Raw genomic sequence first — 57,265 nt, forward strand, 5'->3', positions numbered from 1 at the left:
TTAGCCCTTAACTAAGAATCACAGTCCGTCTGGCAACCTGCGGACTCTAAAGGCTTTGGTAATTAGCACGTAAGACCTGCTTGCAGGCGATGGCTGTATCTAAGCAAATTGTGGTCGTGTCGCCGTTAGGCGATGCTCTCACAAGCCTTTGACTTTAGTCACGGGTGGTTGACTTGCGATCCCTTCAATTTTGACTTAGCCTTTATTGTCGCTTTTTTTGACTGATTTTTCAAGTCTTGACAACGTGATCCGTCCTGATTTCCTTCCTAAATCATCGTGAGTGCCAGCCATTCTGGAGGAATCGTCAGACAATCGGTTAGCGCAAGCACCGCGATTTGGTACCGATTTCCCCACCAGGCTGGCTAACCAACACTGATGAACAACCCCAAGTCTACAATTCCATCAAGTTGTCCGCCATCACTTTCTCGCTAATTTTTGGTAAAAAACACTTTTTCTTGCCCGTCATTCCGCTAAATCAGTTATAATTGAACTAACTTGGAGGTTGAAACGTAATGAACTGGCAATCGATTCAAGAGCTACTAAAGCAACGACCTGAAGATTTTCAGGGATATTTAGATCGTGATATTTTGTTGCCCTTATTGTTAGGGGAAGATACGGCGGATCTGTCTTATTGGTTGGGCAAAGCGTTAGCACGGCGCCTGCCTTTAGCCGAATGGGACGATTTGGTCAGCTTCTTCGCGCTGGCGCATTGGGGTGAACTGAGCCTGATCAGTCAGAAGAAGAGCGTGACCGAATTACGCCTGCAAGGTCCAGCCGTCGCTAACCGCTTGGCCTTCCCGGCAGCGGCTAGTTTCAGTTTGGAAACTGGTTTTGTGGCGCAGACCCGTGAACAGCAGCTGGGCTTGCTGACGGAAGCGAGTTTCACCGTAGACGCGCGGCATCAGCGCGTCAGCCTGCGGATCCAAACGGACTTAAAGGATCCCGTGACGCAACCACGTCCCGAATTCATCCAATTGACCACACCGGCAGCGGACAGCGCCGCGCCAACTGAGTAGCCAGTGCCCCTCAAAAAAAAGACATTCAACGCCTGAAAGTTGCGGCGTTGAATGTCTTTTTGACTGCTTGAATTAGTGGAGCTGAGATTTATTGCGCGGTATATTTCGCTAAGGTTGCTTCAAGCTGTTCCTTGCTGTGGTAGCCGACAACTTTCTCCACAACTTCGCCATCTTTTTTGATGATCAAGGTTGGGATGGCCATAATGCCAAATTGTTGTGGTGTATTTGGGTTCTCATCCACATCCATTTTGGTGAATTTGACCTGCTTGTTCTCTTCTTCCAGCTTCTCGATAACCGGTGACTGCATCCGACAAGGACCGCACCAAGTTGCCCAGAAATCGGTTAAAACAACGCCGTGTTCAGTTTCCGCGGTGAAAGTTTTGTCTGTGATCGCTTTTACCATTCTGCTTACCTCCAATAAAGATATTATTATCTTAACTGTCCCCAACACTTTTTTCAAATTTTTTGCTTACAAAAAATAACCAAGCTGACTACTTGAAGAAAACCAGGGTCGCGCCATTACCACCAGCCGACGCCGGCGCGTATTCATAACGTTTGACGCGACGATTCTGCTTGAGATAATCCTGCACGCCTTGCCGGATCGCGCCGGTGCCTTTGCCGTGAACGATCGTCACAGACTCATAACCGGCTAATAGCGCGGCGTCAATGTAACGATCGAGATTGGCCAGCGCTTCATCATAACGTTGACCGCGCAGATCCAACTGCGTGGAAACGTGATGGTCACTACCACCGCGAACGGTGACGATCTGCCGTTGTGCCGCTGGTTGCGGCGCTTTGATCTTTTCCAATTCGCGTTCGGCGATTTTCATTTTGATGATGCCCATTTGAACTTCGTATTGATGGGCGCTTAATTTCTGAGTGACCACACCAACCTGCCCATAAGAAAGCACGCGGACATCATCGCCCACCTTGATCTCCTGCTGGCGTTTGGCGCGCTGTAAGACCTTATTTTGCTTCAGGCTGCGTTCCTGGTGCAATTGGTTCAATTGTCCCTTGGCCGCGATCAGTTGATCCTCCTTGACGCTCTGAGCGCCATTTAAGCGCATCTGCCGCAATTCGTCAATAATTTGGTCGGCCTCGGTTTGGGCTTGGTCAACCAACTGATTGGCTTTTTCCTGAGCCGTCGCTTGTAGCTGTTCTTTCTGCTTTTGAAAATCGGTCCAAGCCGACTTCAACTCATCATGCAGCGCCGTCGCTTCCTGCAATTGCTGCGCCAATTCTTCGCCCCGGGTCTCGGTTTGCTTACGCTGCGCTTCCAGGTCGCTGATCATATCATTCAAATCTTGGCTGGCGCCGTTCATCAATTCCTTGGCCGCCGCCACGATCGCTTCCGGCATACCGAGACGCCGTGAAATATCGAAAGCGTTGGAACGACCAGGCATACCGATCAACAGCCGGTAAGTCGGCTTCAGGGTCTTGACATCAAATTCCATGCTGGCATTGATTGTTTCCGGCCGTTCATAGCCATAGACCTTCAACTCGGGATAATGGGTCGAGGCCACGACTTCAGCCCCAGTGCCCCCGAGATAATCCAGAATCGCGATGGCCAAACTCGCGCCTTCCTGGGGATCGGTCCCAGCGCCCAGCTCATCCAAGAGAACCAAGTCCCGGTCGTCAACTGGATCTAGGAAGTTAATAATATTATCCATATGGCTGGAGAAAGTACTCAAGTTCTGCTCGATCGACTGTTCGTCACCAATGTCCGCGTAAATTTCGTGGAAGATTCCCACTTGACTTTCTTCTCGCGTGGGAATGAACAACCCTGATTGGGCCATCAATTGAATCAAACCCAGTGTTTTCAAGGTGATCGTTTTCCCACCGGTGTTGGGACCAGTCACCACGATCGTCTTATACGTGTCCCCAATCAAAATATCATTACTAACAACTTGGCGTGGATCCAACAAGGGATGACGCGCTTGACGCAATTTAACAATATTATCGGTGGAAACCAGGGGTTCCGTCCCACGAATTTGGGCGGCGTACTTGGCCTTGCCATTAATGAAGTCAAACTGTCCCAACAGGTATTCGTTGCTCCGCAATTCATTGGTATAAGGCGCCAAGGCCGCGGATAATTCAGCGAGGATCCGCTCGATTTCCTGTTTTTCCGCCAATTGGACCTGACGCAATTTGTTATTCATTTCCAAAATACTTTGTGGTTCCACATAGACAGTTTGCCCACTGGCGCTTTGGTCGTGAATGATGCCGCCGAATTGGTGACGGTATTCCGCCCGCACCGGAATGACATAGCGATCATTCCGAATCGTCACGATCGGTTCGCTCAGATATTTAGCCTGACTACCGCGCGTGTAGCCGTCCATCCGACTGCGGATCTCGGTTTCCTGACTGTGAATCGTTTTCCGTAAACTTTGTAGCTGACTCGAAGCCGTATCCAAAACCGTGCCGTCACTTTCGATGGAGCGGCGTAACAACTGACTCTGTTCCGGCAAATTAACCAAATTGGCCGCCAACTCAGGTAGCGCCCGTAACTCGATCGTATCATCCAAATCGCGGAAGAAATTCGTGATCTGACTGACTACCCGCAAGCTCCGGCCGATTGCCGCTAGTTCGGGACCATTCAAATTAGCACCGATTTCTAATCGGTGCAATGGCGCGTCCATGCCGACTAACTGGGCCAAAGGCAGCCCACCTTTGAGACGCAATAAGTCCGCGCCATCTTTAGTCTGATCCAACCACAACTGCACCGTATCCGCGTCCGCGCTAGGCATCAACTCGGCCAAGGTCGAGCGTCCCATTTCCGTCGCCAAATAGGGCTGGATCTGTTGTTTGATTTTATTAAATTCTAGTAATCTTAAAACTCTTGAATTCATTTGATAGTCACCACTTTACTTCAAAATACTCCGACAAAAAATGAGACCGAGCACCCTGCTCGCTCTCATTTGGCAATTGTTCATGCAACCCATAATGCGGTGATCCATTTGGTCAGGATCGGGGTGTAACGAACGATCAACGTTGCTAACCAGGATTTCTGTAACGCGTCTTGGATCCCTGGGATCGGAATGACCGCCACTAAGTAAAAACAACAAAATACGCCAAAATAGCAGACAATAAAAGCGAGGAAGAGGCTCCCGACTAAATTAGCGGTGTGGTCCACCTGAGGTAATTTCAAATAAGCCAAATCACTGAAGAACATGACCACAAGATGAGTCAGCACCCACCCGATCAATAAAATCAGTAAAAAAGCGCAACCGCGATAAAACGCCTGATCCAGATTCAACCCAACATCATTGGAGAAAAAAACGAAATGGCTGTCCAACGTTGCTGACGGGTAAGGAATCAGCAGATCAAGTTTCGTACTGAGACCTACGTAAAAAAGCCGAGCAAACAACAAACTGATCAAATAACCCAGCGTGTATGCACTCTGCAAATAAAGTCCCCGTCGAGCACCCATATAGAGATTGTAGGCAAAGATAAGAATAATCACAAAACTAAGCATAAGTTCCTCAACAATCTAACCACTTATTTTTTCCGACGTTTGGCCTGCAAATTCTCGTGGGCCAGTTGTTGTGCGACCAAATTAAACGCCAGCAAAACCGCCGCATCCTCAGAGCTCAAGAGAGGATCTCGGCGTTTCAATGCTTGCAGTTGCTCATTGACTCGCTGAGTGATCTGCGCCATCTGTTCCGGTGTCCGCGGACCAATGATCTGATATTCCCGATGATTGATCACCGCTTTGTAAGGTTGATTTTGTTTCGCCATACCTGAAAATATTCACCACGCTCATAAAACTAATTAATAGTTTATCACTAAATGCCGTTCTGAGCTAGCCTAGCCGCCAAAGAAAAAAAGGGCTCGGCGTTGCCGAACCCTTTTCACAAAACACTCAATCGTTGGATTGACCATTCAAATTCTCATCTTGCAAAAAGACGTCGAGAACGCCTTGAACCATTTCCCATTCGTCTTCATCTTCGATCGGGATCAAATCACCGGAAGTCGCATCACCATTCTCGTCTGGTGTGTAAGCGAAAGGATAGATGTCAACTGCCTCGTCCTCAGCTGAGTTGGCTGGGACCAACAGCACATAAGAACGATCATAATCTTCGGAATCGAAGGTAAATAATACTTCATAAAGCTCCTCGTTGCCATTCTCATCAACAAGGGTGATTTGGCGGTCGTCAGCATTCATATCGCTGAAATCGTCGATTTTCTTATCTGTCATAGTTCCTCCTATTGCTGGGTCAATTGCCCATGGGCGTCAAGATAATTCTGTAAGATCACCACACTAGCTAATTTGTCGATGACTTCCTTACGCTTCTTGCGTGAAACATTGCCTTCTTCGATCAGCATTCGTTCCGCTTGGACCGTTGACAAACGTTCATCCTGATAATCCACGGGTAGGCCAAATTTATGAAGCAAACGATCACCATAAGCCTTGGTCTTCGCGACCCGCGGCCCACTAGTATTGTTCATATTCTTGGGCAGACCTAAAACGAAGCCGGTGACTTGATAATCCGCCACCAACTTCTTTAACCGCTTCATGCCAAAATTCTCATTTGCTTCATCGATCTGAATGATCTCGACCCCCTGAGCGGTCCAACCCAGTTCATCGCTAATGGCAACGCCAACGGTTCGCGAGCCAACATCTAATCCCATCAAACGCATCGATCAACGATCCTTATTCAAGTATTTACGAACCAATTCTTCAATGATCTCGTCACGCTGATGCTTCAGAATCAAATTACGGGCATCATTATGCCGGGGAATATAAGCAGGGTCGCCGGAAAGCAGGTAACCAACGATTTGGTTGATCGGATTATAACCCTTCTCCTCCAAAGATTGATACACACTTTCCAAAGTATCCTTGACGTTCCTCGATTCATTTTCATTAAAAGAAAAGGACATTGTCTTATCCAATTCACTCATGACAGTCACCTCACTCTACCTGAATCATACAGGAATCATGACCAAAAAACAATGATTGTTATCATTACTTAATCTAGTTTTTAGAATCAGCGCCTTGTTGGCTAACGAAGGCCTGCGCCGCTTCTAGCGCTGCTGGTAACCCTGCTGGTTTCTTGCCACCTGCTTGGGCCAAATCAGGGCGACCGCCGCCACCGCCGTTGATTGCGGGCGCGCTGGCCTTGATGATCGCGCCGGCCTTCAGCCCTTGCGCCACCGCCGCCTCAGTCACGGCCACCAACAGGTTGGCTTTCTCTCCTTGCGCCGTCCCTAAAACTAAAACATCACTGGTAGGCTTATCCCGCCAGTTATCGGCTAACTGCCGCAATTCGTTGATCGTCACATTCGGGATCACCGCGCTGGCCAGTTTGAAAGTGCCGGCCGTGACAACTCGAACTTGATCCTGAGCCGTCGATTGCGCCAGTTTCGCTTTCAAGTTTTGTAGATCGCGTTGGCTGTCCTTCAGCTCCTGTTGCAAACTTTCGACCTTATGGGGTAATTCTTTCAACTGGTTGACTTTCAAGGTACTCGCGACTTGGTGTAACATCTGCGCTTGATCTTCCAAATATTGGAAAGCTTCGGTGGCCGTCACTGCCTCGATCCGCCGCACGCCCGCACCGATCGCTGATTCTGAGGTGATTTTGAACAGTCCGATCTCCGCGGTGTTGCTCACGTGGGTCCCACCGCACAATTCCATGGAATAATCGCCGGCCTTGACCACCCGGACCCGCTCGCCATACTTCTCACTGAATAAGGCGATCGCTCCTAATTTCTTCGCCGATTCCAGGTCTGTTTCAACCGTCTCCACCGGTAATTCCGCCCAGATCTTCTCGTTGACGATTTGTTCAACTTGCGCCAGTTGCGCTGAGGTGACCTGACCCAGATTCGTGAAATCGAAACGTAAATAGGTCGGCTCAACCAACGAACCCGCCTGATGAGTATGCTCACCTAAGACATCGCGTAACGCTTGATCCAGCAAATGAGTCGCGGTATGGTTACGGCGCACCTTCATCCGCCAAAGCTGATCCACAGCCAATGTGTACTCCTGGCCAACGATCATTGGGGTCAACACCTTGACCGTATGCAGATTTTGCCCATTTGGCGCATGCTGCACATCAACCACCTGCGCCACAACCTGACCAGCCGCATCCTGAACCACACCATGATCAGCCACCTGACCGCCCATTTCCGCGTAAAACGGCGTCCGGTCGAAAATCAATTGTGCTTGACCGCCAGCCACAGAGGCCACTTCTTGATCTGCTTGCAAGGCCACCACTAATTTAGCGCCATTCAGCGTCAAGTGTTGGTAGCCATCAAAAACACTAGCGGCCTTGATGGCCATCAGGGTCTCGTTTTGCGAGCCCATTGATTGGAGATCGCCGCGCGCCGCCCGCGCTCGCGCCTTTTGCTCCTTCATGGCTTCGTCAAATTCGGCTTCGTTGACGGTCATCCCTTCATCAGCGGCGTATTCCACCGTCAATTCGATAGGGAAGCCAAAGGTGTCAAACAATTTAAAAGCGGCGCGGCCATCAATCACCGTGCTACCAGCCAGCTTTTGCTGGGCAATCAGATCGTTGAGTAAGGCCAGCCCATCCGTCAACGTTTCGCTGAAACGATCTTCTTCGGACTTGATCACTTTAGCGATAAAGTCCTTTTGCGCGGAGACCTCTGGGTAATAGCTGGCCATGATTTCACCAACCACCGGCACTAATTGATACAAGAACGGCTTGCTGATCTGTAAACGGCGGCCGTTTAAGACGGCGCGGCGGATCAAACGGCGCAACACATAACCGCGACCTTCATTTGATGGCAAAGCGCCGTCACCAATGGCAAAACTAACCGTCCGCGCGTGATCGGCGATAATTTTAAAGGCCACATCCTGTTTGGGATCCGTGCCATATTTCACCTGACCGCTGATTTCTTCAGTCTTGTGGATCAACGGCAAGAATAAATCGGTCTCGAAATTCGTTGGCGCGTCCTGAAGCACGGAAACGACCCGCTCCAGACCCATCCCCGTATCAATATTTTTATGGGGTTGTTCCACGAAGCGGCCATCAGGTAAATGGTTGAATTCAGAGAAAACGATGTTCCATAATTCCAAATAGCGTTCATTTTCGCCGCCGGGGTAATTCTCCGGATCATCTTCGGCCACATTATTGAATTGTTGGCCACGATCGTAGAAAATCTCGGAATCAGGACCACTAGGACCCTCGCCAATATCCCAGAAATTATCTTCCACCTTGATCAGGTGATCTGTGGGTAGGCCAACAACTTCATGCCAAATGCGATAAGCTTCGGTGTCTTTCGGATAAACTGTGACGTATAAGCGCGCCGGATCCATCGCCAACCATTCTGGTGAGGTCAGAAACTCCCAGGCCCACGGAATCGCGTCCGCTTTAAAATAATCACCCACAGAGAAATTACCTAACATCTCGAAAAATGTATGGTGCCGCGCCGTTTTCCCGACGTTTTCAATATCATTGGTCCGAATACTCTTTTGCGCGTTAGTGATCCGGGGGTTTTTTGGAATAACCGTGCCGTCGAAATATTTCTTCAACGTGGCTACCCCGGAATTGATCCACAACAGGGTGGGATCATCATGGGGGATCAGTGAGGCGCTGGGTTCAACATCATGCCCCTTTGATTTGAAAAAGTCGAGAAACATTTGTCGAAACTCACTACTTGATAGTTTTTTCATGCTAACACCTTTCCTAACGACTAAACAAATAAAAACACCGTTGCTGACAAGGACGCTCATGCGCGGTACCACCTTGTTTGCAACGATGTTTGATCGTTAACCTCTTAATTGAACTACTATTCGATTGCCACTTAAGGAGCATCGATCACGCTTACGTGAAGGCTTCACACCAACAGCCTCTCTCTGAACACGGCCCGCGTCAACATATCTTAAGTCAAAAACATTATAATTAAAAAGCTGTTTCTTGTCAATCAATGACAACAAATTTTAGTTGTCCGCTAATCTAGTTGAACATTGAAGACAGAGCGGTAAACGGCGAAATGCGATAAAGGCCCATGACTGAAATCCGTTTCAGTCACATCACCAATCAAATCCAACAAGTCATTTTCCGATTTAACTTGGGTGTCAGTGCCGCCGAAAAGCCCACTATCGGAGCCAAATGGGTTCTCTTTGGCCACAGCCGGATCGTCCAGCATCTCCAGCGTTGGGAGCGGGTCAAACAACATTCCTAAGCCTAATTGGTGCTGACTCTGGCTGTCATCAATCGCCGCAAAACTACCGGCCCAATTCGCCAAAGCCGCATATTCCCACTGATTCCTTGTAGGTAGATTAGCGCCATCCCGTCGCAACTCGCGCCGTAAACCAGCAAATTCTAAGTTCTGCTGGACAAAAATATGCATGATGCCATTATTGGCCGGAATAAAGACCAAGTCATGATTACCAAAGAGGTCATTATCACTCGCAAACGGATTCAAGCTATCCGAACTACGCTCCAAATACGCCGTTATCTCACGATCATGCTTTTTCAAAAGCTTTTGATTGCCATGACGTTCACCGTTCACTAGGTTCAATTGACCAATCAATTTCAAGCTTGATGGCAATGCTTGAACGCTCATCAGAAATGGGGCCACTTCATCAAGCTCAGCGACGACGGTACCGGCTTCTTGTCCCGGCATGAAGAAATAGGTCTGTCCGTTAAGGTTGACCTCGAAAGTCCGCAAAGGACCAGCTTGGCTTGGCGTTTCTAGAGACTTGATATTTTCAACACTCCAAAGCGGATTCACAAAGTAGCGTAGGATTTGTTCAAAAACCCGCTGTTGTTCCTCCACTGTCAATTGATGCCAAGAATTCCAGTACAGCATTTTCTCTGTAATCATCGTTGCGCCTTCCTCTTCTGCTTTTGTTGTAAATGTTCCGCTCGTTGTTCAATTTTACGCTTGCGTCGGCGATCATCGCTGATGGCTTGTTTGATTTTCTTACGATAGCCCGGTTTACCTTTGCCCCGCGCCTTTTTGACGTAGCCAATCAAAGTTGGATCAAGTTTCTGTTGGGTCGCGCGGCGTTGCGTCCGGCGTTGGCGGTCGTAAGTCGTCACGATCTGACCCTTCTCCAAAGTCTTGGGCACAAACTTAACGCCGATATGTTCCAGTTGGGCAACAAGATTCTCCTCCGCTGGGCGGTACAGGGTGATGGCAGTGCCTTCAAGCCCATTGCGTCCGGTTCGGCCAACCCGATGGACGAAGAACTCCAGATCCTTCGGCAATTCATAATTGATGACCAAGGAAACTCCCGGAATATCAATGCCCCGGGCCGCCAAATCAGTAGCCACCACATACTGGTACTCCAAGTTCTCAACTTGCTTCATCACCCGCTTGCGTTCTCGCGGTTGTAAGCCCCCGTGGATTTTGGCCACGCGCAGACCTTTTTGTTTGAGATAGTCGGTTAAATCATCAACGGTCTGTTTCGTGTTGGCGAAAACCAGCGCCAAATAGGGTTGGCCGATCGTTAGTAATTGCGCGACTAACTCAGCCTTGTTCTTGCCCCCCGTCGCGAAAAGCCAGTTCTCAACTTGTGGATTGATTACAGACTTCGGCGCAAGCTTGATCTGTTCCGGCGTGTGCAGATACTTCCGCAAGAACGGTTGCAACTTATCCGGAATCGTGGCGGAAAAGACCGCTGTTTGCAACGCGGCTGGCATTTTGCTGGCAATCGCGTCAACTTGATTCAAGAAGCCCATGTCTAGGGTCATATCGGCTTCATCGATCACTAAAAAGCGAACTTGGTCAACCCGCAACGCTGCGCTGGAAACCAAATCAAGAATCCGACCAGGCGTTCCGATTACGATATCTGGTTGTTGCCGTTGCAATTTCTCGATTTGGCGCTCCTTATCACTGCCCCCCACATACAAATGGGTGGACCAATGCTCATTGCTTGCCGTCAATAGTGCCTTGGTCATTTCATAGGTTTGCGTCGCTAACTCGCGGCTAGGTGCCGTGATCACTAATTGCGCCAAATCTTCATGCTTCTCTAAGCGGCTTAGTAATGGCAACAAAAAGGCGTGGGTCTTACCACTCCCGGTTTGCGACTCGACCACCGCATCTTTGCCAGCCAGTAACACCGGAATCACCGCGTTTTGAACTGGGGTGGGTTGCCGGAAGCCAATTGCGGTCAAACCGGCCAATAAACTGTCCTTTAAGCCAAAATTTGTAAAATCATTAGGCATTGCATTTCTCCTTATTCATGACCCATCAGCTGGATCAGATTGCTGAACGACCAGCCACGTCGGCTGCCAGTTTCAGCCTCACTCAATCGAGACTGACAGCAGCGTCCTGTGCTGAAAGCTTGTTTTAGTTTACTGTGGGTTGTGTTTGATAAGCCGACCCCGCGGCGACCATTTCGGCAATGATCGTTTGCACCTCGGCTTGATCCTGGGCGTTGGCGCCACTGGCCAGCGGATGCCCACCACCATCATGCTCTTGAGCGATGGCATTGATGATTGGCCCTTTGGAACGGAAATGAACCCGATATGTGCCGTCAGGCTTTTCAACGTAGATCGACCAAAGCAGCACACCCTTCAAACGACCAGGAGTGGACACGATCGAATTCACCTGATCATCACGTAATCCTAGCTTCGCGATCAATTCGCGACTGATCATCACATGAGCGGCACCATGGCCATCAAAACTGATTTGATCGAAGACGATCGACTGCAACCGCGCCTGTGCTAACGTCATTTCATAAAGGTTCTCACTGACAACTGAATGATTGAAACCAGTGCCGACCAGTTGGGCAGCCACGTTGAAAGTATGGGTGGTGGTGGAATTATACATAAAGCGACCGGTATCTCCGACGATCCCCGCGTACAACACCCGCGCCGCTTCTTGGGTCAGCATCAAAGCGCCCTCACTGTCATTGATCAAATCAACGACCAATTCGGAGCTGCTGGATGCCTCAGTCACAACATGATAATAGTCGCCATAAGCGTCACGATTAGGATGATGATCGATTTTGATCAGGAAGTCCCCTTGGTCAAACCGGGGATCACTGATACGCGGCGTATTCGCCGTATCTACCACAATAACCAAGGCCCCTTGATAAAAGTCATCGGCAACCTCTTCGGGCTGGGCCAACCAATCTAAATCGCCGACTGAGCTCCCAACGATCTTAACTTGTTTGTCAGGATAGCCTGCTTTGATTGCTGTCGCTAGGCCAGCCTGGGACCCAACCGCATCCGGATCCGGATTTTGATGGCGGTGGATCACGATTTTATCGTAGGCTTTGATTTTTTCTAGAATCTGTGCAAAATTTGCTTCCATCGTTTATATCTCCTCAATAACTTGGCAAGTGACCATCGCTTTGGCCACGACTAGATGATCCGATAAAATATCAATATCGAAATAGGTACGCCGCCGACTGGCATTAACGACCCGTAATTTGATGGTCAATTCATGATCGATCTGGACCAAGCGTAAATAATATAGATTCAGTTGATCAACCATGCTGACCTTTTGTTGGTAAAGGCGTAATGAGCGCGTTGCGGCCAAAGTCAGCAGTTCGGTTAAGACCCCAATGGCCAAAGTCCCATCATCATTGGCCATTTGCGGTGTGACCACGGCCCGCCAAGCTGGAAAATCGTCGCCAGTGACCACTGGCGTCTCCTCAACAGACAGCGCCTCGCCGATTTGCGCCTCCAACGTCCAGGTCCCCATCTTCGAAAGCGGCCGTTCATGCGCTTGGACATCGTTGCGATTGACCAAACCGACTAAATTGAACCCAGTATCGACGACTGGCAGTAAATCAATCGAATTGGACATCAGTAGATGCGTCGCGTTAGCCAACGAGGTGTGTAAAGTCACCGTAATCGGATTCTTGACCATCACCTTATCAAGCCCAGTTCCCGCGCTGAAACCCTGAATATCGTGATAAGTGATCACGCCGACCAAGCGTCCTTTTTCGGTGACCACCGCAAACCGCGATTTATTGGTGCTATTACGCAAAGCCAGATAATCACTGACCTTTTGCGATTGCAGCAATACCTGGATCTGGTCACGAGGCTCATAAACGTCGTTGACCGTCAAAATGTCTTGCTTGATATTCTTGTTGGAAATCTCCCGGTTGATCAGGCTTGCCACGGTATAAGTGTCATAACTGGTACTGATCAAAGGCAACTCTTCATCATCAGCCAGGCGAATATTCTCGCTTGACGCCTCAAAGCCACCGGTGATCAACACCGCGGCACCGTGTTCCAGAGCGATTTGCTGAGCGCCCGTTCGATTCCCAACGATCACCAGCGACATTGGCGTGATATAGGGAATCATCGCCTCTTCCGTCATCGCGCCAATCACAAATTTATTTAAAGTTTTCGCTAGTCCGGCCGCGCCGCCAAGTAAGCGCCCATTGATCAACTCAAGAATGTCTGAGAAAGACAGTTCCTCGATCTGTTTCGGTCGCTCCTTCTCTATTCGGACCGTACCGACCCGCTCAATCGTCGCCACTAACCCATTGGTTTCTGCCGATTTGATGGCCCGATATGCCGTGCCTTCGCTGACCTGAAGCTCATGCGCGATCGAGCGCACCGAAACCTTCTGGCCGATCGGCAAAGTTTCTAAATAACGAATGATCTCTTCGTGTTTTGTTGCCAAGAACTCACCCACTTTATCTGACAGTCTACTGTATCAGTATATCTGTTTCTAAAGCTAAACACAAAACTAATCTGACGAAAATGTAACCGCAAAATCAACAAGTTATACCGCGCCCCCAATCGCACCCACACCAACGCCAAACCGATCATTAAACGGTGGCGCCAAGTCCAGTAGTAGGATGACGCTGCAAAAATGAGCATAGAAAAAGAGGCGATCCGTGGGGATCGACCTCTTTTGGTAACCATTTTTGGTAGAACAGCTTACATCATGCCGCCCATGCCAGCACCAGGGCCAGCAGGAGCATCAGACTTCTCAGGTTCTGGCTTATCAGCCACAACAGCTTCTGTCGTTAACATCAAAGCAGCAACACTGGCTGCATTTTGTAACGCCGAACGAGTGACCTTAGTTGGATCCAAGATTCCGGCCTCGATCATATTCTCCCACTTATCAGTGGCAGCGTTATAACCAACCTCGTTTGCTTGGCCCTTCATGTGTTCCACAATGACGGAACCTTCCATCCCCGCATTTTCAGCGATTTGACGAACTGGTTCTTCCAAGGCCCGAACCACGATGTTGATCCCAGTTTGAACATCGCCAGTTTCTTGCAAGGCTTTAACAGCAGAGATGACGTTGACAAAAGCAGTCCCACCACCAGCGACATAGCCTTCTTCAACTGCGGCCCGTGTTGCGTTCAGCGCGTCTTCGATGCGATATTTGCGTTCTTTCAATTCAGTTTCAGTTGCAGCCCCGACGTTGATCACCGCAACACCGCCAGCTAATTTAGCCAAACGTTCTTGCAATTTTTCCCGATCGAAATCAGAAGTTGTGTCGGCGATTTGACCCTTGATCAAGTCCACCCGTTCCTGGATCGCGTCTTTGGCACCAGCGCCTTCAACGATCGTGGTGTTGTCCTTAGTGACGGTCACTTTACCAGCTTGACCCAATTGTTCCAACTTGGTATCCTTCAATTCCAAGCCAAGGTCACTAGTAATGACAGTCCCACCGGTCAAAACAGCGATATCTTCCAATTGCGCCTTACGACGATCGCCAAAGCCAGGCGCCTTGACGGCAACAACATTAAAGGTCCCGCGGATCTTGTTCAGAACTAAGGTTGGCAATGCTTCGCCTTCCACATCGTCCGCAATGATCAAGAGCGCCTTACCTTGTTGCACGATTTCTTGCAACATTGGCAGGATTTCTTGAATGTTGCTGATCTTCTTGTCGGTGATCAAAATGTAAGGATTGTCTAAGTCAGCTTCCATCTTGTCGTTATCTGTCACCATATATTGGGACAAGTAGCCGCGATCGAATTGCATTCCTTCAACCACACTGAGATCTGTTTCAATCCCTTTGGATTCTTCGATCGTGATCACACCATCATGACCAACTTTTTCCATGGCGTCAGCAATCAATTTACCGACTTCTTCGCTGGAAGAAGAAACTGAAGCGACTTGCGCGATTTGACTCTTGTTTTCAACTTTATGCGCGATCTTGTGTAACTCGGCTACCGCAGTGGTGGTCGCTAATTCGATCCCGCGGCGGATACCAACTGGGTTGGCGCCAGCAGTGACGTTCTTCATCCCTTCGCGAATGATCGCTTGGGCCAAAACTGTGGCGGTTGTGGTCCCATCACCAGCGATATCGTTGGTCTTCGAGGCAACTTCGGAAACCAGTTTCGCGCCCATGTTCTCGAAATGATCTTCTAATTCAATGTCTTTGGCAATGGTGACCCCATCATTGGTGATTTCAGGTGAGCCATATGATTTCTCCAAAACAACATTGCGGCCTTTTGGTCCTAAAGTTGTTTTAACGGTATTTGCTAATTGATCAACGCCGCGAAGCATTGCCGCGCGCGCATCTTCAGAAAATTTGATTTCTTTCGTCATTAAAAATTACCACCTTATCAAAAAAATTTTATTTATAACGTCTGTCGTCAACGCTGAACTAGTCGACGATCGCCATGATGTCTTTCTCGTGAAGGACCAAATATGACGTGCCTTCGTATTTAACTTCAGAGCCAGCATACTTGTCGAATAACACCGTTTGGCCTGCTTTAACAGTCAAAGGTACTTGCTGACCATCATCAGTAAAGCGACCTGCGCTGATTGCCACGATCTTGCCAGTTTGTGGTTTCTCTTTAGCGTTACTTGCTAAAACAATCCCGCCAACCGTTTGTTCCTCTGGTTCTTCAACAGTTACGATCACACGATCTCCTAAAGGTTTTAACACAGAAAATCCCTCCGTTAACATTTATTCTTTTTTAGCACTCAGTTGCATCAAGTGCTAACCACAAGATTTATAATAGCATTTTTCAGGTTGATTGCAAGTTATTTCAACTCACTTCCTGATTTTTTGTGTTTAATCTTCAAATAAAGTCGTCAAAGCGGCCATATTTTACTGAAAGGTAGCGCTTGTTTTCGGGAAGCTGGTTGAGCCCAACAAAAGTTAACCTTTTTTTGCGCGACAAATATTGTTATCATGGAACTAGTTTGTTCAACTTTATCAGGTCGTGTTGCGACCATCTCTAGCGCGTAAATCAGCGCGGCGCGGCACAATCGTCGGACTGCACCAACGAAGTCCGGCTTAAGAAGAAAGGATATTGCTATGACTAATCAAGAAATCGAGCCCCGAAAAATTTGGTCTAAAATTGTTTGGATCGTGGTGAGCTATTTGGGGATTCTTCTCGTTCCCGGCTTGATTTTATCAGCGGTGGGCTTGAAAGGCGTCAGCGGCGTGAATTGGCAAATGGGGCTCAGCATTGTGCTGACCGGTGTTTTCGTTTGGTTTGACCAACGTTCAGACCGTCAGATCGGCATCCAACCTGAGGCTAAAATCGCAGTAGCCGATGTGTTATTATATGGTTTTTTGGGACTCTTGCTGTTCTATGGCGTCAACCTCATGGGCACGGTGCTGATCACCCTCTTCTCAGGCGCGCCGCAAACCTCGCAAAACACGCAAGAAATTCTGCAAGTGGTTCGCAAAGCACCACTCTATGCCGTTTATGCGGCCCTGATCGCCCCAATTTTGGAGGAGTTGGTTTTTCGCAAAACGCTTTACGGTTTAGGCAGTCGGCTGATGAACCCCACCGGCGCGGCCTTGATCTCCAGCCTACTCTTCGGCTTGGCTCATAATGACAATCGCTTCTTGATCGTCTACGCGGGCATTGGCGTCGTGCAGTGCTGGCTTTATCACAAGACCAAGTCGATCAAGGTCACCATCACCGCCCACATCATTTACAACAGCATCTCGTTGTTGATCTCTATCTTCTTGCTGAAGTAACCAATCGGCCTTCCGCGCAGGCAGCTGCCTCACCTGAACCACATTTCATTAACTTCCAGACATCAAAAAACCACCTAATCAAATTAGGTGGCTGCGCGAATAATGCTTCAAAAAAATCTAGTTGAACAAGGGATCATGGGCCAATGGGTTGATCAACGTGCCGTCTTCATTGAAGTTGTCCAAGAAGTAGATCAACGTTTGTAATTCGTTGGCCAGGTCCACATTGTGAACCCGAACATCATCGGGCACATTGACCCGCAAAGGTGTGAAGTTTAAAATACCCTTGATGCCAACTTTGACCAATTCATCGGTGATTTCCTGCGCTTGTTCGATTGGCACCGTCAAAATCACGATATCGATCTGTTGCGCGCGCAACTGTTCCTTCAACTGGGCCATCGGATAAATCGGCACGCCACTTTGAATCGTGCCTGTCAAGTCAGGATCCACATCAAAAGCAGCACTGATCCGAATATTATTCGTTTGCCGGAAATTATAGTTCAATAACGCGTGGCCCAAATTGCCCACACCAACCAAAGCCACATTCGTCAAATGGTCTTGGTTCAGCAAACGCTTGAAGAATGTCAACAAAGAGTCAACATCATAACCATAGCCACGTTTGCCTAAAGCGCCAAAGTAAGAAAAGTCACGGCGGATCGTCGCGCTGTCCACTTTAACAGCTTCAGAGAGTTCCGCGGAGGAAACCTTCTTTTTCTCGCCATCGTGGAGAAATTGTAAATAACGGTAATATAAAGGTAAACGGCGTGCCGTTGCCTTTGGAATTTTTATTTCAGCCATTGCTGAAACACCTCAGTCTTTCAATCGTTTTTTTGTAAAGCTTGTCAATTATCCAAAATGATTATTCCACAAATTGAGTAAATAAACAACTTGTTTTCTAAGTTGCATAATAACCGTTTCGTGAAAAAGATGCAATAAAAATGCTTGAACCCTTTATTCTATAGCTTTCCACATTATAATGTTCTCACATCAAAAGAATTTAAACTTTTATTAATTTTCATTTGTTACGGAGGAAACTCACAATGATTATACTGCAAGCGCAACAAGTCGCTCGTTTTTTCGGCGCCGAAACGCTGTTCTCAGGTGTCAATTTAGAGGTCCAAGATCAAGGCCGCGTCGGGCTCGTGGGCGTTAATGGCTCGGGAAAATCAACATTACTAAAGATCATCGCCGGCATCGATTCCCCCGATGAGGGTCAAGTCGTCAAGAATAAAGGCCTGACCATTGGCTATTTGGCTCAAAATAGTGGCCTGGATTCCCACAACACGATCATTGCGGAAATGACGGCGGTCTTCGCCGCTGTTCAAGCGATGGAACGCCAATTGCGCCAGTTGGAACTTGACTTGGCCCAACACCCGACCGATCAGGAACTATTGAATCAATATGACCAACTACAGAATCGCTTTAAGTTGGCGAACGGCTACGGCTACGAGGCGGAAATCAAGACCGTCCTCCAAGGCTTTCAATTCCCAGCTGAAACTTATCAGAAACCAATCAGCTCATTATCCGGTGGTGAACGTTCACGACTAGCGCTGGCGAAAATTCTGTTGCAACGTCCGGATCTGCTGATTTTAGACGAGCCGACCAACCACTTGGATATCGAGACCCTGAACTGGTTAGAAAACTATTTACAAAGCTATCGCGGCGCTCTGCTGATTGTTTCTCATGACCAATACTTCCTGGATCATGTTACCAAGGAAATCTTCGCGCTTGAGCACCACAGTTTGACCCATTATCACGGCAATTACAGCGCCTATTTGCAACAACGGGCTCAGAACTTCCAGACGGCAACCAAGGCTTACGAGCAGCAACAAGCGGAGATCAAAAAACTGGAAACCTTCGTGGAAAAGAACATCACCCGAGCTTCCACCACCAAACGAGCACAAGCGCGCCGGAAACAGTTGGAGAAAATGGTTCGTCTGGACAAACCAGTCGACAGTAATCAAAGTCTCCACTTTCACTTTGACTTAACCAAAGAAACTGGTAAGGAAGTTCTCTTCGTCCGCGACTTAGCGATCGGTTATGAAGACCGAGTCATGTCCAGCCCCATCAATTTCGCCGTGATCAAGCACCAGCGCGTGGCGATCATCGGCCCCAACGGTGTGGGTAAGTCCACCTTAGTCAAGACCCTCTTGCAACAGATTCCCGCGCTAGCCGGTAGTTTCAAGTTTGGCGCCAACGTCCAGATTGGTTACTATGATCAGGATCAACGCCAACTGGACCCACAATTGACCGTGTTGGAAACGATCTGGCAAGAACATCCCTTACTCCCGGAGCAAGAGATTCGTACTGTTTTAGGCAGTTTCCTGTTCAGCGGTGATGATGTTCAAAAAGTGGTCCATCAGCTTTCTGGTGGTGAAAAAGCGCGTCTGCTTTTAACCAAGTTGGCCATGGAGAAACGCAATGTCTTGCTGATGGACGAACCAACGAACCACTTGGATATCCAGTCCAAAGAAGTCCTGGAACAGGCCCTGGCTAACTTTGCCGGAACGCTGATTTTCGTCTCCCACGACCGTTACTTGATCAATAGCTTAGCCGATCGGATCGTGGACTTAACGCCAACTGGCAGTCAGGTTTACGAAGGTAATTACGACTTTTATCTGGAGAAGCGCCAACCGGAAATCGCGGCGGTCACCACAACCACTGAAATTTCTGATAATCAAGCGCAGTTCATCGCCGACAAGGCCCAACAACGGGAATTGCGGAAACTGGAGCGGGCGGTCAGTCACGCCGAAACGCAGATGAACGAGCGTCACCAACAAGCAGAGGCCTTGCAGCAACAAATGGCCCAACCAGCGATCCAGGCCGACTTTGTCAAGCTAGGTGATCTGCAAAAGGAACTGGACCAGGTTCAAGCGGCCGAAACCGCCGCGGAGAATGAGTGGCTGCTGGCAACCGAGGCTTTGGAACAAGGGCCAACGACAAATTAAGCTGGCTGTTCGCGGTTGACCTCAAGCAAACCCACCGCGCTACAATTTTAATTCAGTCAATTTCAATTTCAATGCCGCCAATTTCAAGGTCAGTCGCAAGTAAGAAATCAGGAAAAATGAGTATAACAAAAGCGCCTATTCCGACGAATATGGCGCTTTTTGCTATGTTAACTTATTTGGAACAATCGATCAATTTGAACTATTCGCCCATCAATTTCTCAGCTTGTGCCAAAACAGCGTCGCCATCCATCATGCCATATGAACGCATGTCGATCACTTCAACTGGAATGTTCTTGCCTGATACTTTATCTTGGAATTGCTTCAACATATAACGAACTTGTGGTCCTAAGAGGAGAACATTAACGTCATTAGATGCCAAGGCGTTATCAGCGTCACCAGCAGCGGTTGCGAAGATGTTTGCTTCGATTCCCTTTGCTGCTGCAGCCTTTTGCATTTTTGAAACTAATAAACTGGTAGACATACCAGCACTACATACTAACATGATTGTTTTCTCGGCCATGATAAAAACGCTCCTTACAAAATGTTAATGAAAACGGTTAAACCGTTTTCAATACAATATCGATGATAGTCTAAAAAAGCTGATGTGTCAATGATTAATATCTAACGAGATCCAAGCTGGGATCCGCGTTCAAGGTCAGATCAGCTACCGGCGCGCCGGTGTCCAAGTAAACTTGCGCCGCGGCACCAATCATGGCAGCGTTATCACCACAAAGCCGCAATGGCGGCACGATCAATTCGATCTCGGGAAAATTCGTGGTCAAATTGGCGCTCATCATTTCCCGCAAGCCCTGATTAGCAGCCACGCCACCGGCAATCACCAATTGTTCAACCGGATATTGCGCCAGCGCATGCATGGTTTTGGTCACCAGTACCTCACCGACGCTGGCTTGAAAGCTAGCCGCGAGATCTTCCCGCGCTAAAGTCTCGCCGATTTGACTGGCATGATGGACCCGATTGATGAAGGCACTTTTTAACCCGCTGAAACTGAAGTCAAAATTGTCTTCGTCAATCATCGCCCGAGGAAACTTGAAGGTGTCCCGCCCCAGATGCGCCAACCGATCAACTTCTTTGCCCGCGGGGTAATTGATGCCTAACACGCGCCCGATCTTATCATAGGCCTCGCCAGCGGCATCATCCCGGGTCTCGCCGAGCAACTCGAATTGATTCGGCGCTGAAACCAGAACCAGCTCTGTGTGCCCGCCAGAGACCACCAAGGCCATAAATGGGTACACCAAAGGCTTGACCAGCTGCGCCGCATAAATGTGACCCGCCAAATGATTGATCGGCAATAACGGCAAATGATGCGCGTAGGCCAAGGCCTTAGCCGCGCTGATCCCAATCAAAAGTGACCCCACCAATCCCGGGCCATAAGTGACCGCGACCGCTGACAAATCTTCGTAACTCACGTGGGCCTCAGTTAGCGCTAACTCAGTACAGTGAAGGATCTGTTCCACATGATGACGGCTGGCCACTTCAGGTACGACCCCACCAAAACGTTGGTGACTCTTGATTTGAGTGGCAATAATGTTGCTCAAGATCTGGCGTCCAGATTCGATCACGGCCACACTGGTTTCATCACAACTGGTTTCAAACGCTAAAATCAATTCTCTCCGATTATTCTTCAAAACGTTCATCGCTCATTTCATTTTTTTGGCTGCTGGGACGGATCTAATGCTAATAGCATTGAGACCGCGTCCGCGTGTTCCTGTTCATAATAGTTACGCCGGATCCGTACGGGTTTGAACCCCAGTTGGCGATACAAGCCCAGCGCCGGTTCATTATCGACCCGAGCCTCAAGGGTGACGCGCTGGCAGTCCTGCGCTTGCGCAACCTCAATCAAGAAGGCCATCATCCGTCGGCCCAATCCCTGGCGTTGCCACGTGCTCAGGAGGGCGATATTGGTGATATGAACCTCTTCTGACGAAAACCAAGCGCCAATAAAGCCAACTAATTGGGTCTCGTTGGCACAAAGCCCCAAATAAAGGCGGTCGCCTTGGCGCGTCATTTCATTCATAAACGTTAGCCGATCCCAGGGCATCTTCCCTTGATAGACATCGCGCTCAATGGCCAACGCCTGGTTCAAGTCAGCCACGACCAACCGCCGCAGCGTCATCGTGGTCGCTCCCTGTTGCCATTGAAGCGGTAATTTCGCTGTTGGTGGCTGAGGCGCAATGGGCACCGGCGGCCAGAAAAACTGTTTAAACTTCCTCAACAAAGTTTTCATGTGCCTCACCTGGATGATTCTTTAGCCACGTCGCTTCCGCCTCGGTTGGTCGTAGGTAATTAGGCGCAAACCCATTCAGATCCTGAACCAGTTGCGCTGGTGTCGCCAATAAATCAAAATCTGCTGCGTTAGGCATTGACACACTTCCTGTGGCGACAGTAACGGTTGCGTCAGGCCAAGCTTGGCGCCACCAAGCTTGTTGCTGTTCGGTCAGCTGGCCCGTGACCACGATCGGTCCCGTTGGCGCCAACACCTGCGCTTGCGCAACGATTTGGGCCGCCGCTAAATACTGATCAGGCTGAAGACTCTGGACAGTAGCAGGTTCTGTCGCCGACCAACGGTAAAACCCAGCAAAATAGCAGTCACGCCGAGCATCGATCAGCGGCACGATCAGTGGGCTTGTGTGTTGCCAACGCCAAGCTGTCGTCAAAGCCGCCAAACTGGAAACACCGTATAAAGGAATCTTCAAAGTCCAGGCTAACATCTTGGCAGTGGTGATGGCAATTCGGACCCCGGTATAAGATCCTGGGCCCATGGCAACCACGATTCTAGTGACCGCCGCCAATTCCACGCCAGCATAACTCAAGGCCTGATCGATTGCCGGCATTAACGTCGCGCTATGATTCTTGGCCTTGGCGGTTTGGATCGTGGCCAAGGGCTGCCCATCCGCGATGACAGCCACGCTTAAAGGTAGATTTGATGTATCTAATGCTAGAGTCAGCACAAAAAAACGCCTCTGCTTTCTGAAAATATCTAGCTTAAGTTTAACACATCCCTTTTGGATCGGGGAAAATTGTTTTTCACGGCGCTCGCATCACATGACTGCCGTGATTTTGATCAGACAACCTAGGCGATGACGATCGCGCCTCGTTGCCTTTGGTTGCGGCAATTGCCCGCAGCCACTGGCTCAAGTCGAAATCGTGATCGCAAAAAAAGTGACCGCGCTAAATTGTCGAGACGGGGATTCGGGGACCTGATCCGCTAAGAACAAATCCCTTACCCTAAAGGCAATAGGCGATCACTTCAAGTTCATAATAAACCAAATATTAATATTTGTCCAATTAGTTAGATCGGGTATTTCCACCTAAGAGATGTGATTAGGACATCCTTCCCGACACTAACTGGTCGATGACGATTTCAAAATGACCACCGCGACTGGCGCGGCTGATGGCATCTGCGCAACTGAAGCACGCCCAGCGGCTGACAAGCCTCGTCTGGTCGCGATGATTCCTACCTAGGTAGTTCTTTGCCTGTGTCCTTAGTTGAAGTCCGATAAAGGCCGTTCAGTCCAACCGCTGGGTCAACTTCAGGCGCGTGACCGCCTTGAGCATCACATAAATACCCACGAAATAGATGGGGATCATCAATAATTCCTTCGGTAAACGTAGCCAAAATAATGGCCAAAAGGAAACGTGATACATGAGTTGCAAGACGGCCGTGTTGATCACCAAATTGCTGCCCAAATTAATGATCACCGCCACCAACAATACACGCCACCAGCTGACCGTTGACATTTTGCGCTGATCCAACAACCAGCCATAAATGACGCCGCTGAAAATGGCCACCAACGTAAACGCCGGATTGAACGCCCCCTGCGGAAACAGCGAGGCCCCGATCAAATCACTCACACCCCCGGCGATACCCGCGTAAAACGGACCATACCAATAGCCAATCAAGGCTGACACAATGAAAGTGGCCGACACTTTCAAGAAATTCGTGCCAAAAGAAAAACGACCTAAAATCAGCTGAATCGCGATTAGGGCCGCTAAGAAGACAAGCCTTTGCATGGACAGACCATGCCTATTTGTTTTTTCCATTCTGAACACTCCCTCGTTGGAGCGCCACCAAAAGCGGCGAATGCGGCAGCTAAACCGCGATCGAATCCGTTCGATCTTCGTCCGATGTTCACATTCCGTTCCATCAGCACTTTACGCTTAGCCGCCTACTCCGAATAGAAAAATTCTACTGGCTTTCTCATGATTTTGCAAGTCTCACGTTTGTGATAATTATTCATCGATCATTCTAAGACACTTTGGACAGCTATTCTGGATATCGCACCGGCAATCAGCGCCATTTCACTTGGGCCTCTGCGGCAATCTCTGTCCCATTCAAGATCCGATGGTGGGTGAGCAGCTGATCCCCTGCGGTGGTTTGGATCAACTGACTTTGGATCTGATCACCGTAACGAACCTCGTGCTCATAACGGATCAGCATCTCTTGCAATTGATTTTCTCGCAGGAAGGTGGCCGGCAACGCGTCCAGCATCCAATCGAAGTAATGGGCATTGTTCACGTGGCGATTAGAATCAATGTCGAAGTAACGAACCTGATACGCCTTGTCGACCTGGTTTTCTGCCCAATCTAGTTTCGGTAAATGGGGCATGGTCAGCACTTGCTTAGAAAAGGGCGCGTCATACTTACTGGTCAGTTCCTCTGGCATTTTGATCATCCGCCGGGCGCTGAGGCTCATCACCACCCAAGTACTACGCACCGCCACTAATTCATTGCCCGCCTGATCAAAGAGCCAATAGTTACGATAACAGAAGAACTTGTTGTATTGACTGACCTCTGTCCGCGCCTCGATCACTTCATGTTGCCGCGGTAGCCGCGTCACATTGATCAAATACTCCGTTGTCACCCAACCTAATGCCAAGCGATTCATATCTTCCGGCCCTAGTCCCTGCGCCGCTAATTGGCGCTCAGAAACCAAGACCAAATGATTCATGGCCGCCGACAAATGCATCGCGCCCGCCGGATCACATTCATAAAACGGTACTATAAATTTCTCTGCGTAATAAGTCATGATTTGCGTGCCCCTCATTCGAATTTTTTCCACTTTGTTCTGATTTTCAGCCTGCCACCGTGCTTCGACTCGTGCCTCAGTCCAACTGAACCCGAAACGATGCCGGTACTGGTCTTGGTTTAGTCCGCCATTGATCCAACCAGCATTGGGTTAGAAATCATGATACTGCTGATAGACGGTTTGCCGCGGCAAACCTTGTTCCTGGGCAATTTGTTTGATGGCCTGATTGGGCTTGATCCCCGTCGCGATCAACGCCTGCACCGCTGACTGGATGTCCGCAGGTGCCAATGACGCCGCGGCCACCGGTGTTACCGGCGCGGCCGCCAGCAACAAGACGTATTCCCCGCGTGGATCGTGCTCCGCATACCAAGACTGTAATTCAGCCAAGGTCCCCCGCTCAAACGATTCGTGTAGCTTGGTCAACTCCCGGCCTAACACCAATGGCTGATCCGCCGGGAAAACCGTGGCCAAATCGGCTAAGGTTCGGCGCAAATGATGCGGCGATTCGTAGAGAATCGTCGTTTCCTGGCGTTGGGTCAAGGCCGTCAACGCGATCCGCAAGTCTTTCTTTTTCCGAGGTAAAAAACCATAGAAATAAAAGGGTTGTGGCGTCAACCCAGAAGCAATCAACGCTGTGATCCCCGCACTAGCGCCTGGCAACGGTACCACGGCGATGCCCGCCGCGATCGCCGCCTGCACCAGTTCTTGGCCAGGATCAGAAATCGAAGGCAGCCCAGCGTCGGAAACCTGGGCAATCGTCGTGCCCGCCAGCAGTTTCGCCACCAATTCCGGGATCCGTTGTTGGGTATTATGCTCATGGAAACTGATCTGTGGGGTTTTGATTGCAAAATGGGCCAACAGTTTCCCGGTATTGCGCGTATCTTCGGCCGCAATCAAATCCACCTGTTGTAGGGTTGCCACCGCTCGATAAGTCATATCGTCCAAATTTCCAATCGGTGTCGGCACCAAAAAAAGGGTCCCTTGCGCCGTCGGTTCAAAACTCTGCTGAATCCGCAAAAGATGACCCTCCGTTATTTCTTCTGGTGTGAGCGGTTATTGCCATAAATAATGTTGGTGCAAAAAGCGCAGGGCTCATTGTTCTCCCGGCGAGCGCCATACATCATGTTGCAAATATGATAACCGCTATCGTAAAGCTTCTCCAGATTGCGCCGTGACGGCAACATTGCTGGCTTGGGTTCCGTTTCCGTCGAAGGCGCCAACTCGTTCAAGCGCCCGCGCAAATGTTTATTCTCAATAATCAATTCAGCGTTCTGTTCAAGAACACGATTAAGCTCTTGGCGAAATCCCGCCAAGTCGTGAGCTAAGTTATCGGCTTCGGTTGACAAACGCTGAAAATCAGTAAAAGGATCGCGTTGATTCATTTAAAATTTCCCTCTTTTATCAAAATTAGTTGTAGAGATAACTGCTCCAAAGTATTCTGGAAACTAACGTTGGCGTCCAATTGCTGCTTGACGCCTAAAGACTGGTTCAAGAAACTGGTGACCTGTGAAACTGACAATTTTGCCGCTAACGCTTGTTGCCGTTCTTGCTGCTGCGGCCAACGCAACGCCGTGGTCAGTTGGAATTTCGTGGTGAATAAATCACTAAAAGCCATGATCAACAGCTCTTCCAAGAATTGATGCATGGGTTTCGCCTTAAAGCGTGGCAAAATCGTACTCTGGACTTGGGCAAACGCCAACGGTTGCCCTTGGGCCAAGTTCTCGTACCATTGCCAGAAGGCGCTTAAGGTCTCTTGAAAGAGATCCTGCTCCTGAAGCTCCTTGATCGTCGCCAACGTCAGCGGCATCTGGCTCAACAAGTGTCCTAATTCCGGTGTGACCCCCAGCGTGGCGATCTGCGCGGCCCGCTCCGCCAAAACCGGTTCGGGCAATAAGACAGTTTGGACCCGCGAACGGATTGTCGGCAAAATCTGTGCCAGCCGCGTGGTCGTCAAAATAATCAGAACTTGGCTGACCGGCTCTTCCAAAAACTTAAGCAGAGAGTTGGCCGCAGGTAACGTCATTTTATCAGCATCTGCAATCACGAAGACACGGCGATTGGACAGGCCGCTTTTACTCAGTTCCTGCTTTAAAAACCTGACGTCATCCACCCCAATGGATTGGGTCGCTGTTTGAACCACCAAATAATCCGGATTATTGCCATTCTGAATCCGTAAGCATTCCGCGCAATGGCCGCAAGGAGCGCCATCTTCGGTCAACTGCGAACAAAACAAGCGCTCCGCTAGCCACTGAGCCAAGGCTAAAGCGCCAGCATTGACCGGCTCCGCAAACAAATAGGCGTGACTCAAATGGTCCGTCGCAATCAGATTTTTAAAATGGGTTTGGATGTCCGCCAGTGTTAACTTCTCCATCACGACCGCAGACTAAAAATGATGGAACTGATCCACTGGCATGACAAAGACTGTGGCGCCGCCAACTTGGACTTCAATCGGGTAAGGCATCGAACTATCGCCCATTGGATCCAAATTAGCCGGTGGCGTCATAAACTGTTGCCGAGCGTGAGAAGTCTGCTTGATGAGCTCCAAGACTTCCTCGACCCGATCATCTTCCACCCCAACGATAAAGGTTGTATTGCCGGAACGTAAAAACCCGCCAGTCGTTGAGAGCTTGGTTGCCCGAATGTTGGCATCAATAAACTCGTTACTTAAAATATTGGCATCTTTATCTTGCACGATCGCTAAAATCAACTTCATGGTAGTTCCTCCTTTAATTGATCAGTGTCTATTAATCCGAATTCCTAGCTTGAAAATGTTCCTTGATGATTGCTAAGCAGTCCTGTTGAACCAACGCCAGCGGACGATCGGCGTCCACGGCGATCATCCGCTGCGGGTTGGCCGCCAATAACGTCTGATAAGTATCACGGACCCGTTGATGGAAAGCCAGCTTTTGCCCTTCCAGGCGGTCGAAGCCGGCGCCTAACTTCTGGACCCGTTGCAAACCAACGGTCACCGGAACGTCCAGATAGAGCGTCAAATCAGGATAATGACCTTGGATCGCGAAATCATTCAACGCGGCGACCTGATCCGTGCCTAACTGGTGCCCACCACCTTGGTAAGCCACCGAGCTGTCCACAAAGCGATCACAAAGGACGATTTTGTCGGCGGCCAAAGCTGGCTCAATGACTTCGACCAAATGTTGCCGCCGGGACGCCGCGAACAACAGCGCCTCGGTCCAGTCATCCATTTCCTGATTATTGACATCTAGAATGATTTGCCGGATCTTCTCGGCGATGGCGCTACCGCCTGGTTCTCGTGTGACCACGATTTGTTGACCGGTTTGGCTGGCCAAGGGTTGCATCAACTCTTGGATCACCGTGGACTTACCAGCGCCATCAGGTCCCTCAAACGAAATAAAAAATCCTGCCATTTGACCCCTCTACCTTCATTGTACGAATAATACTTTTTTGCTGCAAATATCTGCTTCTTCTGCTTGCTTGGTCCGCAACTGTGGCCGGCAACTAACCGGATCATGGCTAGCGCGCCACCACAGACCGCAGCGTTTTGGCCTTGGTGCCGCGATAGCGGGCCTCTTGATACAGCAAATTGAATTTAGCCTGCTGCAGTTTGATGCTATCAACAAACTGGATGGGATCTTCCAATCCCTGATTGGCCGCTTTTTGCAGGCGCTGGAGCTGATCTTGGACCTGATCCAATTCCGCTCGCAAGATCTCATCGCCTTGATGGCGCAATTGATGCTTGGGTTTGAACAAACTCAAATTTCCCGCCGCCCTTCAACCGCGCGCTGCAAAGTCATTTCGTCCGCATATTCAATATCCGATCCCACCGCTAATCCGTGGGCCAAGCGCGTGACCTTGATCCCCGCAGGCTTGATCAAACGCGCCAAATACATGGCGGTGGCCTCACCTTCAGGAGAGGCGTTCGTGGCGACGATCACTTCATTGACGTCACTTTTTTGCAGGCGTTTGATCAGGGCGGCAATATTCAGATCCTCAGGCCCCTTGCCATCCATCGGGGACAAGACCCCGTGCAAAACATGATAGCGACCTTGGTAGTCATGCATTTTCTCAAGGGCCATGATATCCTTTGGCTGTTCCACCACCAAGATCTGTTCCTGATTCCGATTGGGATCACGACAGATCTCACAGGGATCAACATCGGTGATATTCCCGCAAATACTACAATAATGGAGGTCCCGCTTTGCCCTCAATAAGCTGTCGGCGAATTGCTGGACCGCCTCTTCATCCATATCAATGGTATAAAAAGCCAAGCGGGTCGCTGATTTACTACCGATACCCGGCAATTTCATATAACTGTCGATCAATTTCGCGATTGCTTCAGGATATTGCATTTCTGATCACACCTTACATTAAGCCGCGGGTATATTGCCCCATTGTTTGTTCTGTTTGTTGATCAACAGTTTGTAACACATTGTTGATGGCCTCGATCACTAAATCCTCCAACATATCCGGATCATCGGGATCGATCACATCTGGTTTGATCGTCAAATCAGTCACTTCGCGTTTACCGTTCATTTTGATCGTGACATAGTCATTAGCCGATTGACCGGTGAACTCGGTTTCATCCAACTGAGCTTGGGCCGCCTTCATTTCTTTCTGTAACTTTTGCATCTTTTTCATCATGCCAGCCATATTTCCAGGATTTCCCCGCATTTCAAAAACCTCTTTCATTATCATTATTGATCAGATTAACTTTGTTTTTCGAAACGATTCTTCTCAGTCTTGCTTAACCGTAACATTACCCGCGCCGAAAAGTTGCTGTGCTTGTTGGGTCGCGGTCAAGGGCGCCGCTTGATCCGGACTTGCGGCGGTTTCAGCCGACTGTGGCGCCGCTGCTTTCCCTTCAGCCGTTACGGCAGACTGGGCCGCTGGTGGTGCCACTGGTTGTTTTTGTTTCTTGGCGCGATGTTGTTGAATGAACTCTTGGCGCAATTTCGGCCACTGCGCTTCCTCGACCAAAACAATCTCAGCGTCATTGTTCATGAAATGATTCAATTCACTTTTCAGATCGGCTTGCAAGGATTGGTCGCCATTGGCCGTCTTCAAGGTAAACGCGTAAGTAAAAGCGACAACGATCGCCGCCGGACTAGCCGCGACCGGTTGAGCCACTTTCATCATTGCTCGTTTGGCGGGGGATAATTTATCTAACATATCTGGCCAAACATTCTGAACCGCATCCAGATCATGGCGCGTCGCCTGGGCCAAAACCTGATTAACCGCCTCACGGTTGATTTTCACAGTGCCACGGCGCTGACCACCAGCGCCGGAAGTTGGTCGCGCCGCAGCGTTGCGTCCGCCGCCAGACGCCGGTTGCTGCTGTAACCGAGCCACCGTCGCCGCGAGTTCTTGAACTTGGGTCCGGAGCTGCGTCAGTTCGCCAGCGGGCGCCGTTGACTCAACCTGCGGATCGGCCCGATCTGAGCCTGTGTTGCCCGTTGGAGCCGCGCTAGCCACTTCAGTCTCAGCGGTCACGAACCGAACCGTTAACACCTCCAAAAACAAATCACTATGAGCGCTGGTTCGTAACTGCAACAACGTTTCATTGGCCTGATCGATCATTCGATAAAGCCGTTCATTGGCAATCTGTGTCGCGAAAGGCAACAACTCGGTGGGCAGCGCGCGATAATCCAAAGCTTGCAATAATTCCGGACTACTCTTTTGCAATAATAGGTTCCGCAACAAGGCAATCACGCCTTCGATCAAGCGCGCCGCCGCCCGGCCGTTCATGAACAATGATGTGATCGTCTTCAGCGCCTGATCCAAATCATTGTTGAAAATAGCGACAAGATATTGCGCCAATTGCTGATCACTGGCATCGCCGGTCACTTCCAAGGCATTCTCCAGCGAAACATGGTCCTGACCAAAAGACAACACCTGATCAAGAATACTCAGGGCGTCACGCATCCCGCCGTCCGCGGCGCGACTGATCACATCCAGCGCCTCGGGATCATAAGTGATTTGCTTATCAGTCAGAATTTTAACCATTTGTTCGGTTAAATCGGCCGCCACGATCCGCCGAAATGAGAACCGTTGCGTCCGGGAAATAATAGTTGCCGGTACCTTCTGTAGTTCCGTCGTCGCCAAAATGAAAATCACATGGGCCGGTGGTTCCTCCAGCGTTTTCAGAAGTGCGTTGAAAGCCCCGGTCGACAACATATGGACTTCATCAATGATGTAGACTTTATATTTCGCCTCAGTGGGCGGATATTTGACCTTATCGCGAATATCACGAATCTCATCGACGCCATTATTGGACGCCGCGTCAATCTCGATCACATCGGTCAGTCGATTCTCATTGACCGCCTGACAGATAGCGCATTGGTTGCAGGGCTCGCCATCAACTGGGTGTAAGCAATTGACTGCCTTGGCGAAAATCTTCGCGCAGGAAGTCTTCCCAGTGCCTCGTGGACCCGCAAATAAATAAGCATGACTGATTTGATCCGTAATGATCGCGTTTCGGAGTGTTTGCGTGACGATCTTCTGACCAATGACCTGCGCAAACGTCTGTGGCCGCCAAACCCGATATAGTGCTTGATAGGCCATCCGAGCACCGCCTCCTATCTGAATCGTTCCCATTTTCCGATCACTAACCAACAGCACCTAACCCTGTCCAGTAGTGATCGCTTTTAAAACCATATTTTAACCTTAACACATTTTTGTCGCCGCGGCCGTCTAGAAATTGCAAACAGCGACGGCGATTCCACTTTGATTCGGCCACAACAGCCGGCCCACGAACTAAATTATCTCAATCAACCACTGACGCATTTTAATTTCGCATGTCTTAACTTTATCAAAAATGGGCATCAAATACCATGATCCCCATTGATTCAAGCTACATTTTAATAAAAAAGTACAAAAAAATAAGGCACATGCCACAGCGAGCTTAGTGCTGCTTCCTTCCGGACCTGACACAATTCACAGGTGAGACATTGCCTTAGCCTTACGGCAATTACTATTGTAACGAATCTACCGCAAAAAAGCCAGTATTTTTATAGAAGTGTTGCTAAAGACGATCAATTTGTAGAAATATTTCTAACCAAACTAGGCGAGACTTAGCTTGGCGGAGCTTGACCGCCTGCTTCTTGTGCCCGCCGTTGTAATTTGGCCGCCTTTTGTCGTTGGCGGATCTGGCGGAAAAACTGCTGTAACAGCGCCTGCGCTTGCGCTCGCTGCACATCGGGATACACCTGCGGCTGATGATTGAAGCGGTCATCACGCAACAGGTCGACCAACGTGCCCGCTGCGCCCGCTTTCGGATCCGGCGCGCCATAGTAGACTTCGGCGATCCGGCTATTAATGATTGCCCCGGCGCACATGGGACAAGGCTCCAAGGTCACAAATAAGCGGCAACGTTCCAATCGCCAGCTGCCACTTGCCTGACAAGCTTGGCGAATCGCCATCAACTCGGCGTGGTCCGTGGCGTCCTGGCTATGTTCCCGCAAATTATGGGCGCGGGCAATGATCTGGCCATCCAACTCGATGATCGCTCCGATCGGCACCTCACCAAGCGCGGCCGCGGTTTGAGCCTCGACCAAGGCAGCGCCCATCAATTTGTCGATCTGCGCGGCTGGTAATGGGGTTAAACTTAGCAAGCTTCTCGTCCTTTCTGCCAAAAAATGTTACACTAAACTATATCAATTCACTGATGAGTGATGACTGACCAGTTCCGTCGCTAATTTAATGATCTGGTCGCTCAGCGAAAGGAGACCAGCGAAAAGTGCCCAACATTACTCGGGCACCACTTCGCGTTTACCGATGAACGAACCCTTTGATTTGTTAATGCGCCTCAAAAATACGTTTCCCAAAGCTCGCGCCTTGAAAGGCCCCCAAGAAGCAACCCCGCAAGAACGGGCCTGGTCTTTTGCCGGCAACTGGCTGGCGATCAGCAAGAAAGAGCTGAACAATACCAGCACCCAAATCTTACAAAATTTAAGTGATCAGAATTTCATTGCCGCCGACCAAAGCAATCCTTGGTACCAATTTCTCACGCAACAATCCACGATCTTACCAAAGACGACCGCCAAATCAGTGCGCCTGGTCCAGTTTCGCACCACGGTCCAAGATAGCCACGACCGCCGAGAATTCGCCCACGCCATCGCCGATTTATTCAGTCATTTACTGACTAATTTTTACTTGAACGAAAACACCTTGATCATTGTCCAAGCCAATGGTCCTGAAACACTGACGCTAGTTGAGCTGGAAAGCATCCTGCAAACGATTGAAAGTGACTTCATGGTCAAAACGCAAGCTTTTGTTGGCAATTATTGGCCAGTTGATGAACAATTGGCGGCGATTTTCAATGAAGAACAGGCAGTTTTCGCGAAATCAACGTCGTCAGTCAGCAGCCTGGCCACGTTGGCGCTGGACTATTATGCCCGGCCGCAACTGCGGAAGTCTCCGTTGGCGCAACAGCTGAACACGATTCTTAGCCAAGATGCTGAAATCAAGGATGTGGTCCTCGCCCTTTATCAAAGCGCCGGCAATCTCAGCTCAGCCGCCAAGAAACTGTTCTTGCATCGCAACACCTTGCAATATCGGCTCGAGCGCTTCTACGAGGCCACCAACCTGAATCTAAAGCAGATGGATGACCTAGTTCTTTGCTACTTATTGCTGACCGCCTTCAACGATTGAGCCTGCTACCAACTCATTTGCGCCTGTAAAATATAGTAACCTTTATCCCGTTGCCGCACTTGCGCAAGGGGATATTTTTCTTGGAGTAATTTCAGGGCTGACGGCGCCCCCTGCTTCTTTTGCAAAACAGCCAAGAGTTGACCCTGATCAGTCAAATGTTGCTGCCCTGACGTAAGAAAATCGCGGACAACCGCCTTACCCGCACGCACTGGCGGATTCGTCAGAATCAAATCAAAACGCTGATCAGTCAAGGCTGTGTATGCTTGACTGGCCAAAATGGTCACCTGATCCGCGACTTGGTTGACCCGGGCATTCTCAACCGCTAGATCCAGCGCCCGTTGGTTGACGTCCACCATGGTCACTTGCGCTTGGGGGTAAGCCTTGGCCACACTGATCCCTACCGGCCCATAGCCACACCCCAGATCCAGACAAGTGAAGTCCGGCTTAATGGCCGCCAACGCCGCCAGCAAAGCCGCGCTACTATTCAGCAACACCACCGTCCCGTAGTCCACCCGCGACCGCGAGAAAACCCCACGATCGGTGGTCAATTGCAATGACTGCCCCAGTAAGGTGAAGTCAAATGTTTCCCGTTGATGGTCTAGCTCCGGATCGTTCTCAAAATATTGATTAGCCATCTGGTTACCCCATTTCTCTCATTGATTCAAACTGCCTTGCTCATTATAGCATGGATTCCCGCCAGCTTTGTTAGTGGATTTGTCCCCAGATACCCCTTTCAACGAAATTGATGAAAAAAAGAGTGAGAGCCACCCCGGGTTGCTTCTGAGCATTAACCTAGCAAAGGTTTTGGAAGCCGTACTTTGCTTCCGGAACCTTTGCGTAGCTAAGCGGAAGAAGCTGGGGTGGCGAACACGTTTCAATCATGCCCGCGGCTTGCGCTGCGCGTGGCGTTGGTGGTTGACAGATGTGGTGGGGCTCCAGGTCGGGCTGGGGGTGGTGGAACGCGGCGGGCTGGGGGTGGTGGAACGCGGCGGGCTGGGGGTGGTGGAACGCGGCGGGCACGACTTGAAGCTTTTCGGAAACCCGCCGAAAATCTTCAAGCTCGGCCTTATTGTAGGCGATAAATCGCCAACAATAATATCGCGGCTGACTCACCCCCAGCCCGACCTTCCGCCTGACGAACGAACAGCCCACCAACGCCAGAGTGCGAACCATCCCGGTAGCTTCTGAGCATTAGCCTAGCAATTGTTTTGGAAGCCGCACTATGCTTCCGGAACCTTTGCGTAGCTATGCGCAAGAAGCTAGGTCGGCGAACACGTTTCAGCGCCACGCTCCGCTCCAGCCGCTTAGCCTTATCTGATTAGGTTAAACATCCATATTTACAAGCAAGCTATATCCAATTGATTTAGTGTCACGCAGTTGGCAATCATGATTTTGTCGGTTTGATGATTAAATCCTGCATACTGTGCGTGGCATCACTCGTGGACACGTATTTAAATACGTGTTAGAGTTAATGCTGAATTCAGCTAGTTGTCAAAAGTTCCAATCAAGAAAGGCTAACAAGATACTTAGGCAAGATGGTTGGGTATGAAGTTAGAACTACTGTTGATCACCTTCCCTTCATGCATCCAAACAAGCCTGTAATTGTAACGGTTCCACAACCTGTCATGAACTTACCGCTCGGAACGCATAATAGCAGCTGCAAACAGGCCGGATCAAGTGGGACCCGACTTGGTATCCAAGAATAAACATGAAGGAGCCCGCTAACATGAAATATTTATATATCGCGACACTTACAAAAAATAAAAGCAATCAATACGAAGTTGAATTTCCTGATCTGGCACCCAATGCCGCAACATTTGGCGATAATCTACCAAAAGCAATGTCCATGGCTAAGGACGCGCTGGAAGGCTATTTATTGGTCGCGGAGGATTATCACGTAAAACTGCCAAAACCCTCCAGTGAAAATGTCACCTCTGTACTTCCCGGCCAACTGATAATGCCCGTAGAAGTTGATACAACTATTGCTCGTGAACGCGCGGCAAACAAACTCGTCAAGAAGACCTTAACTATTCCCAAATATCTTAACGACCTGGGAAATGAAAATGGCATCAATTTTAGCGCGACGCTGACGGCGGCGCTTGAAAAAAAGCTGGGAATCAGATCCCAACCTTTAGGGAGCGCCGGCGGTACAAATCAAAATGTACCGCCGCTTGACCGCAATAATTCGCAAGTGATCGATAAATAGGCAAACAAAAAAGCGACCGTAGCCGCCTTAATTGGCGATGATGGTCGCTTTCGCTTGTTTTAAAGTTGTCCTGCTTACTTGAAAGTAACAGTAGCGCCGACTTCTTCAAGTTTAGCTTTGATTGCTTCTGCATCTTCAGGAGCAACTGCTTCCTTGATGATTGAAGGAGCTTTGTCAACTAAGCCTTTAGCGTCTTTCAAGCCTAATTCAGTGATTTCACGAACAGCCTTGATGACCTTAACTTTTTCTTGGCCTACTTCAGTCAATTCAACATTGACTTCAGTTGGTTCTGCGTCAGCAGCAGCTGCGCCAGCACCAGCAGCAGCTACAGGAGCAGCTGCAGTAACGCCAAATTCTTCTTCGATTGCTTTAACTAAATCGTTTAATTCTAAGATTGTTGCATCTTTTAATTGATCAACAATTGCTTGTGTGTCTAAAGCCATTTTATTTTCCTCCAATTAGTTGGGTATGATTAACTTAAGCGGAACTTAAGCTGCTGGTTCATCGTCTTTTGCTTCGGCAACAGCCTTAACAGCATAAGCGACATTGCGAATAGGTGCTTGTAATACAGAAAGTAACATTGAAAGCATCCCGTCGCGGTTTGGCAAGGTAGCCAATTCGTTGATGGCTTCCAAAGTAGCAACTTTACCTTCAATGATGCCGCCCTTGATTTCAAGCGCGTCAACCGTCTTAGCAAAGTTAGCCATGATCCGTGCTGGAGCAACAACGTCGTCATATGAAAAGGCAACGGCGGTTGGACCAGTGAATGTTTCGTCTAAGCCTTCGTAACCAGCCTTGTCAGCGGCACGACGTAAATAGGTATTCTTAACGACCTTCATCTCAACCCCTGCTTCACGTAATTGCTTACGTAATTCAGTTGCTTGAGCAACAGTCAAACCCAAATAGTCAACCACAACAGCGGACTTAGCCCGTGAGAACTTGTCGAAAACTTCATCAACAACAACGGCTTTTTTTGCGATAATTGCTTCACTCATTTGATTCACCTCCACATATTCATTATTTCTCTACGAGGAGCCCGAAAGAAAAAATCTCCGCGTCCAAAGACACAGAGATTCTGATTACTCATTCATCATCTGGCCTCGGCAGGATATTAAGACGTGAGTCACCTGAGTCTTCGGTAGAAAAACTATTCTTAAATAAGATAGCACGCCAAGGCACGCTTGTCAATCGCTATTCGTTGATTACAACGAGTTAGCGTCAACCGTGACCCCAGGGCCAAATGTTGTTGTAACCGTCAAGCTCTTGATGTAAACACCCTTAGCAGAAGCTGGGCGAACCCGCACAATGCGGTCATTGAAAGCTTTCAAGTTTTCTAACAATTTTTCGTCAGAGAAGCTGACCTTGCCGATTGGTGCGTGGATCAAACCAGCTTTGTCGACACGGTAAGTGACCTGACCAGCCTTAACATCGTTAACAGCTTTGGTAACATCCATGGTTACTGTGCCTGTCTTCGGGTTAGGCATCAAGCCTTTAGGTCCTAAGACCCGGCCTAAACGACCAACTTTAGCCATCATTGGTGGTGTTGCCACAGCAACATCAAAATCCAACCAGCCGCCTTGAATCCGTTCAACTAAGTCGTCAGAACCAACGACATCAGCGCCGGCTTCTTCTGCAGCTTTAGCTTGTGGGCCTTCAGCAAAAACGACCACGCGTTGAGTCTTACCAGTACCATTAGGTAAAACCAAAGCGCCCCGGATCTGTTGATCAGCTTGTTTAGGGTCAACGGATAAATTATAAGCAACTTCAACAGTTGCATCGAATTTTGCGAAATCGATTTGTTTCAATAACGCAACAGCTTCTTCAGCTGAGTATTGTTTGTCTTTATCGACTTGCTTTAGTGCTTCAACGTATTTCTTGCCATGTTTTGGCATTATTTTTCCTCCTTGCAAATGTGGTCAAATGGACTAATAGTCCTCCCACTTGATCAAACAATTTTCATTGTTTATCCGACTAACAATCAGCGAGCAGTTTAGTCAGTGACTTCAAAGCCCATACTTCTTGCAGTACCTTCAACCATGCGCATTGCTGCTTCTACATCAGCGGCGTTTAGGTCTTGCATTTTGGTTTCGGCAATTTGACGAACTTGGTCTTTAGTGACCTTAGCGACCTTCTTGGTGTTCGGTTCGCCTGAACCATGGTCCACGCCAGCAGCCTTCTTCAAAAGAACGGCAGCTGGTGGTGTCTTCGTTACGAAATCGAATGAACGATCTTCATAAACGGTGATCACAACTGGAATAATCATGCCTGCTTGGTCAGCAGTCCGTGCGTTGAAATCTTTGGTGAAGCCCATAATGTTGATACCGGCTTGACCTAATGCAGGACCTACTGGAGGCGCTGGCGTTGCCTTACCAGCTGGGATCTGTAACTTAACGACATTTGCTACTTTTTTTGCCACGGGATAAAACCTCCTTAATCCGTGTTGTGGTAAATGGAGATCAGTGATTTCTCCTCCCACATAAAAGCACACTAGAGTAATATAGCACACTCGGCCGGGCTCTAGCAATACTTCTCAAAATATTATTCAAAAAACTGCCCATCGGAGCGGCAGTGCGGGTCAAAACCGGCTTAAACCAGTTTGTCGACTTGGTTGAAATCCAATTCCGCGTTGGTTTCACGGTTAAACATATCGATAACCACTTTCAACTTCAGCTTCTCCGGATCAACTTCGATGATTTTACCGGTCATGCTGGCAAAGGCGCCATCGATGATCTTGATGGTTTCGCCAACGCTGAAGTCAAGTTCCGCATGACGACTGCTCATGCCCAAATCACGCAAAATATGGTCGATTTCGCTTTGCAACAATGGCGCCGGCTTACTTCCCGCACCGTGACTCCCAACAAACCCAGTGACGCCCGGCGTGTTCCGAACCACGAACCAAGCCTGGTCAGTCATCACCATTTCAACCAAGACATAGCCAGGGAAGGTCTTGCGCATCTCTTCTTTTTCCTTGCCATTCTTGATTTCGCGTTCGCTTTGTTCCGGCACGATCACCCGAAAAATATTATTTTCCATTCCCATTGATTGGGCCCGGGATTCCAAGTTTGCCTTCACCTTATTCTCATAACCAGAATAAGTGTGGAGCACATACCAATGTTTTGCTACTGATTCAACCATTTTGCTGATTCCTTTCTTTTTTGCCAAAATAAAAAAACTCCGCCAACACGAAGTTTTCTGATTGACCTTAGTATACTGAAAAAATGACCATGCTGCAAGTCACAGGCGATCATTTACTGAAACTATTTCAGAATAAACAGCTTCAACAGCTTGTTGATCACGAAATCGCACAGCGCGAAATATGCCGCAAATAGAACAGAAGTCGAAACAACCACCCAGCTGTCTTTCCGTGTTTGCTTCATTGTTGGCCATTCGACCAATTTCATTTCTTGACCCACGCTACCGAAAAATTTAAATAACCGTTTCATTCGCCTAACTCCTCAATTCTGACACCCAGACAGACCTTGCGCGATCTGGGCACTTATCTGGTTTCTTTGTGCAGGGTATGTTTCCCGCAATGCTTACAAAACTTCTTAACTTCAAGCCGTTCAGTCCGTTGGTTATTCTCGGAAATCGTGTAATTTCGCGATCCACAAACGGTACAGGCCAGCGCAACTTTCTTGACTGCCATCTAGATTCCACCTTTTAAACTAGGTTAAATTTAGCATACCACCCACAAAAAAGCAAGCGCCGTCGGGCAAAAGAATGGGACGGCGCTCAGCAAAACAGACGCGGGCAATCCTCAGAAATCCCGAAATTGATTGGCTGAATTCTTGTTGATTGGGCCTTGAGCGTTCCAGCAGCCCGCGAACGTGACCAAACAAAAAGCCGCACAATGGCAGCTTTTTATCCACCCTAGTTCAAATTAGAAACCGTTTCAACTTGATCCGGCAACGCTCGATTCCGCGTTCCAATTGTTGGGGCGTACACCCCAACCGCTGACAAGTCGCGTCAGCTTCTGCTTCGTGAACAGCCACGCGGAAAGCCTGTAACTCGAAATAGGATAAAGTATCAAGATAGTGCGCGAAATCCCAGAAAATAATTTCCGGGAACACACCCTGCCCTTGCCAATCATACGGGAGCGACTCTTCACTAAGTTTGGAATCATACGAGATGCTCTCGACGTCCGCACGACGTTTTAACGCCAATTCTCGACGAACCAAACTTCGCATATGATTATGGAAACGCAATTTGAAGAAAGCACCAAACTGACAATCGTGCTGTGTGCAAAACAATAGGCAGGTCTGATAACAAACGATCCGGGCCTCTTGTTGCCACTCATCCGGTCCAAAGAATCGCAAATAATATTGATGCGACGCGTTTTGGATCATCGGTTGATATTTCGCCACTAGTGCTTCCAGCGCCTGTGAATCCCCAGTCTGCTGGACCGCGGTGATTAGTGCAAGTTCTGCTTGATTAACGCCCATACAACATCTCTCCCATATGGGCACTTTCTGACTCTTTCATCTTACCTAATTATATTCAGGAGATAAAGCGAACAAGTGTTTATTAGCACATTATGGGCAATTATGAGAATTAATATTCAACTCGGACCGTATATTAATCTTTGGTAACCAGGGGATGCCGCTGATCGAAGACGTGATAAAGCAAGACCGAGGTGGCCACACTGGCGTTCAAGCTCTGGACATGACCGATCATTGGGATAGTCACTAACCCGTCGACGGTTTTGGCAACCAGTGGCGAGATGCCCTTGCCTTCGTTGCCGATCACCAAGGCCATGGGTCCCCGACTATTCCATTGACGGTAATCCTCGCCAGCCATCGCGGTCCCAAAGACCCAAATCCCCTGATCTTTTAATTCCTTGATCGTCGCGACCAAGTTGGTGACCCGCGCCACTGGCACATGTTCCAGCGCCCCAGTCGCCGTTTTCGCAACCACGGCGGTGACCCCTACCGAACGCCGCTTAGGGATGATCACCCCGTGGGCGCCGATGGCATCGGCGGTCCGCAGGATCGAGCCCAGGTTATGGGGATCATTCAAATTATCCAAAATAATCAATAAAGGCGCTTCATTTTTTGCGGCGGCCTGAGCCAAGATCGTGCTGACCGGCACATAATCATACGGCGCGACGGTGATCAAGATGCCTTGATGATTGCCTTGATCGGTCAACTCGTCCAAGCGCGTCTTGGGGACCTCTTGCAACACCAAGCGATGCTGACTGGCAAATTCCCGAGCCTGCTCCGCTAACTCACCATGCAACCCTTTTTGGAGGAAAATTTTGTTGACCTTGTCGGCTGCACCATCATTGATGAATGACAAAGCCGCGTGTTTGCCGTAAATGAATTCAGTTTCCGGCTGCAAAGCTTGATCCTGTTGCTGTTCGTGGTCAGCTTCTGGTTGTGCTCGTTGCAGGCGGTCACGCCGCTCATAACGGTCGCTTCCCCGAGGACCAGCAGAGGACCGGCGTTGTGGCCGGCGACCCGAGCGTTCATTGCCTCGGTCCTTGCCACGACCATTATCCCGGTCATTGCCGCGTTCCGGACGTGACGCCCCTGTACGCTTATTCTTCATGATTTTGCTCTCCTTCGGCTGCTTCAGCCGCTTCGATCGTGGTGATACACCATTGGGCCAATTCCTCGATCCGTTCCGTCGCTGCGGCCAACTTCAAATAGCCGAAAACCGCTTCAAAGCCGGTGGACTGACGGTAGGTTGTTACCGAAGCGTTCTTCGCTTTGGTGTAACTTTTAGCGTTGCGCCCCCGATGGAAAATGTTGATCTCGGTCGCGGTCAGCACCCCTTGGGCCAACATTGTTTGAATCAGAAAAGCTTGGGCCTTGGCCGAGACATAGTGGACCGCCCGCTTTTGCAGTTGATTGGGCTTGGACAAGCCTGACTCAAGTAAATGCTGGCGAACGAAAACCTCATAAACCCCATCACCTAGGTAGGCCAAGGCGATGCCATTCAATTGCTGGGCTAAATTTGTATTGACTGATTGACTCATTGTCGGCGCCACCTCGTTCCTTGGGCCGTATCTTCCAAAATAATCTGGCGCGCGGCCAACTCGTCACGGATCCGATCGCTGGTCGCGTAGTCTTTGGCTGCCCGCGCCGCATTGCGCGCCACGATCAAATCAGCGACTTCGCTATCAACGCCTTCTGCCTGACTAAGATCAACGCCAAAAACCGCCAGAAATTCATCGAGTTGACCCACATAAGCCATCAGATCATCTAATTTCACCGCCGGCGCCGCCGCATATTTATTGGCGCTGCGAATGAATTCGTGAACGACTGCCAGACCGTTTTGGACATTGAAATCATCGTCCATCGCCGCCGTGAAGTTCTGGCGAAATTCAGCAATCGTGCTAAGAATCGGCGCAGTACTGCCTGAAGTGGCGTCCTTGCGCCGGTACAGCAGATTCGCTCGGGCAACTTTGAAGCGTTGGATTTCGTTCAGCGCGTCTTCCAAGCCGGCCTCAGTATAACGTAAAGGCCGACGATAATGAGTCCCCGCCATAAAGAAACGCACCGCTTGGTGGTCGAAATTGGCCAAGGCTTCGCGGGCGGTCACAAAGTTACCCAAGGACTTACTCATTTTTTCATCGTCAGTACCCACCGTGACAAAGCCATTGTGGACCCAATAGTTGGCGAACTTTTGCCCAGTGTAGCTTTCACTTTGGGCGATCTCGTTTTCATGATGAGGAAATTCCAAATCTTCGCCGCCGCCGTGAATATCAATCGTAGCACCTAGATACTTGATCGCCATCACCGAACATTCCACGTGCCAGCCAGGTGAGCCCGCGCCCCAAGGAGACTCCCAGGCCACTTCGCCGGGCTTGGCCGCCTTCCACAGCGCGAAATCAATCGGATCTTCTTTGCGAGCCGTTTCCGCGTCATTGGTCCGTTGACTGGCGCCCACCTCTAATTCAGACAGAGGTTGGTGGGACAATTGACCATAGTTATGGAACTGCTGCGCGCGAAAATAAACATCCCCGGCAACTTCGTAGGCCAAATTCTTGGCGATCAGGTCGCTGACCAAGGCGATGATCCCGCTGATGTTCTCGGTGGCGCGAGGATGGTAAGTGGCCGGCTCGATGTTCAAGGCCGCCGTGTCCTCATTGAAGGCCGCGATATACTTGGCCGCCACCGCCGCTACGGTCGTTTGTTCACTGACCGCTGTCCGCGCCAGCTTCTCGCCGATATCTGTGAAATTCGAAATATAATCAACTTGATAACCGCTAAATTCCAAATAACGCCGCATCGTATCAAAAGCTACGGCACTGCGCGCGTTACCAATATGGATATAATTATAAACGGTCGGTCCACAAACATACATTTTGACCCGACCAGGTGTCAGCGGCCGAAAGATTTCTTTCTCCCGCGACAAGGTATTATATATTTTAAGCATACGATCATCCTCACTCAACTAACAAAAAAAGACTGGTCTACCGAACATGCTGTTCAGTTCCAGTCTTTAATATATCATAAAACCTTAACTTGCGGCAGATAAACCGTCATTAGCCTTTCATTTGCGCCAAAGTCTGGTCAATGTGCTTCAAAGTTTTGTCACGGCCTAGCAATTCCAAAGACTCACCTAATTGCGGTCCATGCATCGAGCGCGTCGTCGCGATCCGGATCGGCATGTACAACTTGCGACCCTTAACACCCGTATCTTTTTGCACTTGCTTGACTGCAGCCATGATCTGCACGGAAGTAAAGTGCGTGATCTGCGTTACCCCAGCCCGAAACGCCTGCAAAACTGGCAAAGCGCTGTCGTCCACTAATTCCTGCATCGCCGTTTCATCCAACTGGTCAGGTTCTTCAAAGAACAAGTCGGACAACTCCGTGATCTGCGCCGTATAGCTCATTTGATCCTTGTACAGGGCAATCAATTGCCGGGCCCATTCGATCTCGTTAGGTTGCGGATCCGCTGGCATTTTACCCGCTTTGATCAAGGCGTGCAGCGACAGATCAGTGATTATCTCACTGTCAGCCTTCTTGACGTATTGATTATTGACCCATTCCAACTTCTTGGCGTCGAAAGCCGCTGGCGATTTGCTCAAGCGCTTCTCGTCAAACTCTTTGATCAATTCCTTACGATTGAAAACTTCATTCGTACCCACAGGTGACCAGCCTAACAAGGCGATAAAATTAAACATGGCATCTGGCAAATAGCCCAATTCCCGATATTGTTCGATGAATTGCAGCACACTTTCGTCCCGCTTGCTGAGCTTCTTACCAGTTGCTGCATTAATGATCAGCGTCATATGTCCAAAAATTGGCGGTTCCCAGCCGAACGCTTCATAGACCATTAATTGCTTAGGGGTGTTGGCGATATGATCATCGCCACGTAACACGTGACTGATTTTCATCAAATGATCGTCAACGACTACCGCGAAGTTATAAGTCGGCATGCCATCTCGCTTTTGGATCACGAAATCGCCGCCGACCGTCTCCGCTTCAAAACTGATTTTTCCTTTAACTAAGTCGTTGAACTGGTAGGTCCGACCTTCGGGAACGTGGAAGCGGATCACAGGTTGGAGCCCTTGGGCCTTCGCCGCCGCGATCTTCGCCGCTTTCTCCGCATCGGTCATGCCAGCATATTCGTAAACATAGTGCGGCATTTCATTGTTGGCGCGTTGTGCTTCCCGTTCAGCTTCCAGCTCATCTTCGGTTTTGTACGATTCATAAGCCTTGCCTTCATCGATCAGTTGCTGGATCAGCGGTTGATAGATCGACATCCGCTCTGATTGCCGATAAGGACCGTAGTCGCCACCAATATCCGGACCTTCATCCCAGTCCATGCCTAACCAAGTCAAGTTCTCCAACTGACTTTGTTCGCCACCAGCGATGTTCCGCTTCGTATCGGTATCCTCGATCCGAATAATGAACTTGCCCTTGTTGTGTCGTGCGAATAAATAGTTGAATAACGCTGTTCGAGCGTTGCCAATATGCAAATGCCCAGTTGGACTAGGCGCATAACGAACGCGAATTTCATCCTTTGCCATGTTTGCCATACTTCCTTTTCTGAAAAAATACCAGTTTCTAGTGTAACGACTTTTACCGATTAAAACAAGGCTCCCCTTAAAAAAAGCCGGATTCTCACGAAAATCCCCTTGCGCCGACCCACTTAAACTAAGAAAACGCGGAAAAGCTTAACTGGCTTCACTATTTCTTGCTGGACTTCGGCCCTCGCTCGGTGATACCATGTTGCGCGTGTTGCGGTTTGGCGAAAATCATCCGCCCCGCTGCCGTTTGTAAAGCGCTGGTGATGACCACTCTGATTTCTTTGTTCAAGTAGTACTGACCATCCTCGACCACGACCATGGTGCCATCTTCAAGATAAGCGACCCCTTGTTGGCGTTCAGTTCCCGACTTGACCACCTTGACTACCATATTTTCACCTGGCAGGACCGCGGGCTTCAGCGCATTCGCCAGTTGATTGATATTCAAGACTGGGACATTTTGAAACTCGGAAACCTTATTCAAGTTATAGTCATTGGTCACCACAATACCATCCAACAGCTTGGCCAATTTGATCAACTTACTATCAACTTCGGTCAAATCATCAAAGTCACCGTCGTAATTCTCGATCTTGACCTCAGGATCCGCCTTCATTTCGTTCAAAATATCCAACCCACGGCGGCCCCGCGCCCGCTTCAAACTATCCGCGGAATCAGAGATCAATTGCAATTCGTGGACTACAAAAACCGGCACTAACAAGACGCCTTCAACGAACCCAGTTTTGACCAGCTCGTGGATCCGACCATCAATGATCACACTGGTATCCAACAGCTTGTATTTATGGAAGTTATCGTCTGGCTTGCGGTCATAGATCAGATTCTCAACGTCATTACTCGGCTTCTTCTTGGTGAAAAGCTTCCGCCAATCTTCCATTTGCAACCCGATCCGCAGACCCAAATAGCCTAACATGACCATCAAGAGAATCGGCAGGAACGTGTTGATCAGGACGATGTTGATTTTGTACAACGGAATTGAGATGACATTCGCCAATAGTAACCCGATCAGCAGAAACAAAGAGCCAAACAAAATCTTACTTGGATTAACATTCAAGATCTGCTTCTCCGTTTTTGCCAAAGAAGCAAGTAAAGGATCAATAATTGCTAGAGACAGTAAATAGAAAATAACGATGCCGATCAAGGAGTTCATCCAAGGGGTGTTCAACCAGGTGCTATTCTGCCAACCGAACAGTTGCCACAATAAGGGCAGGAAAGAGTAGCCAACAAAGCCGCCTGCCACCACTAAGATCACCTGGGTTATGATTCTTTTTCTTTTCATTTCATTCACCTCCTTTCAAGTTGCGAACTGGCCGCACAAAAAATATAAAGCTAGCGCCTGAAACAGACACCGGGGCAAGCCCAGCCGAGCTTAATCAGCTTAGTCACCCCGGGGCTGATCCTGAAACGCCAAATAAATAGCCTGCTTGATCGTGCTGACACCAACAGCGGTGATTTCCTTAGGAATCTTCAACCCGCCCAAATTATTCTTGGGCACGAAAGCGCGCTTGAACCCTAATTTGGCCGCTTCTTTCAAGCGTTCCTCGATTCGATTGACCCGCCGGATCTCCCCGGTCAAGCCAATTTCACCGACAAAACAATCATCCGGCGCGATTTCTTGGTTGCGATAGCTGGAGGCGATCGCCAACGCCATCGCCAAGTCAATCGCCGGCTCGTCCAATTTGACCCCGCCAGTCGCTTTCAAATAGGCATCTTGGTTCTGCAACATCAAGTTGGCCCGTTTTTCCAAAACTGCCATCAACAAAGCCACCCGATTATGGTCCAGCCCCGCCGCCGTCCGCTTGGCATTGCCAAACATCGTCGGCGTGATCAACGCTTGGATCTCAACTAAGATTGGCCGCGTCCCTTCCATGGCCACAACCACTGCTGAACCTGTCGCCCCCGCCAGCCGTTCTTCTAAGAACAGTTGTGACGGATTAGCCACCTCTTGCAGGCCATCTTCATGCATTTCAAAAATCCCTAATTCATTGGTTGAGCCGAACCGGTTCTTGACCGAACGCAAGATTCGAAACGCGTGGTGCGTGTCCCCCTCGAAATACAACACCGTATCCACCATATGCTCTAAGATCTTTGGACCAGCAATGGCGCCGTCTTTGGTCACATGACCCACCACAAAAACGGTCCGTTGCTCGTTCTTGGCGATCTGCATCAACTCCGCCGTCACCTCGCGGATCTGTGAAACACTGCCGACCACCGAATTCAGTTCCGGCTCGTTCATTGTTTGGACCGAATCGATCACCACATACTTCGGATCCAATTCGGCGATCGTCGCCCGAATCTGGGTCATATTGGTCTCAGGATATAAGTACAGCTTAGCACCTTTGACTCCTAAACGCGAAGCTCTGAGCTTGATTTGGGCCGCGCTTTCCTCACCGGAAACATAAAGGACTTTTTCGCCCGTTTCTTGTAGTTGGCCGCAGACTTGGAGTAATAAGGTGGACTTGCCAATCCCAGGGTCGCCGCCGATCAAAATCAACGAACCCGGCACAATGCCGCCACCTAAAACGCGGTTTAGCTCTGGCATCTCGGTGGTGACCCGAGGTGTTTGCGCCAAACTGACCTCACCTAAAAGTTGCGGCTTGCTGCGACTATCGCCACTGGCGCTGGCCCGGCGGCTGGGGGTCGCCTGGGTACTGACCGGCGCGACTTTTTCTTCAACCATTTGGTTCCAAGCGCCGCAATTCGGGCAGCGACCAAAATGTTGGGGCGCGGTGTAACCGCAATTCTGGCAAACGTACTGCGTTTTGATTTTAGCCATGGACCTCAACTCCTATCTAATGTATTCTAATCATTTCGCGGCCACGCTGCGCAGTGACAAACTTGGCTGGAATTACTTTGGGCTGTCTAGCTTGTCCGCAGCTTGCGCTGCGCGCTTCGGGGTGAGCTCGCTGTGGGCGCTGTTTTAAGCCTCGCAAGACCCGCGAGTCTTAAAATCAGGCCTTGTCCTAAGTGGCATAGCCACTTAGGACAAGGCTCGATTTGAAGACAAGCCGCTGGGCTTGCGGATTGGCTTCAAACGATGCCCACCGCGTTCCAGCCACGACAAACGTCCTGAGGCGGTTGCGTCCACACCAAACCCACCAAACCTGCAATCTAAGTCAAGGTTCAAAAACAGTCCTCTTACATTAACACCGGTCCAAACAATTACCGCAAAAAACTAACGTCCCGACGAGCCAAATCCGCCTTGCCGCTTCTGATCGGCCGGCTGGTCGTCATCAGTGGTCAAATACTTAACAAAAATTCCTTGCCCTAAACGATCACCTTTCTTGATCAGCTGGTCGCGAATCCCGAAATTGATTAGCTGAAAGAAGATCTCGCCTTCATTTGCTTCATTATTATAATAATCCGCATCGATCACGCCCACGCCGTTGGGTAAGCTCAAGAAACGCTTCAACGGACTGCTCGAGCGATTGACCAGCAATAATACTTCGTCGGTAGGCATGGTCACCTTGATTCCAGTTGGCACCAGCAATGGCCGCAACGACTGCTCGGCTCGTTGGAAATCCTTGGTCATCAGTTCATGCTCGTTGTTGATTTTACGAAACATTTTAACAAAATTCATTTTCCAGATCGATGGCAGCAAAAAGTCTTCCGCCGCCGCGAAATCATACCCGGCCGCATGCGTCGTTTGCCGCTGTGGCAAGGTCAACCCTGCACCCTTAAATCGAGAAACCACTTCAAATCTTCGTTCACCCATGAAACCAAAACGCCTCCATTATCGATAGTCATCCAAGTATTAATCATACCATGAAACCGCCAACTTGAACGCACCAAGTCTCAGTCTTTGCCTAAATTTTAACTTTACTCGACGGCGACTATTTTTAACCGGTTGGCGCTATCGTTAACTTACAAATTAAGGTAGAATAGAAGCAAGATCAATTGATCAGGCTCCATGATTATCGCTGTCAGATCAGTCTATAAACCAGAGTGTGAGCCACTCCCGAATAGCTCCTGAGCATTAGCCTAGCAATTGTTTTGGAAGCTGAACTTTGCTTCCAGAACAATCGCGTAGCTAAGCGCAGGGAGCTGGGGTGGCGAACACGTTTCAAAAAAAGAGTGTGAGCCACCCCCGAATAGCTCCCGAGCATTAGCCTAGCAATTGTTTTGGAAGCCGCACTTTGCTTCCGGAACAATCGCGTAGCTAAGCGCAGGGAGCTGGGGTGGCGAACACGTTTCAAAAAAAGAGTGTGAGCCACCCCCGAATAGCTCCCGAGCATTAGCCTAGCAATTGTTTTGGAAGCCGAACTTTGCTTCCGGAACAATTGTGTAGCTAAGCGCAGGGAGCTGGGGTGGCGAACACGTTTCAAAGGAGGAATTTCATGGCATTCGAATTTGAACCTGGTCGTTTCTACCAAGTGGATCAGCAAGGCCATTTATTGGCAGAAGTGACTTATCAACCTATTAAGGATGGCGCCGTCTACGCGCTAGATCATACCTTTGTTGACCCATCGTTACGGGGACAGGGGGTGGCCCACCAGTTAGTCGCGGCGGTGGTCGAGCTGGCGCGCCGTGAAGGAAAGCAGATTTTGCCGCTGTGCCCTTACGCGAAGAAAGAATTTGATCGGCTGGCTGAATACGCTGATGTTTACTATAAAAATCCTGAAGGAGCGCAATACGAACAATGAACGCAGATCAAATGAAACAAATCGCCGCTGAGAAAGCCGCGACTTATGTTGAAAATGGCATGATGTTAGGCCTAGGCACAGGCTCAACCGTTTTTTATCTGGTAGAGGCAGTGGCTCGCCGGGTCCAAGCGGAGGGCTTACAGCTGACCGCCGTGGCCACTTCATCGCGCACGGCCAAGCAGGCCAGCGAATTGGGCATCAAAATGATCGACCTGAATGACGCGCCGACCTTGGATTTGACCATTGATGGCGCCGATGAAGTCAGCGCCGATTTCCAAGGCATCAAAGGTGGCGGCGGTGCCCTGCTTTTAGAAAAGATCGTGGCTTTGAATTCTCGCCGCAACCTCTGGATCGTCGACGAAAGCAAAATCGTGCCCCAACTAGGCGCCTTCCCGCTACCGATCGAAGTGATTCCCTTCGGATTAGCCAAGCTGACGCAACGTTTAGAGGCTGAGGATCTGCACCCCGTACTACGCCGCCAGGCAAATGGCGAACTTTTCTTGACTCACAACAAGAACTACATTCTTGATCTGCACATTGGCAACATTCCCCACCCCCACGTGCTGGGCGAATGGCTGGATCACCAAACCGGCGTGGTGGAACACGGCCTCTTCTTGGACGTCGCCAAAACTGTCGTCGTTGGTCATCCCGATGGCCCCGAAGTCCTGCAAGCACCACGCTAATTGGATTCTCAAAACACATCGCCGAGGCGATGTGTTTTTTTAATTTCCTGATACAAGAAAAAAACTACTTCAGACTCGCGAAGTAGTTTTTCCAGTAACACTTGTTTTCTACAAAAAGTTAACAACTTGCATCAAGATCGGCACGACGATCACGAACAACACGGTGGAGGTGGTGACTAGGTTGGTGGCGTATTCCACGTCGCCGTGGGCCTGACCGACCAAGATTGGCAAGACTGCCAGTCCAGGGGCGCCAGCTTGGATGATCAAGGTGCTGCTTTCGATCGCCGGCATGGTGTTGCCCATGCTTTTGCCAATGAGGATCATGACGATCATCAACGCTGGCGCGAAGATAAAGCGGCCTAACAGTGCCCAAACAGTATCGCGGTCAAAGCGGATCGATTTCAAGCCGGCATCAGCGAGAATGATCCCAATGTAGATCAAGGACATGGGTGTGACGATGCCGCCGACCATGTCTAAGGTCTTGGTGATCCAATCAGGTACGGGGATCGCCAATAGCAAAAAGACCAAGGAAACCAGGAAACCGACTAACGGCGCGGGCAAGAGTTTGCGCCAGTTGAAGTCTTTCTTGGTGCCTTTTTTGACAGTGGGATCGTAATTGGAAATGAAGAAGACGCCGATCGCCCAAGTCGAGATCGTGTTCATCACATAATAAACGAGGAAGTACGGCAGGCTTTTACTCCCGAACAAAGCCAAGTTCAACGGCAAGCCAATGAAAATGGTATTGGCGTTGGCGAACATATTGATAAAAGTACCCCGACGACCTTGGCGAATGTGTAGCGCTTTGGTCAGCAACCAAGCCAGCAAGTAACTGCAAGCAAAACTGCCAAAAGCGAAAATCAATCCACCAGACAAGCTGGCTAATTTGTCGCGCGTCAGATATTTCAAAACAGAAACGAAAATTGAAGCGGGTAAGGCGATGTTCATGATAATAAACGAGATATTGCCCTTGAAGCTGTCATCCAAACGCTTAGAACTTCGCAGCCAATAACCTAAACCGATCACAATCACAATCTCGGCAACGCTTTGTAATGATGTCATAAATGCGGCCATTTTTCTCAATTCCCCCTAGATAATTAGTATGCTGGTGTCCATTTCAAGTCAGCGACAGCTTGTTGCGCATCACTAGCAGTCGATAAATGTTCGTCGATCGCTTGCTGAGCCACACCATTGGCAACCGTCAAGCTGAAGGCGTCCAATTTCGAGACCGGTGGCAAAACCGCCGCGCCTGCTTCCGTCGGATCGACAATCCCACCTAGGGAATGGGCCGCTTTATTGATCATGCCATCGCTTAATACCTTGGCATTGACTGCCAGCGCGCCTAAGCCTAAGCCCGGATAAACCAAGGCGTTATTGGCTTGACCAATGTGATAAGTCACGCCTTGATATTCGATCGGCTTAACGGGGATCCCGGTGGCGATCAGCGCTTGGCCCTTGGTCCAAGTCAACAGATCTTCCGCCTTAGCCTCGGCCAATTTCGTTGGGTTAGACAATGGGAAAATAATCGGCCGTGGTGTGTGCGCCGCCATTTCCTTGACGATTTCTTCTGTGAAGGTGCCTGGTTGTGTTGAAGTCCCGACCAAGATCGTCGGATGAACGGCCTTGACGACTGCGGCTAAATTAGTCAAGTCAGCGGCGTTGGCGAATTCAGAACGTTGATGGGTAAAGGGCTTTTGCTCGGGGGTCAAGCCGACCGTATCATCAAACAGCAAGCCTTGCTTATCAACCAAGTAGAAATGCCGTTTCGCTTCTTCAGGTGACAAGCCTTCTGCCACCATCGCGTCAAAGATCCGCTGCACGATACCAGCACCAGCTGTCCCAGCGCCGAAGCTCAAATAGATTTGGTCGGTCAATTTCTCGTGGGAAATGTTCAACGCGCCTAAGATACCGGCCAAGGTGATGATCCCCGTTCCTTGAATGTCGTCGTTGAACGTCAAGATCTCGTCCTTGTACTTGTTTAAAATATTGGCAGCATTATCACGGCCGAAGTCTTCGAAATGCAAATACATTTGAGGGAACAACCCTTCCGCCGTGGCGACGAAACGATCCACGAACTCATAATAGCGTTGACCGGTCACCCGTTGATGATGATTGCCAAGGTAAAGCTCATCGGTCAATAATTTCTCGTTATTGGTGCCCACGTCCAAAACCACTGGCAAAACTGATTTGGGATCAATCCCAGCGGCAGCAGTATAGACCATCAGTTTGCCAACGGAAATATCAACACCTTGCACACCCCAGTCACCGATGCCCAAGATTCCCTCGCCGTCAGTAACCACGATCAAGCGAATGTCGCGCTCACCAGCGGCAGCGCGCAAGCTGGCCTCGATGCTCTCCGGATCATCAATCGACAAGAAAGCAGCGTTTTGCGGGTCCAAGAACAAGCGGCTGTAATTCTCGATCGTGTCGGCAATGGTGGGGTCATATACGACCGGCATGAATTCGTTGATGTGCTCGCTGAATAATCGATAGAATAAAGTCCGATTTTCATTGAAAATATCCATCAGAAACAAGCGCTTAGCTAAATCAGTTTCCCGCAATTGATACTGACCATAAGCTTGTTCCACTTGTTGCGCCAAGGTTTGCACGAAAGGTGGCAACAAGCCCACCGTGCCGTTCTCCTGCCGTTCCGCCGCCGTAAACGCGGTTCCTTTATTTAAAAACGGATCATTTAGCAGTGCTAAACCAGATTTTTTTATTTTGAAAAACCTCCTCAAATATCTTACAAAAGCTAGGATAGTCCACTATAAATAATATAGTCAAATATGCTATAATTAATAAAAAAGAATTATAGGTGCTGCTATGACAACGTATTTGAAGGATTATGCCTACTTCCAAAAATTAGTTGAATTAAAAAGTTTTTCAAAAACGGCGGAATTTTTCGCGGTCAGCCAACCAACGGTCACTTACGCGCTGAAACGGCTGGAATCTGAGTATGGCAGCCGCCTGATCTCCCGAACTAGTTTCGCCAACTCGTTGACCTTAACCGCCGCCGGGGCTCAGACCTTACAGCATCTGCAACGGATCCTCCACGAAGAACAATTGCTCCGTCAGGATCTCCACCGGATCAAAACAAAGAAGATCCGCATGGGCATGCCGCCGATCATCACCAACTATCTCTTCCCGAAAGTTTTCGATGAGTTGGAACAGGCCGATCTGATTGCCCGCATCGAACCTGTGGTCAGTGGCTCCAAAGAGCTGCTGGCTCAATTGCAAAGCGGCGCGCTTGATCTGTCTTTATTAGGCGCCACCAATATTCCTGAAGCGGCTGACTTGGACTTTATCATGATTCGCCAACAACCCTTCAAGTTGATCGCCGCCGCTGACCGCCAGATCCCACGGCCGTTAACGCCGGAATTTATTGCCCAACAGGCCTTTATTTTGCTTGATGAACAATCAGTCCACCAACAAGTTTTCCAATTGTTCTGTCGCAAGTATAATATTCTCCCCCAGGTGATCTACCAAACCAATGATTACAAGCTGCTTCTGGATCTGGTGCGTCGCGATCAAGGCATTAGTTTCATCACCGCCACCGCCCTTCACGATACTGATGGCGTCCAACAATTGGACCTCCCCCTCCTCGACCTGCCACAATTCAAGATCATGTTAGGCACCCGCCACAGTTCCGCCGCCGATCCTGACCTGACCACGATCCGGGAGATTTTCCAACGAATCCCGTTTCTCTAGAGTCGCAACAAAAACGATCCTTCAACACCAGTTGACAAAGAGCCAAAAAAAGAGCAAGCACACGAAGGAAAACAATGCCATTAAGTTAAGCTATTGACAAACTGGAATTTGAATATTAAAGCACCTATTTAATATTTTTTCATTAAATAGGTGCTTTTTGTGATTTAAATAATACTTATAATTCGATTTTATTGCACACCAAATAAGCCTAAATCTTCTGATACTTTACCAATCTGACTTAAGCTACCCGGTACATGAAATGAACTGATATTTTAGGACTAACCTTCCTTTGATCTTTTCTACCTGGACGGATCGGCACAACATAATGACCTCTTTCATTTCTTGGAGCGAGAATTCTTCTGGATTAAGATTGGTTACTAATACATCCCATTCTCTTTGCCGGATTTCTCATCATTTATTCTAAACTTACAAACTCTAAATTTTATTTTCAACAGCTCAATCTAGCAAACATTGCGCGCGTTACTGATTATTTTTATTTAGCAGCTAAAACTTGAATTGCTTCTTCTAGCGTGTATTCTTCATTGGTAATTTCAGCTTCTTTAAGTTCTTAATTAACACTGTAATTACTCCATCTCTTTTGCCGTTTTATGATAGTCAATCAATTGTCGAATATCACCACAGTTAGCCAGTTCTCGCTCATAAATTTCTCGGGTGTTAGCATCGACATTCCCAGCTTGATCAAAATGGACTTGCTCTGTTCCGGCCTGCAATGACGTTTTATAATACCACTTCTTATACCGCAGAAAATCTAACTGTTGCTGGAGGGTTTCGATCTTTTCCATCAGCACCCGTTCTTCACGATCAAGAAAGTTATAGCGATCTTCCAGCGTCATATCACCTTGCATGCACATCTCAACAAAGTCATGAATCTGTTCAATTTTAAGGCCACTCTTCTTCATACACTCAATGACTTGAAGAAAGTTAAAATCATTATCCTTAAACTGCCGACGCCCTGCTGAATCACGGTCAACAAACGGCAATAAGCCCCGTTTATCATAATAGCGGATGGTCGACGGGGCAATCCCCATAATTTCTGCTACATCACCAATTGAATAAGTCATTTTAATTCACCTCATACGCAAAAAGACTGGGAATATACTCAGCCTTTAATATTTATTTACTATTAAAACATAACACTTATTCATCTAAATGCTTAATTACCTTCGTTGGAACCCCAGCAGCGATACTATTATCTGGAATATCGTGTGTAACTACCGCTCCTGCAGCGATCACAACATTATTACCAATCGTCACGCCGGGAAGGATAACTACGCGACCACCGATCCAAACATCATTACCAATATTGACTGGTGTCGCCTGGGCCAGGTACTTCCGACGACCGATCGCTGTTGTTGGATGATTAACAGTGTAAATATCAACGTTGGGACCAATCATCACATTATGACCGATATTGACTGGTGCGATATCGAGAATTGTTAGATTATAGTTGCTCAAGAAGTCTTCACCAACATGAATGTTCCTCCCGTTATCAAAGTGAATTGGCGCCTGCATCGAAACTCGTTTCCCATGGGAACCCAGGATTTCTTTTGCTTTTTTCTCTTGAGCAGCTAGGTCATTTGAAGAAATTGCGTTAAATTCTTCCGAAACCGTCGCACTCTTTGCTTTCCGTTCGACAACTTCTGGATCGAGAAAATAATATTCTTGCCCAGCGTCTAACTTTTCAATTTCACGCACCGTCGTCAGCCTCCTTATTTTTCTGGTTGATCAGCCGAGATTGATAGATCACGGCTCTTCTTAAATTCTTTGAGAGTATTTTCATATTTTTCAATTGCCCTGTCAACTGAAAACTTCCCGAGTGGCAACCGCAATGGTAAGTCAGCAAAGTTATCCGTTACTTCATCATAGATGATCTTAGCAGCAGCCTTAGGGTCACCGGGTTCGTGATGGGCACCTTCTGCGTTAGTCGTAATGTCTTTAGCAAACTTTTGGTAGTCGTCGTGCGTTGGCATGGTCTTCTTTGAGGAACGACCAGCCCAATCAGTCCGAAAACCACTAGGTTCCACAATCATTATCTTAATACCAAGGTCAGCGGTTTCCTTTGCAATGGACTCACTGATTCCTTCAACGGCATACTTAGTCCCGTGGTAGAATGACCAAATTGGGAATGAAGCCAATCCACCAATTGAAGAAAAGTTAACAATGGTACCAGACCGTTGTTTCCGCATTGTGGGCAATACGGCTTGGGTCATTTCTGCCAGTCCCCAAACATTAACATCAAACATGTACTTTGCTTCCTTTAAGTCACTTTCTTCAAAGGTGGCAAAGTAACCAAGTCCAGCATTATTAACTAGCACATCAATCGTGCCGAACTTTTCCAAAGCATTATTAATCGTATCCTTGATCTCATCAGAGTTAGTAACATCTAGGGTCTGCTTCAAAATTTGCCCATGGTCATATTGATCTAGATACTCTAATTGGTCAGTGTGCCGAGCCGTTGGCACTAAGTTGACATCTTCTTGTTGAGCTAACAAAGCAGCGAGTTCCTTACCAAAACCAGTTGAAGTACCAGTAACAATCCATGTTTTATTTGACATAATAATTACACTCCTTTTTAATAGCTGTGGTTAGTATAGGACTTAAACTATAGTTTATAGTCAAGAGCATCATTCAAAAAATTTAAATTAAATATCATGCAATTAGAACAATCGATCAAATGCTAGACAAATTGGTTATTATGCGTGTTACAGATATCTTGTTAGTGTTATTAATTCTGACAAGCATTCTCCTGTTTTCTAAAACTGATAATATCTAGTGTTAAACCTAGTCTGTCCATTTCGGTTAAAGTAATTTCCTAGTTTTTCCATTAAGTTACTTGCTTTTATCATCGAAATTGCAAAAAATAAGTCAATACCTTTGAATAGAATTTTTTTCAAACCAACATCCAATTTTCGTCTCAAAAAAAGCCTGACACTTTTGTAAAAATTATCAGGTCACACTTAGGTTGTTTCATTCTTGTCAATCGCTTAACTTAATGATATTGCGAAGGAAAAACTGATTGCTCTTTAACCGAGTCAGAAAACGTTGAACTGCTGGAGCGGAGCGTGGCGTTGAAACGTGTTCGCCGACCCAGCTTCTTCCGCTTAGCTACGCAATTGTTCCGGAAGCAAAGTGCGGCTTCCAAAACAATTGCTAGGCTAATGCTCAGAAGCTACCCGGGTCGGCTCACACTCTGGCGTTGGTGGTCCGTTTGTTTGTCGGCGGAAGGTCGGGCTGGGGGTGAGTCAGCCGCGATATTATTGTTGGCGATTTATCGCCTACAATAAGGCCGAGCTTGAAGATTTTCGGCGGTTTTCCGAAAAGCTTCAAGTCGTGCCCGCCGCGTTCCACCACCCCCAGCCCGACCTGGAGCCCCACCACGTCTGCCATCCACCAACGCCCCGCGCAGCGCAAGCCGCGGACAATCTATTCCCGGTCCAGCACATATCAAAAAAAGAGCAATCACACGATGAAAACGTGATTGCTCTTTTTAAACGTGTTACACACAACTGCTTTCTGCGCCGATACGCGTTTTGTCACAGATT

61 protein-coding genes, 1 other RNA gene, 1 riboswitch and 1 other annotated feature are annotated in these 57,265 nt (G+C 48.9%); of the genes, 9 read left to right on the forward strand and 53 right to left on the reverse strand.

Annotated features, from left to right (window positions below; translation table 11 throughout):
• Positions 1-512 precede the first annotated feature (512 nt).
• Entirely contained in the window at positions 513-1,016 is a 504-nt protein-coding gene (locus tag ACYVSB_RS10180; protein ID WP_461219279.1) for a DUF2507 domain-containing protein, read from the forward strand.
• An 88-nt stretch (positions 1,017-1,104) separates the two neighbouring features.
• On the opposite strand, the gene trxA is transcribed toward ACYVSB_RS10180, so the two are convergent.
• From trxA to groES, 14 genes are all read right to left on the reverse strand, one after another.
• Complete coding sequence (gene trxA, locus ACYVSB_RS10185; RefSeq protein WP_125598761.1) at positions 1,105-1,419, reverse strand: thioredoxin; 315 nt, start codon at positions 1,417-1,419, stop codon at positions 1,105-1,107.
• 88 nt (positions 1,420-1,507) lie between these two features.
• Complete coding sequence (locus ACYVSB_RS10190; protein ID WP_461219280.1) at positions 1,508-3,865, reverse strand: endonuclease MutS2; 2,358 nt, start codon at positions 3,863-3,865, stop codon at positions 1,508-1,510.
• A gap of 80 nt (positions 3,866-3,945) precedes the next feature.
• Positions 3,946-4,491 carry a CvpA family protein gene (locus ACYVSB_RS10195; protein ID WP_461219281.1) on the reverse strand — a complete coding sequence of 182 codons (546 nt, stop codon included), beginning with the start codon at positions 4,489-4,491 and terminating at the stop codon, positions 3,946-3,948.
• Positions 4,492-4,514: 23 nt separating this feature from the next.
• Entirely contained in the window at positions 4,515-4,754 is a 240-nt protein-coding gene (locus tag ACYVSB_RS10200; protein WP_461219282.1) for a cell division protein ZapA, read from the reverse strand.
• Between the two features lie 124 nt (positions 4,755-4,878).
• Positions 4,879-5,181, reverse strand: coding sequence for a DUF1292 domain-containing protein (locus ACYVSB_RS10205; protein ID WP_191987498.1), 303 nt, complete (start codon positions 5,179-5,181; stop codon positions 4,879-4,881).
• Between the two features lie 41 nt (positions 5,182-5,222).
• A complete protein-coding gene (ruvX, locus tag ACYVSB_RS10210; protein ID WP_461219283.1) occupies positions 5,223-5,657 on the reverse strand; it encodes a Holliday junction resolvase RuvX in 435 nt (144 codons plus the stop codon).
• Positions 5,658-5,660: 3 nt separating this feature from the next.
• Positions 5,661-5,918 carry an IreB family regulatory phosphoprotein gene (locus ACYVSB_RS10215; RefSeq protein WP_461219284.1) on the reverse strand — a complete coding sequence of 86 codons (258 nt, stop codon included), beginning with the start codon at positions 5,916-5,918 and terminating at the stop codon, positions 5,661-5,663.
• A 73-nt stretch (positions 5,919-5,991) separates the two neighbouring features.
• Positions 5,992-8,652: an alanine--tRNA ligase gene (alaS, locus tag ACYVSB_RS10220; protein ID WP_461219285.1), complete on the reverse strand. Its 2,661-nt coding sequence runs from the start codon at positions 8,650-8,652 to the stop codon at positions 5,992-5,994.
• Between the two features lie 278 nt (positions 8,653-8,930).
• The gene (locus ACYVSB_RS10225) at positions 8,931-9,809 is read right to left on the reverse strand and encodes a hypothetical protein (protein ID WP_461219286.1); all 879 of its coding nucleotides are present in this window, start codon (positions 9,807-9,809) and stop codon (positions 8,931-8,933) included.
• Complete coding sequence (locus tag ACYVSB_RS10230; protein ID WP_461219287.1) at positions 9,806-11,155, reverse strand: DEAD/DEAH box helicase; 1,350 nt, start codon at positions 11,153-11,155, stop codon at positions 9,806-9,808. Before ACYVSB_RS10230 ends, ACYVSB_RS10225 begins: the two co-directional genes overlap by 4 nt.
• A 124-nt stretch (positions 11,156-11,279) precedes the next feature.
• Entirely contained in the window at positions 11,280-12,248 is a 969-nt protein-coding gene (locus ACYVSB_RS10235) for a DHH family phosphoesterase (protein ID WP_461219288.1), read from the reverse strand.
• A 3-nt stretch (positions 12,249-12,251) separates the two neighbouring features.
• Positions 12,252-13,574, reverse strand: a complete 1,323-nt coding sequence (locus ACYVSB_RS10240) for a DRTGG domain-containing protein (protein WP_461219289.1) — start codon at positions 13,572-13,574, stop codon at positions 12,252-12,254.
• A 260-nt stretch (positions 13,575-13,834) separates the two neighbouring features.
• On the reverse strand, positions 13,835-15,460 hold the full coding sequence (groL, locus tag ACYVSB_RS10245; RefSeq protein ID WP_461219290.1) for a chaperonin GroEL: 1,626 nt from the start codon (positions 15,458-15,460) through the stop codon (positions 13,835-13,837).
• Positions 15,461-15,518: 58 nt separating this feature from the next.
• Positions 15,519-15,803 carry a co-chaperone GroES gene (gene groES, locus ACYVSB_RS10250; protein WP_461219291.1) on the reverse strand — a complete coding sequence of 95 codons (285 nt, stop codon included), beginning with the start codon at positions 15,801-15,803 and terminating at the stop codon, positions 15,519-15,521.
• 375 nt (positions 15,804-16,178) lie between these two features.
• Between groES and ACYVSB_RS10255 the strand changes: the two genes are divergently transcribed.
• Complete coding sequence (locus ACYVSB_RS10255; protein ID WP_461219292.1) at positions 16,179-16,853, forward strand: lysostaphin resistance A-like protein; 675 nt, start codon at positions 16,179-16,181, stop codon at positions 16,851-16,853.
• A 117-nt stretch (positions 16,854-16,970) separates the two neighbouring features.
• Here ACYVSB_RS10255 and ACYVSB_RS10260 read toward each other — a convergent pair whose 3' ends face one another.
• A complete protein-coding gene (locus ACYVSB_RS10260; RefSeq protein WP_125598803.1) occupies positions 16,971-17,648 on the reverse strand; it encodes a redox-sensing transcriptional repressor Rex in 678 nt (225 codons plus the stop codon).
• Positions 17,649-17,890: 242 nt separating this feature from the next.
• On the opposite strand from ACYVSB_RS10260, the gene ACYVSB_RS10265 reads away from it, so the two are divergent.
• Positions 17,891-19,798 carry an ABC-F family ATP-binding cassette domain-containing protein gene (locus tag ACYVSB_RS10265; protein WP_461219293.1) on the forward strand — a complete coding sequence of 636 codons (1,908 nt, stop codon included), beginning with the start codon at positions 17,891-17,893 and terminating at the stop codon, positions 19,796-19,798.
• 199 nt (positions 19,799-19,997) lie between these two features.
• Here ACYVSB_RS10265 and ACYVSB_RS10270 read toward each other — a convergent pair whose 3' ends face one another.
• The 17 genes from ACYVSB_RS10270 to ACYVSB_RS10350 form a co-directional block, all read right to left on the reverse strand.
• Positions 19,998-20,318, reverse strand: a complete 321-nt coding sequence (locus ACYVSB_RS10270; protein WP_461219294.1) for a PTS sugar transporter subunit IIB — start codon at positions 20,316-20,318, stop codon at positions 19,998-20,000.
• A 94-nt stretch (positions 20,319-20,412) separates the two neighbouring features.
• A complete protein-coding gene (gene tsaD, locus ACYVSB_RS10275) occupies positions 20,413-21,453 on the reverse strand; it encodes a tRNA (adenosine(37)-N6)-threonylcarbamoyltransferase complex transferase subunit TsaD (protein WP_461219295.1) in 1,041 nt (346 codons plus the stop codon).
• Between the two features lie 8 nt (positions 21,454-21,461).
• Positions 21,462-22,031 (reverse strand): ribosomal protein S18-alanine N-acetyltransferase, encoded by a 570-nt coding sequence (gene rimI / locus ACYVSB_RS10280; protein WP_461219296.1) that lies wholly within the window; start codon positions 22,029-22,031, stop codon positions 21,462-21,464.
• The gene (gene tsaB, locus ACYVSB_RS10285) at positions 22,018-22,767 is read right to left on the reverse strand and encodes a tRNA (adenosine(37)-N6)-threonylcarbamoyltransferase complex dimerization subunit type 1 TsaB (protein WP_461219297.1); all 750 of its coding nucleotides are present in this window, start codon (positions 22,765-22,767) and stop codon (positions 22,018-22,020) included. The genes rimI and tsaB overlap by 14 nt, the downstream gene beginning before the upstream one ends.
• A gap of 559 nt (positions 22,768-23,326) precedes the next feature.
• Positions 23,327-23,860: a folate family ECF transporter S component gene (locus ACYVSB_RS10290; RefSeq protein ID WP_461219298.1), complete on the reverse strand. Its 534-nt coding sequence runs from the start codon at positions 23,858-23,860 to the stop codon at positions 23,327-23,329.
• A gap of 32 nt (positions 23,861-23,892) precedes the next feature.
• A riboswitch (THF riboswitch) is annotated at positions 23,893-23,995 on the reverse strand.
• 112 nt (positions 23,996-24,107) lie between these two features.
• Positions 24,108-24,863, reverse strand: coding sequence for an acyl-[acyl-carrier-protein] thioesterase (locus ACYVSB_RS10295; RefSeq protein ID WP_461219299.1), 756 nt, complete (start codon positions 24,861-24,863; stop codon positions 24,108-24,110).
• Positions 24,864-24,995: 132 nt separating this feature from the next.
• The gene (rsmI, locus tag ACYVSB_RS10300; protein ID WP_461219300.1) at positions 24,996-25,862 is read right to left on the reverse strand and encodes a 16S rRNA (cytidine(1402)-2'-O)-methyltransferase; all 867 of its coding nucleotides are present in this window, start codon (positions 25,860-25,862) and stop codon (positions 24,996-24,998) included.
• 14 nt (positions 25,863-25,876) lie between these two features.
• Positions 25,877-26,227, reverse strand: coding sequence for an initiation control protein YabA (locus ACYVSB_RS10305; RefSeq protein ID WP_125598831.1), 351 nt, complete (start codon positions 26,225-26,227; stop codon positions 25,877-25,879).
• The gene (locus ACYVSB_RS10310) at positions 26,224-27,216 is read right to left on the reverse strand and encodes a DNA polymerase III subunit delta' (protein WP_461219301.1); all 993 of its coding nucleotides are present in this window, start codon (positions 27,214-27,216) and stop codon (positions 26,224-26,226) included. Before ACYVSB_RS10310 ends, ACYVSB_RS10305 begins: the two co-directional genes overlap by 4 nt.
• 12 nt (positions 27,217-27,228) lie before the next feature.
• A complete protein-coding gene (locus ACYVSB_RS10315; protein WP_125598837.1) occupies positions 27,229-27,558 on the reverse strand; it encodes a cyclic-di-AMP receptor in 330 nt (109 codons plus the stop codon).
• 31 nt (positions 27,559-27,589) lie between these two features.
• Positions 27,590-28,231, reverse strand: a complete 642-nt coding sequence (gene tmk, locus ACYVSB_RS10320) for a dTMP kinase (protein WP_125598840.1) — start codon at positions 28,229-28,231, stop codon at positions 27,590-27,592.
• Between the two features lie 106 nt (positions 28,232-28,337).
• Positions 28,338-28,580, reverse strand: coding sequence for a DUF2508 family protein (locus ACYVSB_RS10325; RefSeq protein ID WP_125598843.1), 243 nt, complete (start codon positions 28,578-28,580; stop codon positions 28,338-28,340).
• The gene (recR, locus tag ACYVSB_RS10330) at positions 28,577-29,173 is read right to left on the reverse strand and encodes a recombination mediator RecR (protein ID WP_125598847.1); all 597 of its coding nucleotides are present in this window, start codon (positions 29,171-29,173) and stop codon (positions 28,577-28,579) included. The genes ACYVSB_RS10325 and recR overlap by 4 nt, the downstream gene beginning before the upstream one ends.
• Before the next feature lie 13 nt (positions 29,174-29,186).
• Positions 29,187-29,495 (reverse strand): YbaB/EbfC family nucleoid-associated protein, encoded by a 309-nt coding sequence (locus ACYVSB_RS10335; protein WP_125598850.1) that lies wholly within the window; start codon positions 29,493-29,495, stop codon positions 29,187-29,189.
• Between the two features lie 63 nt (positions 29,496-29,558).
• Positions 29,559-31,385 carry a DNA polymerase III subunit gamma/tau gene (gene dnaX, locus ACYVSB_RS10340; protein WP_461219302.1) on the reverse strand — a complete coding sequence of 609 codons (1,827 nt, stop codon included), beginning with the start codon at positions 31,383-31,385 and terminating at the stop codon, positions 29,559-29,561.
• A 304-nt stretch (positions 31,386-31,689) separates the two neighbouring features.
• Positions 31,690-31,788, reverse strand: an RNA gene (gene ffs / locus ACYVSB_RS10345) — signal recognition particle sRNA small type.
• A gap of 106 nt (positions 31,789-31,894) precedes the next feature.
• Complete coding sequence (locus ACYVSB_RS10350; protein WP_125599006.1) at positions 31,895-32,389, reverse strand: nucleoside deaminase; 495 nt, start codon at positions 32,387-32,389, stop codon at positions 31,895-31,897.
• Positions 32,390-32,597: 208 nt separating this feature from the next.
• On the opposite strand from ACYVSB_RS10350, the gene ACYVSB_RS10355 reads away from it, so the two are divergent.
• On the forward strand, positions 32,598-33,473 hold the full coding sequence (locus ACYVSB_RS10355) for a PucR family transcriptional regulator (RefSeq protein ID WP_164511125.1): 876 nt from the start codon (positions 32,598-32,600) through the stop codon (positions 33,471-33,473).
• A 5-nt stretch (positions 33,474-33,478) separates the two neighbouring features.
• On the opposite strand, the gene ACYVSB_RS10360 is transcribed toward ACYVSB_RS10355, so the two are convergent.
• Positions 33,479-34,108: a class I SAM-dependent methyltransferase gene (locus ACYVSB_RS10360; RefSeq protein ID WP_125598859.1), complete on the reverse strand. Its 630-nt coding sequence runs from the start codon at positions 34,106-34,108 to the stop codon at positions 33,479-33,481.
• A 73-nt stretch (positions 34,109-34,181) separates the two neighbouring features.
• Here ACYVSB_RS10360 and ACYVSB_RS10365 point away from each other — a divergent pair, with 73 nt between their 5' ends.
• Positions 34,182-34,661, forward strand: coding sequence for a hypothetical protein (locus tag ACYVSB_RS10365; protein WP_461219303.1), 480 nt, complete (start codon positions 34,182-34,184; stop codon positions 34,659-34,661).
• A 538-nt stretch (positions 34,662-35,199) separates the two neighbouring features.
• Entirely contained in the window at positions 35,200-35,679 is a 480-nt protein-coding gene (locus ACYVSB_RS10370) for a type II toxin-antitoxin system HicB family antitoxin (RefSeq protein ID WP_191987496.1), read from the forward strand.
• Between the two features lie 74 nt (positions 35,680-35,753).
• Here ACYVSB_RS10370 and rplL read toward each other — a convergent pair whose 3' ends face one another.
• From rplL to ACYVSB_RS10445, 15 genes are all read right to left on the reverse strand, one after another.
• Positions 35,754-36,122 carry a 50S ribosomal protein L7/L12 gene (gene rplL, locus ACYVSB_RS10375; protein WP_125598864.1) on the reverse strand — a complete coding sequence of 123 codons (369 nt, stop codon included), beginning with the start codon at positions 36,120-36,122 and terminating at the stop codon, positions 35,754-35,756.
• A gap of 45 nt (positions 36,123-36,167) precedes the next feature.
• Positions 36,168-36,674, reverse strand: a complete 507-nt coding sequence (gene rplJ, locus ACYVSB_RS10380; protein WP_125598867.1) for a 50S ribosomal protein L10 — start codon at positions 36,672-36,674, stop codon at positions 36,168-36,170.
• Positions 36,675-36,713: 39 nt separating this feature from the next.
• Positions 36,714-36,836 (reverse strand) — a sequence feature (ribosomal protein L10 leader region).
• Positions 36,837-36,881: 45 nt separating this feature from the next.
• The gene (rplA, locus tag ACYVSB_RS10385) at positions 36,882-37,571 is read right to left on the reverse strand and encodes a 50S ribosomal protein L1 (protein ID WP_125598870.1); all 690 of its coding nucleotides are present in this window, start codon (positions 37,569-37,571) and stop codon (positions 36,882-36,884) included.
• Positions 37,572-37,669: 98 nt separating this feature from the next.
• Positions 37,670-38,095, reverse strand: a complete 426-nt coding sequence (gene rplK, locus ACYVSB_RS10390; RefSeq protein WP_125598873.1) for a 50S ribosomal protein L11 — start codon at positions 38,093-38,095, stop codon at positions 37,670-37,672.
• A 170-nt stretch (positions 38,096-38,265) separates the two neighbouring features.
• Entirely contained in the window at positions 38,266-38,814 is a 549-nt protein-coding gene (nusG, locus tag ACYVSB_RS10395) for a transcription termination/antitermination protein NusG (RefSeq protein ID WP_125598876.1), read from the reverse strand.
• A 122-nt stretch (positions 38,815-38,936) separates the two neighbouring features.
• Positions 38,937-39,122, reverse strand: a complete 186-nt coding sequence (secE, locus tag ACYVSB_RS10400; protein ID WP_461219304.1) for a preprotein translocase subunit SecE — start codon at positions 39,120-39,122, stop codon at positions 38,937-38,939.
• Between the two features lie 53 nt (positions 39,123-39,175).
• Positions 39,176-39,325, reverse strand: coding sequence for a 50S ribosomal protein L33 (gene rpmG / locus ACYVSB_RS10405; protein WP_125598882.1), 150 nt, complete (start codon positions 39,323-39,325; stop codon positions 39,176-39,178).
• Between the two features lie 229 nt (positions 39,326-39,554).
• Complete coding sequence (locus tag ACYVSB_RS10410) at positions 39,555-40,121, reverse strand: sigma-70 family RNA polymerase sigma factor (protein ID WP_461219305.1); 567 nt, start codon at positions 40,119-40,121, stop codon at positions 39,555-39,557.
• A gap of 133 nt (positions 40,122-40,254) precedes the next feature.
• Entirely contained in the window at positions 40,255-41,226 is a 972-nt protein-coding gene (rlmB, locus tag ACYVSB_RS10415) for a 23S rRNA (guanosine(2251)-2'-O)-methyltransferase RlmB (protein WP_461219306.1), read from the reverse strand.
• Positions 41,216-41,656 (reverse strand): Mini-ribonuclease 3, encoded by a 441-nt coding sequence (locus ACYVSB_RS10420; RefSeq protein ID WP_461219307.1) that lies wholly within the window; start codon positions 41,654-41,656, stop codon positions 41,216-41,218. The genes rlmB and ACYVSB_RS10420 overlap by 11 nt, the downstream gene beginning before the upstream one ends.
• Positions 41,653-43,059 carry a cysteine--tRNA ligase gene (gene cysS, locus ACYVSB_RS10425; RefSeq protein ID WP_461219308.1) on the reverse strand — a complete coding sequence of 469 codons (1,407 nt, stop codon included), beginning with the start codon at positions 43,057-43,059 and terminating at the stop codon, positions 41,653-41,655. Before cysS ends, ACYVSB_RS10420 begins: the two co-directional genes overlap by 4 nt.
• A 109-nt stretch (positions 43,060-43,168) precedes the next feature.
• On the reverse strand, positions 43,169-44,659 hold the full coding sequence (gene gltX, locus ACYVSB_RS10430) for a glutamate--tRNA ligase (protein ID WP_461219309.1): 1,491 nt from the start codon (positions 44,657-44,659) through the stop codon (positions 43,169-43,171).
• Positions 44,660-44,819: 160 nt separating this feature from the next.
• The gene (locus ACYVSB_RS10435) at positions 44,820-45,950 is read right to left on the reverse strand and encodes a PIN domain-containing protein (protein ID WP_461219310.1); all 1,131 of its coding nucleotides are present in this window, start codon (positions 45,948-45,950) and stop codon (positions 44,820-44,822) included.
• A 99-nt stretch (positions 45,951-46,049) separates the two neighbouring features.
• The gene (radA, locus tag ACYVSB_RS10440) at positions 46,050-47,447 is read right to left on the reverse strand and encodes a DNA repair protein RadA (protein ID WP_461219311.1); all 1,398 of its coding nucleotides are present in this window, start codon (positions 47,445-47,447) and stop codon (positions 46,050-46,052) included.
• A gap of 399 nt (positions 47,448-47,846) precedes the next feature.
• Complete coding sequence (locus tag ACYVSB_RS10445; RefSeq protein ID WP_125598908.1) at positions 47,847-48,386, reverse strand: dCTP deaminase/dUTPase family protein; 540 nt, start codon at positions 48,384-48,386, stop codon at positions 47,847-47,849.
• Between the two features lie 622 nt (positions 48,387-49,008).
• Here ACYVSB_RS10445 and ACYVSB_RS10450 point away from each other — a divergent pair.
• Together ACYVSB_RS10450 and rpiA are read left to right on the forward strand one after the other, a co-directional pair.
• The gene (locus tag ACYVSB_RS10450) at positions 49,009-49,314 is read left to right on the forward strand and encodes a GNAT family N-acetyltransferase (RefSeq protein WP_125598911.1); all 306 of its coding nucleotides are present in this window, start codon (positions 49,009-49,011) and stop codon (positions 49,312-49,314) included.
• Positions 49,311-49,997, forward strand: coding sequence for a ribose-5-phosphate isomerase RpiA (rpiA, locus tag ACYVSB_RS10455; RefSeq protein WP_461219312.1), 687 nt, complete (start codon positions 49,311-49,313; stop codon positions 49,995-49,997). The genes ACYVSB_RS10450 and rpiA overlap by 4 nt, the downstream gene beginning before the upstream one ends.
• Positions 49,998-50,105: 108 nt before the next feature.
• On the opposite strand, the gene ACYVSB_RS10460 is transcribed toward rpiA, so the two are convergent.
• Positions 50,106-51,068, reverse strand: coding sequence for an AEC family transporter (locus ACYVSB_RS10460; RefSeq protein ID WP_461219313.1), 963 nt, complete (start codon positions 51,066-51,068; stop codon positions 50,106-50,108).
• 23 nt (positions 51,069-51,091) lie between these two features.
• The gene (locus ACYVSB_RS10465; RefSeq protein ID WP_125598932.1) at positions 51,092-52,714 is read right to left on the reverse strand and encodes a malolactic enzyme; all 1,623 of its coding nucleotides are present in this window, start codon (positions 52,712-52,714) and stop codon (positions 51,092-51,094) included.
• A gap of 103 nt (positions 52,715-52,817) precedes the next feature.
• On the opposite strand from ACYVSB_RS10465, the gene ACYVSB_RS10470 reads away from it, so the two are divergent.
• Complete coding sequence (locus tag ACYVSB_RS10470) at positions 52,818-53,702, forward strand: LysR family transcriptional regulator (protein WP_461219314.1); 885 nt, start codon at positions 52,818-52,820, stop codon at positions 53,700-53,702.
• A 584-nt stretch (positions 53,703-54,286) separates the two neighbouring features.
• Here ACYVSB_RS10470 and ACYVSB_RS10475 read toward each other — a convergent pair.
• From ACYVSB_RS10475 to ACYVSB_RS10485, 3 genes are all read right to left on the reverse strand, one after another.
• Positions 54,287-54,784, reverse strand: coding sequence for a MerR family transcriptional regulator (locus ACYVSB_RS10475; RefSeq protein ID WP_461219315.1), 498 nt, complete (start codon positions 54,782-54,784; stop codon positions 54,287-54,289).
• A gap of 76 nt (positions 54,785-54,860) precedes the next feature.
• A complete protein-coding gene (locus ACYVSB_RS10480; RefSeq protein WP_461219316.1) occupies positions 54,861-55,418 on the reverse strand; it encodes a sugar O-acetyltransferase in 558 nt (185 codons plus the stop codon).
• 14 nt (positions 55,419-55,432) lie between these two features.
• The gene (locus ACYVSB_RS10485; protein ID WP_461219317.1) at positions 55,433-56,278 is read right to left on the reverse strand and encodes an oxidoreductase; all 846 of its coding nucleotides are present in this window, start codon (positions 56,276-56,278) and stop codon (positions 55,433-55,435) included.
• Positions 56,279-57,265 lie beyond the last annotated feature (987 nt).

It is taken from the genome of Lapidilactobacillus salsurivasis (genome assembly GCF_054785215.1).

Coding starts and splice junctions, on each gene's coding strand:
- ACYVSB_RS10180 (WP_461219279.1), top strand. CDS start 513: ATGAACTGGCAATCGATTCAAGAGCTACTAAAGCAACGACCTGAAGAT.
- trxA (WP_125598761.1), bottom strand. CDS start 1,419: ATGGTAAAAGCGATCACAGACAAAACTTTCACCGCGGAAACTGAACAC.
- ACYVSB_RS10190 (WP_461219280.1), bottom strand. CDS start 3,865: ATGAATTCAAGAGTTTTAAGATTACTAGAATTTAATAAAATCAAACAA.
- ACYVSB_RS10195 (WP_461219281.1), bottom strand. CDS start 4,491: ATGCTTAGTTTTGTGATTATTCTTATCTTTGCCTACAATCTCTATATG.
- ACYVSB_RS10200 (WP_461219282.1), bottom strand. CDS start 4,754: ATGGCGAAACAAAATCAACCTTACAAAGCGGTGATCAATCATCGGGAA.
- ACYVSB_RS10205 (WP_191987498.1), bottom strand. CDS start 5,181: ATGAATGCTGACGACCGCCAAATCACCCTTGTTGATGAGAATGGCAAC.
- ruvX (WP_461219283.1), bottom strand. CDS start 5,657: ATGCGTTTGATGGGATTAGATGTTGGCTCGCGAACCGTTGGCGTTGCC.
- ACYVSB_RS10215 (WP_461219284.1), bottom strand. CDS start 5,918: ATGAGTGAATTGGATAAGACAATGTCCTTTTCTTTTAATGAAAATGAA.
- alaS (WP_461219285.1), bottom strand. CDS start 8,652: ATGAAAAAACTATCAAGTAGTGAGTTTCGACAAATGTTTCTCGACTTT.
- ACYVSB_RS10225 (WP_461219286.1), bottom strand. CDS start 9,809: ATGATTACAGAGAAAATGCTGTACTGGAATTCTTGGCATCAATTGACA.
- ACYVSB_RS10230 (WP_461219287.1), bottom strand. CDS start 11,155: ATGCCTAATGATTTTACAAATTTTGGCTTAAAGGACAGTTTATTGGCC.
- ACYVSB_RS10235 (WP_461219288.1), bottom strand. CDS start 12,248: ATGGAAGCAAATTTTGCACAGATTCTAGAAAAAATCAAAGCCTACGAT.
- groL (WP_461219290.1), bottom strand. CDS start 15,460: ATGACGAAAGAAATCAAATTTTCTGAAGATGCGCGCGCGGCAATGCTT.
- ACYVSB_RS10255 (WP_461219292.1), top strand. CDS start 16,179: ATGACTAATCAAGAAATCGAGCCCCGAAAAATTTGGTCTAAAATTGTT.
- ACYVSB_RS10260 (WP_125598803.1), bottom strand. CDS start 17,648: ATGGCTGAAATAAAAATTCCAAAGGCAACGGCACGCCGTTTACCTTTA.
- ACYVSB_RS10265 (WP_461219293.1), top strand. CDS start 17,891: ATGATTATACTGCAAGCGCAACAAGTCGCTCGTTTTTTCGGCGCCGAA.
- ACYVSB_RS10270 (WP_461219294.1), bottom strand. CDS start 20,318: ATGGCCGAGAAAACAATCATGTTAGTATGTAGTGCTGGTATGTCTACC.
- tsaD (WP_461219295.1), bottom strand. CDS start 21,453: ATGAACGTTTTGAAGAATAATCGGAGAGAATTGATTTTAGCGTTTGAA.
- ACYVSB_RS10290 (WP_461219298.1), bottom strand. CDS start 23,860: ATGGAAAAAACAAATAGGCATGGTCTGTCCATGCAAAGGCTTGTCTTC.
- ACYVSB_RS10295 (WP_461219299.1), bottom strand. CDS start 24,863: ATGAGGGGCACGCAAATCATGACTTATTACGCAGAGAAATTTATAGTA.
- ACYVSB_RS10305 (WP_125598831.1), bottom strand. CDS start 26,227: ATGAATCAACGCGATCCTTTTACTGATTTTCAGCGTTTGTCAACCGAA.
- ACYVSB_RS10310 (WP_461219301.1), bottom strand. CDS start 27,216: ATGGAGAAGTTAACACTGGCGGACATCCAAACCCATTTTAAAAATCTG.
- ACYVSB_RS10315 (WP_125598837.1), bottom strand. CDS start 27,558: ATGAAGTTGATTTTAGCGATCGTGCAAGATAAAGATGCCAATATTTTA.
- tmk (WP_125598840.1), bottom strand. CDS start 28,231: ATGGCAGGATTTTTTATTTCGTTTGAGGGACCTGATGGCGCTGGTAAG.
- recR (WP_125598847.1), bottom strand. CDS start 29,173: ATGCAATATCCTGAAGCAATCGCGAAATTGATCGACAGTTATATGAAA.
- ACYVSB_RS10335 (WP_125598850.1), bottom strand. CDS start 29,495: ATGCGGGGAAATCCTGGAAATATGGCTGGCATGATGAAAAAGATGCAA.
- dnaX (WP_461219302.1), bottom strand. CDS start 31,385: ATGGCCTATCAAGCACTATATCGGGTTTGGCGGCCACAGACGTTTGCG.
- ACYVSB_RS10350 (WP_125599006.1), bottom strand. CDS start 32,389: ATGGGCGCTGCCTTGGTCGAGGCTCAAACCGCGGCCGCGCTTGGTGAG.
- ACYVSB_RS10355 (WP_164511125.1), top strand. CDS start 32,598: ATGAACGAACCCTTTGATTTGTTAATGCGCCTCAAAAATACGTTTCCC.
- ACYVSB_RS10360 (WP_125598859.1), bottom strand. CDS start 34,108: ATGGCTAATCAATATTTTGAGAACGATCCGGAGCTAGACCATCAACGG.
- ACYVSB_RS10370 (WP_191987496.1), top strand. CDS start 35,200: ATGAAATATTTATATATCGCGACACTTACAAAAAATAAAAGCAATCAA.
- rplL (WP_125598864.1), bottom strand. CDS start 36,122: ATGGCTTTAGACACACAAGCAATTGTTGATCAATTAAAAGATGCAACA.
- rplJ (WP_125598867.1), bottom strand. CDS start 36,674: ATGAGTGAAGCAATTATCGCAAAAAAAGCCGTTGTTGTTGATGAAGTT.
- rplA (WP_125598870.1), bottom strand. CDS start 37,571: ATGCCAAAACATGGCAAGAAATACGTTGAAGCACTAAAGCAAGTCGAT.
- nusG (WP_125598876.1), bottom strand. CDS start 38,814: ATGGTTGAATCAGTAGCAAAACATTGGTATGTGCTCCACACTTATTCT.
- secE (WP_461219304.1), bottom strand. CDS start 39,122: ATGAAACGGTTATTTAAATTTTTCGGTAGCGTGGGTCAAGAAATGAAA.
- rpmG (WP_125598882.1), bottom strand. CDS start 39,325: ATGGCAGTCAAGAAAGTTGCGCTGGCCTGTACCGTTTGTGGATCGCGA.
- ACYVSB_RS10410 (WP_461219305.1), bottom strand. CDS start 40,121: ATGGGCGTTAATCAAGCAGAACTTGCACTAATCACCGCGGTCCAGCAG.
- rlmB (WP_461219306.1), bottom strand. CDS start 41,226: ATGAAGAATAAGCGTACAGGGGCGTCACGTCCGGAACGCGGCAATGAC.
- ACYVSB_RS10420 (WP_461219307.1), bottom strand. CDS start 41,656: ATGAGTCAATCAGTCAATACAAATTTAGCCCAGCAATTGAATGGCATC.
- cysS (WP_461219308.1), bottom strand. CDS start 43,059: ATGCTTAAAATATATAATACCTTGTCGCGGGAGAAAGAAATCTTTCGG.
- gltX (WP_461219309.1), bottom strand. CDS start 44,659: ATGGCAAAGGATGAAATTCGCGTTCGTTATGCGCCTAGTCCAACTGGG.
- ACYVSB_RS10435 (WP_461219310.1), bottom strand. CDS start 45,950: ATGAAAAGAAAAAGAATCATAACCCAGGTGATCTTAGTGGTGGCAGGC.
- radA (WP_461219311.1), bottom strand. CDS start 47,447: ATGGCTAAAATCAAAACGCAGTACGTTTGCCAGAATTGCGGTTACACC.
- ACYVSB_RS10445 (WP_125598908.1), bottom strand. CDS start 48,386: ATGGGTGAACGAAGATTTGAAGTGGTTTCTCGATTTAAGGGTGCAGGG.
- ACYVSB_RS10450 (WP_125598911.1), top strand. CDS start 49,009: ATGGCATTCGAATTTGAACCTGGTCGTTTCTACCAAGTGGATCAGCAA.
- rpiA (WP_461219312.1), top strand. CDS start 49,311: ATGAACGCAGATCAAATGAAACAAATCGCCGCTGAGAAAGCCGCGACT.
- ACYVSB_RS10460 (WP_461219313.1), bottom strand. CDS start 51,068: ATGGCCGCATTTATGACATCATTACAAAGCGTTGCCGAGATTGTGATT.
- ACYVSB_RS10470 (WP_461219314.1), top strand. CDS start 52,818: ATGACAACGTATTTGAAGGATTATGCCTACTTCCAAAAATTAGTTGAA.
- ACYVSB_RS10475 (WP_461219315.1), bottom strand. CDS start 54,784: ATGACTTATTCAATTGGTGATGTAGCAGAAATTATGGGGATTGCCCCG.
- ACYVSB_RS10485 (WP_461219317.1), bottom strand. CDS start 56,278: ATGTCAAATAAAACATGGATTGTTACTGGTACTTCAACTGGTTTTGGT.